Genomic DNA, 53,703 nt, shown 5'->3' on the forward strand with positions numbered 1-53,703 from the left:
CTTCGGCGGCGGAATTCGTGACGCGGGCCTCGGTCGGGCCGATCCATGGCGCGCTGGTGCTGGTGGCGGGGCTGCTCTACTGCCTGGTCTGGGGAGCCATCGCGCTGTGGAGCTGGCGCGACGACCAGCGCCGCGCCGGCATGCGGCGGGACCGGACCAGCATGGGTTAGGGATGGGCCCGCAGCCGTGCCGCGGCCGCCTCTGAGGCGGCACGACGGCGGGCGATGAAGGGCGCGATGCGGGCGCTGACCCGCTCCAGCAGGGCGGGATCGGCGCTGCGCGGGCTGCCCGAGGCAAAGGGCGGTGCAGGGTCGTATTCGATCTGAAGCTGGATTTCCCGCGCGGCGTCTTCGCCCAGCATCTCTGCGGCCACGGTGAGCGCGAAGTCGATGCCCGAGGTGACCCCGGCGCCGGTGATGCGGTTGCCGTCGCGCACCACCCGCTCGGCGACCGGGGTGACGCCGAACATCGCCAGCTGGTCGAGCGAGGACCAGTGGCTGGTGGCGCGGCATCCCTCCAGCAGTCCGGCGGCGGCCAGCACCAGCGAGCCGGTGCAGACCGAGGTAACCAGTCGGCAGCCCGGCGCGACATGCCGCAGGAACGCCAGCGTCTCCTCGTCGGACATCAGTGCGATCTGGCCCGGACCGCCGGGTACGCAGAGCAGGTCGAGCATCGTGCAGGCGTCGAAACGCTGGGTCGGCAGCATGGCAAAGCCGCGGTCGGAGGCCACCGGATCAAGCGTCTTCCACAGCAGGTGGACCTCGGCACCGGGCATGCGCGAGAAGACCTCGAGCGGGCCGGTGAGGTCGAGCTGCGTGAGCTCGGGGAAGAGAACAAGGCCGATCTTCATGGGGGGCTCCGGGCGGCTGCTGGCGGCAGGCTAGGGGCTGCGCCTGCCATCGGCAAGCGGCGCGGGCCGGGGCAAAGGAAAAGCCGCGCCGGAAGGACCGGCGCGGCTTCTATGGTCAGAACGGATCCGCGTGCGGATCAGGCGTTCTCGTCGCCTGCTTCGGCATCGTCCTCGTCGGAGGTCGCCGCGCCGAGATCGTCGAAGAGTTCCGAGATCTCGTATTCGGCCTGCGCCTCTTCCTCGGCTGCCAGCTGCTGGATCGACTTGCCCGATGCCTGCAGCTCTGCCTCTTCGGGCGAACGTGCGACGTTGAGGTTGATGGTGACCATCACCTCGGGGTGCAGGTGCACCTCGACTTCGTGCACGCCCAGTTCCTTGATCGGCTGGCGGATGATGACCTGCTTGCGGTCGAGCGAGAAGCCTTCGGCGGTGGCGACGTCTGCGGCGTCACGGGTGGTGACGGAGCCGTAGAGGTTGCCGCCGTCGGATGCCTGGCGAATCACGACGAACTGCTGGCCGTCGAGCTTTTCGCCGAGAGCTTCCGCTTCCTGCTTGGACTCGAGGTTGCGGGCTTCGAACTGGGCTTTCTGGGCTTCGAAGGAGGCGATGTTCTCTTTCGAGGCGGTCAGAGCCTTGCCCTGCAGCAGCAGGTAGTTACGGGCATAGCCGGGTTTGACGTCGACGACATCGCCCATCTGGCCGAGCTTGGCCACGCGTTCCAGAAGAATGACTTGCATTGGTCTCTCTCCTTATTTCACGACGTAGGGCAGCAGGGCGAGGAAGCGGGCGCGCTTGATGGCACGGGCCAGTTCACGCTGCTTCTTTGCCGACACTGCGGTGATGCGGGACGGGACGATCTTGCCGCGCTCGGAGATGTAGCGCTGGAGCAGACGGGTGTCCTTGTAGTCGATCTTGGGTGCGTTCTCACCGGAGAAGGGGCACACCTTGCGACGGCGGAAAAACGGTTTTGCAGCCATTGGTTTAGCTCCTCTCGTTCAGATCAGTTACGGGGACGGCGTTCGCCGCGGCCCTCGCGCTCGTCGCGCTTCTGCATCTGCACCGAGGGGCCCTCGGCGTGCTCTTCGACCTTGATGGTCAGAACGCGCATGACGTCGTCATGCAGGCGCATCAGACGCTCCATTTCCTGCACGGCCGATGCGGGTGCGTCGGTCTTGAGGAAGGCGTAGTGGCCCTTGCGGTTCTTGTTGATCTTGTAGGCCATGGTCTTCACGCCCCAGTACTCGGATTCGACGACCTTGCCGCCGTTGTCCGAGAGGACGGTGCCGAAATGTTCGACGAGACCTTCAGCCTGCGCGTTGGACAGGTCCTGACGCGCAATGAAAACATGCTCATAAAGCGGCATGTGTGCTCCATTTCTATCGGGGCGCATTTCATAGGGCAGGTAATCCTCTCCGCTCCTGCCCACGAGAGTCTGCGCGGTTCACATGATCGCGCGGAGGGATGGTGCTCTATACACGCTGAAGCCGGGGATACAAGCCCGGATCGGGTGTCCGGGGGATCATTAACCCTATCTTAGCTCTTTGGATGGATGACCTTGGGGGAGGGCGGAAAATGGCCCATTGTGTTTCCCGGATGCGCCGCAATTCTGTCGCGATTCAGCGTCAGATCGGGGCGGTGATCGTACGAGTTGGAAAGGTGAGTGCCATGTCGATGGGCAATTCGCACAGTCCCGAAAGTGAGCTGACAGGATACTTGCTGCGCCTCTTTGGGCAGATGGTCGGTTTTGTGCTGGCGCTTTCGGCCTTCGCGCTCTGGCTGGTCCCGGAGGCGGGCGCAGGGCTCTCGCTGTGGCGGCTCGGGCTTTCGCTGGCGCTGCTGCTGACTGGGATGACCGTCGTGCTTGGCTGCGCGGCGCGCCGCTAGCGGCACCCCGCAGAGGGTCACATGATTGTCAGGGCGCTGCATGCGCCAAGGCCGAGGGGTCCGGGGCATCTGCCACGGGCCTTTTTTCATGGCTGCCCGCCTGTGGCGCGCCCGCCCTGTGCACCGCCGCGTCATGCAAGTGTTCGATTTTCCACAGACCCTGTGGACGCAGGCCGAATTGCCGCGGCGCGGCAAATGACGACATGGTCCGGCATCGAAACCCACCCTCCCGGAGATATCCGACATGAAATCCTACCTCCTTGCCGGCGCTCTCGCCATTGCCCCGATCGCTGCCGTCGCCGCGCCCGAGACCTATGTCTTCGACGCCAGCCACACGCAGATCGTCTTCTCCTACAACCACCTCGGCTTCTCGACCGGCTATGGCATGTTCGGCGGCTTCGAGGGTGAGATCCAATACGACGCCGAGGACCCGGCGGCGTCGAGCGTCACCACCTCCTGGGACGTGACCACCATGCTCACCGGCTGGGAAGGCCGCTACGAGCACCTTATGAGCGATGATTTCTTCGGTGCCTCGGAAGACAAGACCGTCTCCTTCACCTCGAAGTCGATCGAAGTGACCGGCGACAGCACCGGCCTGATCACCGGCGACCTGACGCTGAACGGCGTGACGAAGGAAGTCGTGCTCGACGCGGTGCTGACCCAGGCCGGCGAGCACCCGATGGAAGGCAAGCCCTGGCTCGGTTTCCACGCCACGACCACGCTGATCCGTTCGGACTTCAACCTCGGCATGTTCGCGCCCTACGTCAGCGACGAGGTCGAGGTCGAGATCTCGATCGAGGCGATGAAAGCCGAGTGACCCGTTTCAGCCCTGCCTCCGGAGGGGGCAGGGCCTGTTTGGTAACGAGTGACGCGTCAAGAGCAGTACCAGTGCCCCCCGGAGCTTCGGCTTCGGGGGTTGGTTTTTCTGAGCATTTCAACCAGCCCGGTCATTACTGAGGCTGGAGCCTAAGTTTTCGCTTTGGGGAAGGCGGCGGCGCGTGTACACTTAGTCAAATGGCTAAGTTTGATACCCTCCTTGACCAGCATTTCGCCGCCCTGGCCGATCCGACTAGGCGTGCGATCCTCGCGCGGCTGGCGCGGGGCGGGGCGAGCGTGGGCGAGCTCGCGGCGCCGCATGACATGGCGCTGCCGTCGTTCATGGGCCACCTGAGGAAGTTGGAAGAGGCGGGGCTCGTGGTGACGACAAAGCAGGGCCGGGTGCGGCATTGCGACCTGGCGCCCGGCGCCTTTGCTCCGGTTCAGGACTGGCTCGGCGAGCAGCGCGCCATCTGGGAGGGCCGGCTCGACCGGCTCGACGACTATGTGACAAGGCTCATGAAGGAGAGAAAGACATGATCCTCGACCCGGAAACCGACCTGTCGTTCACACGCAGCATCGCGGCGCCGCCCGAGATTCTTTTTGAATGCTGGACGCGGCCCGAGCATATCAAGCATTTCTTCGTGCCGAAGCCGCACAGCGTCACCTCCTGCGAGATCGACCTGCGGGTGGGCGGGCGGTTCAACACGACCTTCAACGTCGAGGGCACGGAGATGCAGAACAACGGCGTCTGGCTCGAGGTGGTGCCGAACCGCAGGCTGGTGTTCACCGACGCCTATTCGGAGGGCTGGAAGCCTGCGCCCGATCCGTTCATGACCGCCATCGTCGAGTTCGACGACGACGGCAAGGGCGGCACGACCTACACCGCGACTGCCCGGCACCGCAGCGCCGAGGCGCGCAAGAGTCACGAGGAGATGGGATTCTACGATGGCTGGGGCACCGTGGTGACCCAGCTCGAGGCATACGCCAGGACCTTGCTCTGAGCCCTAGCCAGCGGCGCGCATGCCATCGCCGGACCCGCGCAGAAGCTGCCCCGGTCCCCGAGCCCGCGTCCCGGCCAGCCGCGCCATGTGCCAGGCCAGCACGGTGTTGCTGGCCAGCACCGGCAGACCGGTCGCCTCTTCCAGCGCTGTGAGGACCGGCAGGCTGCGCAGGTTGGTGCAGGACAGGAAGAGCCCCTCCACCGTCTCCGGGCTGGCCGCCACCAGGTCGCGCCCGGCAGCGAGGATCGACCCGGCCGAGATGCGCGCCACCCGCGCCTCCTCTTCTACAAGGAAACTGCCGAAGACGGGCGTGTCGATCCCGGCGTCCGCCAGCACCGTGCGGAGCCGCTCCGAGACCGGCGCGACATAGGGCGACAGCAGCGCGAGCCGGCGCAGGCCCAGGTCCGCGCAGGCCGCGATCAGCGCCGAAACCGGCTCGGTCACCTGCGGCGTGTCCACGCCCTTGCGGATGCGGGCGGCGACCTCGGCCGCGCCGATCTGCGCCGTGCCCGATGTGCAGCCGTAGCCGACCGCGGACAGGCGCGCGCTGCTCGGGAAGAGCGCGGCCGAGGCGGTCATGTGCAGTTCCATCGCGGCCAGGGTCTGCGGCGTGACCTCGTCGCCCGAGGGAATACGGCTGACCAGCAGCTCCAGGTCCGGCGGCAGCAGCAGGCGGAGGTCCTGCTCGATCGTCTCGTCCGACTGCAGCACGATCAGGCCGACCTGGGCGGGACGGTGCGCTTCGGACGTATGCGGGAAGTGAATTCCTGTCACAGGGGCAGCTCCGGCAGGTGGCGCGCAGGGGTGGTCAGCCAATCGGCGCCGCGCTCGCGGATCACGATGTCTTCCTCGTGCACCAGCATCCGGCCGGGCGCGAGCGCGATCCCCGGCTCCAGCGTAAGCACCATGCCGGGCTCTAGCAGCGTGTCGTCGGCGGCGATGAGCGAGGGCGGTTCGGTGAGCTGCATGCCGAGACCGTGGCCGAGCCGTCCCACCTCGGAGCCGCCACAGATCGCCGTCATGGCGTGGAAGAGATCGGCGGCCCGCGCACCGGGCTTTGCGGCGGCGAAGCCGGCCTGCGTGGCCTCGAGGAGACGGGCGTGGGCGGATCGCACCTCCGGGACGGCGGGGCCGAGCGAAAAGTTCCGGTCGAAGTCGCAGAAGTAGCCGTCGAGCATCAGCCCGGTGTCGAGCATCAGCACGTCGCCAGTGCAGAGCGGCGCGTCCGTCGCCGGGGAGATGACATCGCCGTAGCCGCCAGACCCGGCGGCCCCGGCAAGATAGGGCACCCAGTCCGCCCCCTCGTCGAGCGCGAGCATCTGGAAGCGGCGGAAGACCTGCGCCAGCGGCAGGCCGGGCCGCACGATCTCGGGCAGGCGGGCAAAGGCGCGGGTGCCGACGTCGCAGGCGGCGCGGATGTGATCGACCTCGCCCTCGGATTTGACCATGCGCAGCGCCCGCATGATGCCGCCATCGGGGCCGAACAGCCGGTCGGGCAGGCGGTGCTTCAGGGCCTCCCAGTCCGCGAGCGGCATGCGCAGGTGGGTCTCGCCGCCGCTCGGCACGCCGACCCATTCGCCCGGAGGCACCGCCTCGGCCAGCGCTTCGGCCAGCAGCGAGATGCCGTCATCCTCGTAGTCCGGCGAGCGCCAGCTGCGGATGTCGCGGATCCAGCTCTGGGCCATGAGATGCGCGCCGATCGCAGGGATTACCGCCACCGGCTCGCCCTCTGCGGGCACCACGAGGAACCACGGCCGTGTCGGGCTTTCCCAGAAGCGGGTGAGAAAGCCGGTGAAGTAGCGCAGCTCCGGCTCGGTGGTCAGCAGCAGCGCCGCGATGCCGGACATGGCCATGCGCGCCTGCGCCCGTGCCAGCCGGGCGCGGTATTCCGAGGGGCCGAACCCCCGCGAGGGCGCGCGCATGTCCATGGGCAAGCGTGGCGCGCCGACGGGCCCTTGGTCAAGCGCGAAGCACAGTCAGCCGTTCAACGCCCGGAAGTCGGCAAGGCTCTTGCCCGGTTCGTCCACGAACAGGCCGGGCAGGGGCGTGACGCCGGTCACCTGGTCGATGCGCAGGATCTCGAAGCCGCGCGCGGTCTCGTTCCAGGTGATGCAGGTCCAGATGCGGCCCCAGTAATCCATGTGCAGCGGCCGCAGGTCCTGCGGCGCGGCGCGGTCCTTCAGGGTCACCCGCAGCTTCTGCCGGGCGCGGATGGCAGCGCGGAAATCGGGCATGAAGCGGAAGCCCTCGGCGGCGTCGCGGAACGGGTAGGTGGCAAAGCCGAAGGTGCCGCCGCTGGTGCCATCCTCGGGCAACAGCGCGTCAATGCGGGCCGAGAGCGCCTCGGCGGCCTCGGCCAGGTCGGCCATGCCGCCCTGGCCCACTGCGGCGAGCCCGAGGTGCAGGGCCTCGAGCTCCAGCTCGCTCAGGTTGAGGGGCGGCAGGGTGAAGGCCGCCTGCGCGGTATAACCCCGCCCGCGCTCGCCCGCGACCGCCACCCCCGAGGCGGACAGCGTTTCCATGTCGCGGTAGATGGTGCGCACCGACACGCCAAGCTCTTCGGCCAGCGCCTCTGCCGTGCGCAGGGAGCCGTCCTTGAGGCGGAGCATCAGCATGGCGAGCCGGTCGGATTTCTTCATCGGGACCTTTCGTGGCGCATGTGATTCGTCGGCGAAGGCCGGCGTTTGCACGCGCATAACTGACATATTAGTGTCACCTGACATCTTACTGTCAAAAAGCCGGAAGAAAACCCCGAAGCCAACCGCCTTCGCGGGGTTTTGCGCCTTCCGCGCCGAAGGCAACGACCCTAAAACCCTCTGACAGATTTCGACGTGCCGCTTCGGGGACACCTCACGAGGGGTTGGGGCGGCCAAAGGGAGACTAAGGACATGCTCAACAACATCGGCCTTCCGGGCCTTCTTCTGATCGCCGTCGTGGTGCTGGTTCTGTTCGGCCGCGGCAAGATTTCCAACCTCATGGGCGAGGTCGGCAAGGGCATCACCGCCTTCAAGAAAGGCGTGAGTGAGGGCTCGAAGGAAATCGAGGACGAAAAAGCTGCCGAGGCCAAGGACGTGACCCCGGAAAGCGAGAAAGACAAGGTCTGATCCCATGTTCGATCTTGGCTGGTCGGAACTCATGGTCATCGGGATCGTGGCGCTCATTGTCGTGGGCCCCAAGGATCTGCCGGTGCTGTTCCGCAATGTGGGACGCTTCATGGGCAAGGCGCGCGGCATGGCGCGCGAGTTCAGCCGCGCGATGAACGATGCGGCGGACGAGGCGGGCGTGCGCGACGTGGCCAAGACGCTCAAGACGGCGACCAACCCGGTGAGCTCGGCCCTGGACGGCGTGCGCGATGCCGCCAAGTCGATGACCGACCCCACGCCCCCGAAGAAGACCGAAGGGCTGAAGGAAGATCCCGGCGCGCTCGATCCCGAGCGGGCCGCGAACAAGCAGAAGATCGAGGCCGGTGCCGCCCGCGCCGCCGCCGAGCGCCAGAAGCGCGAGGCGGAGGCCGCGGCGAAACGCGCCGAGGAGGCTGCGAAGAAGGCCGAGGAGCTGGAAGCGCAACTGAAGAAAGACGGTGACGCATGAGCCCCACGGACCATGACGAGATCGACGACAGCTCGGCACCGCTGATCGAGCACCTGGCCGAGCTGCGCACGCGGCTCATCCGGGCGGTTCTGGCCTTCATCGTCGGCATCGTGATCGCCTTCACCGTGGCCGAGCCGCTGCTGCAGTTCCTGCTCGGCCCGATCGAGCAGACGCTGCGTGCGCTTGGCGACCCGTCGCCAACGATGCAGTACACCTCGCCGCAGGAATACCTGTTCACCCTGTTCCGCATCTCGATGGTGTTCGGCTTCGGGCTGGCCTTCCCGGTGATCTCGTTCCAGCTCTGGCGCTTCGTCGCGCCCGGTCTGTACAAGTCCGAGAAGAACGCCTTCCTGCCGTTCATGATCGCCTCGCCGATCATGTTCCTGCTGGGCGCGAGCTTTGCGCATTTCGTGGTGACGCCGCTGGCGATGCAGTTCTTCCTCGGCTTTGCCGACGTGAGCTCGATCTTCGCCGACCTGCTGCAGCGGGCCACGGACGGCATGCCGTCGAACCTGCCGGCGGACACCGCGGTGGTGCCCGAGACCGCCGAGGGCATGAAGATCACCTTCTTCGGCAAGGTCAACGAGAGTCTCGACATCACGCTCAAGTTCATCGTCGCCTTCGGCCTGTGCTTCCAGCTGCCTGTGCTGCTGACGCTGATGGGCAAGGCGGGGCTGGTCTCGGCCGAGGGCCTGTCGTCGGTGCGCAAATACGCCGTTGTGGCGATCCTCGTGCTGGCCGCGCTGGTCACCCCGCCGGATGTGACCACCCAGATCATCCTCTTCGTGGTGGTCTACGGGCTCTACGAGATCTCGATCTTCCTCGTCCGACTGGTCGAGAAGAAGCGCGAGAAGGAACTGCGGGCCCAGGGGCTGTGGTTCGAAGATGAAGATGACGAGGGTCAGGAGGACCGCACCCCGTGAAGAGTAAAGCGTTGAAACGCATCGCAGAGGCGCTGGAGCGAATGGCTCCGGCGCCTCTTGCCGCCCCGGAATTCGGCGCGGCGGATGCCTTTGTCTGGCACACCGAACCGGACCGGCTGGAACCGGTGCCGCAGGTGAACCGGGTTGATCTGAAACTGCTCGTGGGCATCGACCGTTCGCGCGACACGCTGCTGTCGAACACCCTGCAGTTCGCTCGCGGGCTGCCCGCCAACAACGCCCTTCTCTGGGGCGCACGCGGCATGGGAAAGTCAAGTATTGTCAAGGCAGTGCACGCCGAGGTTCGCACGCAGGGTCAGGCGTTGAAACTGGTCGAGCTGCAGCGCGAGGACCTGCCGTCGGTGGGCCGGCTGCTGAACCTGCTGCGCGGGGCGTCCGAGCGCTTCGTGCTGTTCTGCGACGACCTGTCGTTCAGCCATGACGACCAGCACTACAAGAGCCTCAAGGCGGTGCTCGACGGTGGCATCGAGGGCCGGCCCGAGAACGTGCTGTTCTACGCCACCTCGAACCGCCGCCACCTGATGCCGCGCGACATGATCGAGAACGAGCGCAGCACCTCGATCAGTCCTTCCGAGGCGGTCGAGGAGAAGGTCTCGCTGTCCGATCGCTTCGGGCTCTGGCTCGGCTTCCACCCGTGTTCGCAGGACGAGTACCTCGCGATGATCCACGGGTATTGCGCCGAGTACGGCGTCGAGATCGACGACGACACGCTGCGCGCCGAGGCGATCGAATGGCAGGCGACGCGCGGCGCGCGCTCGGGCCGGGTCGCCTGGCAGTATTTCCTCGATCTCGCGGGCCGCAAGGGCGTGAGGGTCGGCTGAGCCGGGATTTTGAGTGTTTATGGAAAGATGAAAGGGCCGGGGTTTTCCCCGGCCCTTTCTGCAGGACACCTAGCCAAGACGGCGGCGCTTTCATCTTTCCGAAAATACGCGACTCCGAGGTTGCAGCGGTGGCCGGCTTCGGGCGAGATGCGCGCGAGGTCAGGGGGAGCGGGAATGAGCAAGCCGATTGAACTGGTGCTGTTCGATTTCGATGGTGTCGTCGTGGACAGCGAGATCATTTCGCTGCGCATGCTGGTGGCGGAACTGGCGCAGCAGGGCATCGAGGTCGATATTCCCTATGTGGCGCGCCACTTCCTCGGCCGCAGCTATCCCACGGTGATCGCCCAGATCCGCCGGGAATTCGGCATCACGCTGCCCGAGGACTTCGAATCCGACTACCGCGCCCGGCTTCTGGCCGCCTTCGAGGCCGAGGGGCTGAAGGTCATGCCGCATCTGCCCGAGGTGCTCGCAGCGCTTGCGGTGCCCTATTGCCTGGCCACCAGTTCCAGCCCGACGCGGGTGGCGTCCAGCCTTGCGATGACCGGGCTGACCGCGGCCTTCGAGGGGCGGATCACCACGGCCTCGGAGGTGGCGCGCGGCAAGCCTGCACCCGACCTGCCGCTGCGCGCTGCGCAAAAGGCTGGCGTGCCCCCCGAGCGCTGCCTGCTGATCGAGGATTCTCTGGTGGGCATCGGCGCGGGGCTCGCGGCGGGCATGGAGGTCTGGCAATTCACCGGCGGCAGCCACCTTGCGAACGGGGCGCTGCCGAAAGACTCCCAAACGGTGCCGCACCGTCAATTTGCAAGTTTCGCGGAACTCCCGCATCTTGCCCCTGACCTCTTTCTCACAGGCGCGTGATCATGGCCCTTCGCACTCTCGATGACGGTGACGCTTCCCCGCAGGACCTCGCGGCACGGGCCGCCTGGCTCTACTACGTGGGCGGCATGCGCCAGGACCAGATCGCCGAGGAGCTGGGGATCTCGCGCCAGCGCGCACAGCGCCTTGTGGCGCGGGCGGTGGCCGAGGGGCTGGTGAAGGTCCGCATCGACCATCCGATAGCCGACTGCCTCGAGCTGGAACGCGGGCTGCGCCAACGTTTCGGCCTGCTGCGGGCGCGGGTCGCACCACGGGCGGACGCGGGCCAGGACGCGTTGCGCGCCATCGCCCCTTTCGCTGCCGCCGAGATGGAGCGGCTCTTCGCACAGGAGACGCCGCAGCTCTTCGCGCTTGGCACCGGGCGCACCCTGCGGGCGATGATCGACCAGATGCAGACTCTTTCGGCCGGGCATCACCGGATGGTTTCGCTGATCGGCAACGTGGCGCCCGACGGTTCGGCCTCTTTCTACGAGGTGATCATGCGCATCGCCGACAAGACCGGCGCGCCGCACTATCCGATGTCGGTGCCGGTCATGGCCCGCGACGCCGAGGAATTCGCCACCTACCGCAGCCTGCCGCATGTGGTCAGCTCGCGGGCGCTGGCCAAGGAGGCGGATGTGACGGTGGTCGGAATCGGCCAGATGGCCGATGATGCGCCGCTCTTCGTGGATGGGTTCATCACCGCCGAGGAGCTCGCAAGCCTGCGCGCGGCGGGGGCCGCGGGCGAGCTTGGGGGGCATGTCTTCGATTCCGAGGGGCGTTACCTCGATCATCCCGTCAACGAATTCATGGTCGGTGTGCGCGTCCCGCAGAACGATAATCCGGTGATCTGCGTTGCTGGAGGTATCAGTAAGATCAAGGCGTTGCGAGCCGCTCTTAAAGGTCGGCTGATCCAGGGTCTGATCACCGACGAACTCACTGCCGGCGAAATCCTCAGCACTTCCTAAAGGCTTTGCGTTGAAAATGGGCTTGACTCGACTCGTGCCGTCGGGTGAGCATTTGCCCATCACACGGGCAGTTGCTCAGTCGTGGGAGAGCGGCGGGTCTGTCCAGTGTCGAAGTTCAGTGACGGAATTCAGGGAGGATTTCTCATGTCAGTTACGATTCGCGCGCTCATGGGCGCCTGCGCCCTCGGGGCCCTCGGGACCGCGGCGCTTGCCGAGACCACCATCACCGTTGCGACGGTGAACAACGGCGACATGATCCGCATGCAGGGTCTGATGGACGCCTTCTACGAGGCGCATCCCGACATCAAGGTCGAGTGGGTGACGCTCGAAGAGAACGTGCTGCGCCAGCGCGTCACGCAGGACGTGGCGACCAAGGGCGGCCAGTTCGACGTGATGACCATCGGCACCTACGAGGTTCCGATCTGGGGCGAGCGCGGCTGGCTGGTCAGCCTCGACGACCTGCCCGAGAGCTACGATGCGGATGACATCCTGCCCGCCATCCGCGGTGGCCTGACGGTGGACGACCATCTCTACGCGGCGCCGTTCTACGGCGAGAGCTCGATGGTCATGTACCGCAAGGACCTGATGGAAGCCGCCGGGCTCGAGATGCCCGAGGCGCCGACCTGGGACTTCATCAAGGAAGCCGCGGCGGCGATGACCGACAAGGCGGGCGAGGTCTACGGCATCTGCCTGCGCGGCAAGGCCGGCTGGGGCGAGAACATGGCCTTCCTGACCGCCATGTCCAACTCTTATGGCGCGCGCTGGTTCGACATGGACTGGAAGCCGCAGTTTGACAGCGAGGCCTGGAAGGCGACGCTGACCGACTACCTCGACCTGATGAACAACTACGGCCCGCCGGGCGCGTCGTCGAACGGCTTCAACGAGAACCTGGCGCTGTTCCAGTCGGGCAAGTGCGGCATGTGGATCGACGCCACCGTGGCGGCCTCCTTCGTGACCAACCCGACCGACAGCACCGTCGCCGACAAGGTCGGCTTCGCGCTGGCACCGGACAACGGGCTCGGCAAGCGCGGCAACTGGCTCTGGGCCTGGAACCTCGGCATCCCCGCCGGCACCCAGAAGGAAGACGCGGCCAAGACCTTTGTCGAATGGGCGACCTCCAAGGAATATCTGGCGCTCGTGGCCGAGAAGGAAGGCTGGGCGAACGTGCCGCCGGGCACCCGCACCTCGCTCTACGAGAACCCCGAGTACCTCGAGGCCGCGCCCTTCGCGCAGATGACGCTGGACTCGATCAATGCCGCCGACCCGCAGCATCCGACGGTGGACGAGGTGCCCTACGTGGGTGTCCAGTTCGTCGCCATCCCGGAGTTCCAGGGGCTCGGCACGGCGGTTGGCCAGCAGTTCTCGGCTGCGCTTGCGGGGCAGGTGACTGCCGAGCAGGCACTGCAGTCGGCACAGATGCTCACCGAGCGTGAGATGATGAAGGCCGGCTACATCAAGTAAGCCGTCACGGACCGGCGGGCCCTCCGGGGATCGATGGGGCCCGCCTCCTCCAGGTCCGATGACGCCTTCGGCCCGGTTGGCCATGGGTGCGCGGCGCAAGATCGCGCCCGATGGCCCGGCGCTCTCCGACCTCACCTGGACGCGCCGTTCTGACCGGGTCCACCGCTTCCGGGGCACAGCTCGCAGGCCCACCCGCGACACCGCCCCGGAAGCGCCCGTTCCCCAAATCCTGACGTCCCCAAGTTACAAGCCCAGGGAGACCGGCTATGGCCACCAAAGCATCCCGCGCCGCTGCCCGGCTCATGATCTCGCCCGCGGTCCTGCTGCTGCTCGGCTGGATGATCGTGCCGCTGTCGATGACGCTCTACTTCTCGTTCCTGCGCTACAACCTGCTGATGCCGGGGATGGAAGAGTTCACCGGCTGGACCAACTACCGCTTTTTCCTGACCGATCCGGCCTTCACCGCGGCGCTCTGGAACACGCTGCTGCTGGTCGGCGGGGTGCTGCTGATCACCACCGTCGGCGGCACGCTGCTGGCGCTCTTGATGGACCAGCCGTTCTGGGGGCAGGGCATCGTGCGCATCCTGGTGATCGCGCCCTTCTTCGTCATGCCCACCGTCTCGGCGCTGGTCTGGAAGAACATGTTCATGAACCCGGTGAACGGGCTCTTCGCGCATGTCGCCAAGTTCTTCGGCTTACAGCCCTACGACTTCCTGGCGCAGGCACCGCTCGGCTCGATCATCTTCATCGTCAGCTGGCAATGGCTGCCCTTCGCCACGCTGATCCTGCTGACCGCGCTGCAGTCGCTCGACCAGGAACAGCTCGAGGCGGCCGAGATGGACGGGGCGGGCGCGCTGTCGCGCTTCTTCTACATCATGCTGCCGCACCTGGCGCGTGCCATCACCGTGGTGATCCTGATCCAGACCATCTTCCTGCTGTCGGTCTTCGCCGAGATCCTGGTGACCACCAACGGCGGGCCGGGCGTGGCCTCGACCAACCTGACGTACCTCATCTACATGCAGTCGCTGCTGCAGTTCGACGTGGGCGGCGGTTCGGCCGGGGGCGTGGTGGCGATCATCCTCGCCAATATCGTGGCGATCTTCCTGATGCGGATGATCGGCAAGAACCTGGAGGCCTGAGCGATGTCTGCAAACGCAAAACGCGTCGCGGGCACTGCCGCCAAGGCCCCGCGAATTATCAACAAACTGTCTGGGAGGGGCTGACATGGCACGCAACGTGACGAACCGGCGCAAGGCCGTGGTGACCGTGCTGGCCTGGCTCGTGGGACTGGCGATCTTCTTCCCGATCCTGTGGATCTTCATCCTGTCGTTCAAATCCGAGGGCGACGCAATCAAGACACCCTTCGAGGTGCTGGGCTCGGCCTGGACCTTCGAGAGCTACGCCACGGTGCAGGAGCGGTCGAACTACTTCCGGCACTTCTGGAACTCCGTGGTGATCTCGGTCGGCTCGACGCTGATCGGCCTTTTGATCGCCATCCCGGCGGCCTGGGCCATGGCCTTCGTGCCCGGCAAACGCACCAAGGACGTGCTGATGTGGATGCTCTCGACCAAGATGCTGCCGCCGGTCGGGGTCCTGGTGCCGATCTACCTGCTGTTCCGCAACCTCGGGCTGCTCGACACACGGCTTGGTCTGGTCATCGTCCTGACGCTGATCAACCTGCCGATCATCGTCTGGATGCTCTACACCTACTTCAAGGAGATCCCCGGCGAGATCCTCGAGGCCGCGCGCATGGATGGCGCCTCGCTGAAGAACGAGCTGATCCACGTACTGACGCCTATGGCGGTGCCGGGGATCGCCTCGACCCTGCTGCTCAACATCATCCTCGCCTGGAACGAGGCCTTCTGGACGCTGAACCTGACGGCGGCCAAGGCGGCACCGCTCACGGCCTTCATCGCCAGCTACTCGTCCCCCGAGGGCCTGTTCTACGCCAAGCTCTCGGCGGCCTCGACCATGGCCATCGCGCCGATCCTCATCATGGGCTGGTTCAGCCAGAAGCAACTTGTCCGCGGCCTGACCTTCGGCGCGGTTAAATAAGAAGGACCAGAGACATGGGACGCATCACCCTCGACAAGGTGACCAAGAGCTTCGGCGAAGTGAACGTCATCCCGCCGCTGGATCTGACCATCAACGACGGTGAGTTCGTTGTCTTCGTCGGCCCCTCGGGCTGCGGCAAGTCCACTCTGCTGCGGCTGATCGCGGGGCTGGAGGATGTGACCTCGGGCCAGATCCGCATCGACGGCGAGGATGCCACCGACATGCCCCCCGCCAAGCGCGGGCTGGCCATGGTGTTCCAGAGCTACGCGCTCTATCCGCACATGTCGGTGCGCAAGAACATCGCCTTCCCGATGAAGATGGCGGGCATGCCGCAGGACGAGCAGAACCGCCGCATCGAGGCGGCGGCGAAATCGCTCAACCTGACCGACTACCTCGACCGGCGGCCGGGCCAGCTTTCGGGCGGCCAGCGCCAGCGGGTCGCCATCGGCCGCGCCATCGTGCGCGAGCCCTCGGCCTTCCTCTTCGACGAGCCGCTGTCGAACCTCGACGCGGCGCTGCGGGTGAACATGCGGCTCGAGATCTCGGAGCTGCACAACGCGCTGAAGACGACGATGATCTACGTCACCCACGACCAGGTCGAGGCGATGACCATGGCCGACAAGATCGTCGTGCTGCGCGCTGGCAACATCGAGCAGGTGGGCTCGCCGCTCGAGCTCTACAAGACGCCGCGCAACGAGTTCGTCGCGGGCTTCATCGGCTCGCCGAAGATGAACCTGATCCGCGGCGAGACTGCCGCGCAGAAGGGGGCCGCGACCATCGGCATCCGCCCCGAGCATCTGGCCGCCTCGACCGAGGGCGGGCTCTGGCAGGGCACGGTTGGCGTGGCCGAGCATCTCGGTTCGGACACGTTCCTTCACGTGCATGACCATGGGCTGGGCGACGAGCCGCTGACCGTGCGGGTCGATGGCGAGATGGCGGTGCGCCATGGCGACCGCATCTTCCTGACCCCGGACGAGAGCAAGCTGCACCGCTTCGACAAGCAGGGCCTGCGGATATGAACGGTCGTCTGCGGGGTAAATGCGCCCTGATCACCGGTGCCGGGCGCGGTATCGGCGCGGCTTTTGCCGAGGCCTACCTGCGCGAGGGGGCGAGGGTGGCGATTGCCGACATCGACCTCGCACGGGCCAAGGCCACGGCCGACGCGCTCGGCGAGGGAGCGGTGGCGGTCCACATGGATGTCACCGACCAGGCCAGCATCGAGAGCGCGGTGGCCGAGACCGTCGCGCAGCTTGGCCGTATCGATATCCTGATCAACAACGCCGCGCTGTTCACCGCCGCGCCGCTGGTCGAGATCACCCGCGAGGACTACGCCCGCGTCTTCGAGATCAACGTCGCGGGCGTGCTCTTCACCATGCAGGCGGTGGCCCGGCACATGATCGAACGCGGTGGCGGCGGCAGGATCATCAACATGGCCAGCCAGGCCGGCCGCCGCGGCGAGCCGCTGGTGGCGGTCTACTGCGCCAGCAAGGCGGCGGTGATCAGCCTGACGCAATCGGCGGCGCTGAACCTCATCCCGCACGGGATCAACGTCAATGCCATCGCCCCCGGCGTGGTCGATGGCGAGCATTGGGACGGGGTCGACGCCTTCTTCGCCAAGTATGAAGACAAGCCGCTCGGCCAGAAGAAGCGCGAGGTCGGCGCCGCCGTCCCCCATGGCCGCATGGGCCGTGCCGACGACCTTACCGGCATGGCCATCTTTCTCGCCTCGGACGAGGCCGATTACATCGTCGCCCAGACCTACAACGTCGACGGCGGCCAATGGATGAGCTGACGGAGGCCCCCATGAAACTCCACGCAGACGCGCTCGGCGCGCTCGATCCCCGTATCTCCGGCCCCGCCTACGACCGGTCCAAGCTGACGCCGGGCATCGTGCACGTCGGTCTTGGCAACTTCCACCGCGCCCATCAGGCGGTCTATCTCGACGATCTCTTCGCCCGGGGGCTCGGCCACGACTGGGCGATCTGCGGCGCGGGGGTGCGCGCGCCCGATGGCCGGATGCGCGAGGCGCTGGCAGCGCAGGATTACCTGTCGACGGTGATCGAGCTTGACCCCTCGGGCCCGCGGCCGCGGATCATCGGCGCCATGGTCGATTTCTGCCCCGTCGATCCCGCGAACGGTCCGCTGATCGCCCGCATGGCCGATCCCGCCACGCGCATCGTCTCGCTGACCGTGACCGAGGGCGGCTATTACGTCGATGCCACAACCGGCACCTTCGATCCGACCCATCCTGACATCGTCGCCGACGGCGCGTCGCCCGAGGCGCCCAAGACCGTCTTCGGCGCCATCGTCGCCGCGCTCAAGGCACGCCATGCGGCGGGGCTGCCGCCCTTCACCGTGATGAGCTGCGACAATATCCCCGGCAACGGCGAGGTGACGCGCGACGCGGTGGCCGGCACGGCGCGGCTCTCGGACCCGGGGTTCGCCGACTGGATCGCGGCCAATGTCGCCTTCCCCAATTCCATGGTCGACCGCATCACCCCCGCCACCGGCGACGGCGAGCGCGCGCTGGCGCGCGAGTTCGGCCTCGACGATCCGGTCCCCGTCACCTGCGAGCCCTTCCGGCAATGGGTGCTCGAGGACAACTTCCCGCAGGGGCGCCCTCCGCTCGAGGAGGTGGGCGTCACCTTCACCGATCACGTGCACGACTACGAGCGCATGAAGATCCGCATCCTCAACGGCGGCCATGCGATCATTGCCTACGCCGGGGCGCTGCTCGGCTGCGAGTTCGCCGATGACGCCATGGCGCACCCGCTGGTCAGCGCCTTCCTGCGCAAGGTCGAGACCGACGAGATCCTGCCGCATGTCGACCCGGTGCCCGAGTTCACCCCGCCCGAGTACCTGCAGCTGATCGAGGGCCGCTTCGCCAACCCGGCGGTGAAGGACACCATCCGCCGCCTCTGCCTCGACGGCTCGAACCGCCAGCCGAAGTTCATCGTGCCCTCGATCGCCGACGGGTTGCGCAAGGGCACCTCGGTCGAGGGGCTGGCGCTGGAAAGCGCGCTCTGGTGCCGCTACTGCGCGGGCAGCTTCGAGGATGGCACCACGATCGCGCCCAACGATCCCAACTGGGAGGCGCTGACGGAACTTGCCGCGCAGGCCCGCGAGACCCCGGCGCTCTGGCTGGCACAGCGCGCGGTCTATGGCGAGATCCAGGGCAACGGCGGCTTCGAAGAGAGTTTCGCGCGCTGGCTCGATATGATCTGGTCGCAGGGCGCGCGGCGCAGCATCGAAACCTATCTGAACGGCTGACACCATGTCCTATCTCGGCATCGATCTCGGAACCTCCGGCCTGCGGGCGCTGCTCTGCGACGAGGCCGGGGTGCCGCTCGCCAGCGCCGAGCGCCACTACGAGGCGCGGCATCCCGGCTCGGGGTGGTCCGAGCAGGATCCGGCTGACTGGATCGCCGCGCTGGAAGGCGCCGTCGCCGAGCTGAAAGCGCAGGCGGGCTGGGCCGCGCTGCGCGGCATCGGGGTTGCCGGCCACATGCACGGGGCGGTGTTGCTGGGCGCGGACGATGCGGTTCTGCGGCCCTGCATCCTGTGGAACGACACCCGCTCCTTCGCCGAGGCGGCACGGCTCGACGCCATGCCCGAGTTCCGCGAGATCAGCGGCAATATCGTCTTTCCCGGCTTCACCGCGCCCAAGCTCGACTGGGTGCGCGCCCACGAGCCCGAGGTCTTCGCCGCCGTGGCGAAGGTGCTGCTTCCCGCGGCCTATCTCAACCTCTACCTGACCGGCGATCACGTCGCGGACATGTCCGACAGCGCCGGCAGTGCCTGGTTCGACACCGGCCGGCGCGACTGGTCCGATGCGCTGCTGGCCGCCGGGCACATGTCACGGGCACAGATGCCGCGGCTGGTCGAGGGCTCCGCGCCCGCCGGCCGCCTGCGCCCCGGGCTGGCCTCGGCCTGGGGGCTGTCGCAGCCGGTCACCGTGGCGGGCGGGGCGGGCGACAATGCCGCCGCCGCCTGCGGCACCGGGGCGCTCGACGAGGGGCAGGGCTTCGTGTCGCTCGGCACCTCGGGGGTGCTGCTGGCGGCGCGCGATGGCTATCATCCGCTGCCCGGCAGCGCGCTGCACACCTTCTGCCACGCCGTGCCGGGACGCTGGTACCAGATGGGGGTGATGCTCTCCTGCACCGACAGTCTCAACTGGCTGGCGCGGATCGCCGGGATGCGCCCGGCCGAGCTTACCGCGCCGCTCGGCGAGGCGCTGCAGGCACCGGGCCGGGTGCGGTTCCTGCCCTATCTCTCGGGCGAGCGCACGCCGCACAATGATGCCGCGATCCGCGGCGCCTTCACCGGGCTCGGGGCCGAGACCGGGCGCGACGAGATGACCCGCGCGGTGCTCGAGGGCGTCGCCTTCGGGTTGCGCGACAGCGCCGAGGCGCTGCGCGGCGCCCATGCGCAGCTGGAGCACCTGCTGGCTATCGGCGGCGGCAGCCGCTCGCGCTACTGGCTGCGGCTGATCGCGACGGTGCTGGGCATGCCGCTTCACCTGCCGTCCTCCGGCGAGTTCGGCGCGGCGCTCGGGGCCGCCCGGCTCGGGCTGCTGGCCGCCACCGGCGCCGCCCCGGAGACGGTGATCACCCCGCCCGCAACCGCCGAGGTGATCGAGCCGGTCGCCGAGCTCGTTGCCGCCTATGATGCCGCCTACCAGCGCTTCGGGCCGGCCTATCGCGCGATCCGCGAGATCCAGTGACCCCGCGGCAAGCCGTTTTCTTCTAGGCGGAAATATCCCCGCCGGAGGCGCAAGGAGCCAGGCGGCGGGGAAGAGGACACGGCCACCGGGGCGCGCGCCCTCAGATCACCCGCACCTGCGTGCCGACCGGGCAGATCTCGAAGAGTTCGGCGATCTTCTCGTTGTAGAGCCCGATGCAGCCGTCCGACGAGGGCCGGCCGATCTTGCGCGTGTCATGGGTGCCGTGGATGATATAGGCGGGCCAGCTGAGATACATGGCATGGGTGCCGAGCGGGTTCTCGGGGCCGGGGCCGATCGGTTTCCAGTCCGGGTAGCGCGCCATCTGCGAGGCGGTCGGCGTCCAGGACGGGCCGACCTTCTTGCGCACGATCGAGGTATAGCCGCGCTTGGTCAGCTCCTCGGTCAGCGGCACCGAGGTGGGATAGGCCCGGTAGTCGCTGCCGTCGGCATTCCAGTAGTGCAGGGTGCGCGAGCCGGTGTCGGCCACGATGGTGGCCTTGCCAAGCCTGTCGAAATGGTCGCGCCAATCCTGTCGCACCCAGCTCGAGGCGTTGCGGCGCAACAAGCCGTCGGCGTGCAGCACGGCGGGCGCGGCGATCAGCGAGGCGGTGGCGAGGGCGCCGCGCAGCGTGGCGCGGCGAGTCAGGGAAATGCTCATCTGGGTCTCCTGTTCGGCGGGGCTTGTGCCCCGTTCTCGCCGCTTGAGACCGGCCTCGGCTTAACCGAAGCTTAAGAATTGGCCCGGCGCGCCGCCGATCACGCGAATGCGATGCGGCGTGCCGGGCGCGTGGGGATCAGGCGCTGCCGTCGGTGGTCGGCTCGGTCACCGCGGCGGGTGTCAGCGTGCCTTCGCCGGAGCGATCCTTGGGCAGGACCACCACCTTGGTGCCCTTGGGCGTGGTGTCATAGAGATAGAGCGAATCCTGGTTGAACATGCGGATGCAGCCAGAGGAGGTGGCATGGCCGACGGTCCAGGGCGAGGGGGTGCCATGGATGCGGTACAGCGTGTCGCGTCCGCCCTTGTAGAGGTAGAGCGCCCGTGCCCCCAGCGGGTTTTCGAGCCCGCCCGGCAGGCCGCTGGCCACCGGCTTGTAGGTCTCGGGATCGCGGCGGATCATGTTGGCCGTCGGCGTCCAGCGCGGCCATTCCCGCTTCACCGCGATATTGGCGTTGCCCGAGAAGGCCAGCCCTTCGGCGCCAACGGCGACCGAGTAGCGCATCGCCTTGTTGTTTTCCTGGACCTGGTAGAGCCAGCGCGCGGCGGGATCGACGATGATCGTGCCGGGCCGTTCGCTCGTGTAGTAATCGACGACCTGGCGCTTCTTCTCTTCGGTGAGATACTTGTCCTCGATCGCCGGGATGGTGATGTCACCGTCCTGGACCTCGGCATACATCATCCGCGTCTCGTCCGAGATCGCGGCGGGCGTGTTGGGTGGCATGGTCGCGGTGCTGGCACAGGCCGAAAGCAGCCCGGCCAACGCCAGCGAGAGCGCAGCGAGGGGGAGACGGCGTGAGAGGTGTCCGGGGCGGAGGAAATCTGTCATCTGGCGGTTCCGTTGCTCTTGTGTGTTGGGGCGCAGTGCGTCTGCGCACGGGGATGCGTGTGGCGCGGCCATGGCCGGGTGTCACGTCGCTGGGGCAGAGGTAGTGCGGCATGAGCGCTTGTCCGCCGTCGCGTCGGCGGTTGTGCCCGCAAGGCAACAGCGGCCCGCGCGCCACCGGGGGCGCGACAGGGCGCGGGTCGTTGAAATCGATGCTGGGTCATCCGGGGCGACTAGAACTTGGTACTTAAGTAGGTCTTAAGGTTGACCAGCCATGCCCCCGCGCGCAAGGAGGTTTCATGCGCATCTTGATCGTCGAGGATGACCCTGTGCTTTCCGAGGGACTCTCGGTTGGGCTGGGCCTGTCGGGCTTTACCGTCGATCCCGTCGCCACGCTGGGCGACGCGCGCGCGGCGCTGGCGGGCTCGGAGTTCGCCGGCGTGGTGCTCGACGTCATGCTGCCCGACGGCTCGGGGCTTGAGCTGCTGTCGGAAATCCGCCGGAGCGGGTCCGACCTGCCGGTGCTGCTGCTCACCGCCCGCGACCAGGTGCGCGACCGGATCGAGGGGCTCGATGCCGGGGCGGATGACCACCTTGGCAAGCCCTTCGACCTGCACGAGCTGGCGGCGCGGCTGCGCGCCATCCTGCGCCGCGCCGAGGGCCGCGCCACGGCGGTGCTGCGCTGGAACGGGCTCGAGCTCGACCCGGCACGGATGCGCGGTCAGGTCAACGGCGTGCCGCTCGCCTTCTCGCGCCGCGAGTTCGCCGTGCTGCACGCGCTGATGGAGCGTCCGGGGCAAATCCTGTCCAAGCCCGCACTCGAAGAGCGGCTCTACGGCTGGCAGGAGGAGATCGAGAGCAACGCCGTCGAGGTCCATGTCCACCACCTGCGCGCCAAGCTCGGCCGCGGTTTCATCGAGACGGTGCGGGGTCTTGGCTACCGCGTCGCGGCCGAGGGCTGAACGCCGTGTCGCTGCGCCTGCGCCTCTTCCTGATCCTCGCGCTGGCGACCGGGGCGATCTGGTTCTCGGCGGTGATGTGGATCGAGCATTCGACGCGCGCGCAGGTGACCAAGGTGCTGGACGCCCGGCTCGCCGAGGCGGCGAACATGGTCTCCTCGCTGCTCGAGGACCGGCGCATCGCCATGGCCGGAGAGGGCGCGCCGGTAGCCATTCCGCTCGATCCGCACCACGATTACGCGCATCAGCTCTCCTGCCAGATCTGGTCGCTGCAGGGCACGCTGGTCGGCCAGTCCGAGGGCGCGCCGGACACGCAGCTTACCGGCTCGGCCGGGACCGGCTACTCGGAGAGCACGGTGGGCGGCGAAACCTGGCGCGTCTACACCGTCGAGAACCGCGCGCTTGGCGTGCGGGTCATGGTCGGCGACAGCCTGGGCGTGCGCAACCGGCTGGTCGCCGGGGTGATCGAGGGGCTGCTGCTGCCGATGGCGCTGATCCTGCCGCTGCTGGCCGCGGCGATCTGGGTGAGCCTCGGCCAGGGGCTGGCCCCGATGCATCGGCTGGCAGAGGCGCTGCGGCTGCGCAGCCCCTCCGATCTCGCGCCGCTGCCCGCGGGTCCGGTCCCGGCCGAGATGCGCCCGATGCGCGGCGCGCTCGACGGGCTTTTCTCGCGGCTTGCCGCGGCGCGCGAGACCGAGCGCGATTTCACCGCATTTGCCGCCCACGAGTTGAAAACGCCGCTCGCCGGGCTGCGCACCCAGGCGCAGATCGCCCGCATCGCGCCCGACGCGGCCACGCGCGCCCGCGCTCTGCACAATATCGAACGCTCGGTGGATCGCACCGACCGGCTGGTGCGGCAACTGCTCGAACTCTCCGCGGTCGAGCGCGAGGGGGCGGCCGCGGATCGCCTCGACCTCGGAGAGCTCTGCGCAGAGATCTGCACCGATCTTGCGCCGCTGGCCGAGGCGCGCGGTGTCACCCTGAGGTCCGAAGTGCCGCAGGGCGTCGAGCTGGCGCTGCCGGCCAGCGCCTTCCTGCTGCACGCCGCGCTGCGCAACCTCGTCGAAAATGCCGTGCAGGCCTCGCCCGAGGGGGGCAGCGTGCGGGTCTCGCAAGACGCCGCCGTGCTGACGGTGCAGGACGCGGGGCCAGGCATCCCCGAAGCGCTGCGCGCGCGCGCCTGCGAGCGTTTCGTGCGCGGCGCGCAGGGCGGGGATGGCAGCGGGCTCGGTCTTGCCATTGCCCGTGCCGCCATGGAGCGCCTCGGCGGCCGGCTCGAGCTGCCGGCGAGCGCGGGGCAGGGCCAGCGTGCCGAGCTGCACCTGCCGGGGCCGGGCTGACCCCGGATCCCTGCACATCGGCTGTGCGCCGCGTCACGCCATGGGGGCTGTTGCGCGGCGCGCCCGCACCCTACCTTCTGCGCCAACGCAAGGAGAGTGCAATGGAACTCGGACTTTACACATTTGGCGACGTGGGCACGAACCCGGTCACCGGCGAGAAGGTCGACGCGGGCAAGCGCCTGCGCGACCTGATGGAAGAGATCGAACTGGCCGATCAGGTCGGACTCGATGTCTTCGGCCTCGGCGAGCACCACCGACCGAACTATGCCATTTCCTCGCCCGCGACGGTGCTGGCCGGGGCCGCACGCACGACAAGGCGCATCAAGCTCAGCTCGGCTGTGACGGTGCTCAGCTCGGACGATCCGATCCGCGTCTACCAGCAGTTCGCGACCCTCGACAATCTGACCGGCGGCCGCGCCGAGATCATGGTGGGCCGCGGCAGCTTCATCGAGAGCTTCCCGCTCTTCGGCCACGATCTCGACGACTACAACGCGCTGTTCGAGGAGAAGCTGCAGATGCTGCTGGCGATCAACGACCAGGAGCGGCTGACCTGGCCCGGCAGCGCGCATACGCCCAGGGTTGACGGCCTCGGGGTCTATCCGCGCGCGGCGCAGGACAAGCTGCCGATCTGGATCGCCGCGGGCGGCACGCCGCAGAGCATGGTGCGGGCCGGCGCGCTGGGGGCGCCGCTGGCGCTGGCGATCATCGGCGGGCAGCCGCGCCGCTTCGCCCCGCTGGCCGATCTCTACCGCAAGGCCGCCGCGCAGACCGGCCACGCCGATGTGGCACGGGTCTCGCTCAATGTGCACGGCTTCGTCGCCGAAGACAGCAAGACAGCGGCGGATCTCTTCTTCCCGGCGCAGAAGCAGGTGATGGACCAGCTCGGCCGCGAACGCGGCTGGCCGCCGCAGAGCCGCGCGCAATACGACGAGAGCATGGGCCCCGAAGGCGCGATGTTCGTCGGCAGCCCGGCGCAGCTGGTGGACAAGATCCTCGGCCTGCGCGAGGACCTCGGCTTTGACCGGGTGACCATCCAGATGGCCATCGGGGTGATCGATCACCCCGAGATGCTCAGGGCGATCGAGGTGCTGGGAACCAAGGTGGCACCCGAGCTGCGCAAGGCCGGCTGATCCGGCCCGCGCCGGGGTGCGACATGCCCCCGGCGCAACCGCGCCATGCCCCCGGCGCGCTTGATTTGCGACGCCGGAGGCGGTAGGTCTGCGGGCCGAGAGAGGACGACCTCCCCCATATCGGGACAGCAGACGGGACGGCCCGATGCCAAGGAGAGCGCCATGCGCACCCGGTCCGATCGTCTTCGCCACGCCCTCAGCTTCGAGATCCTCGGTCTCGCCCTCGTCACGCCGCTCGGCGCGCTCGCCTTTGACCGCGGGATGCACGAGATCGGCCTCGTCGCGCTGGTCTGCGCCACGGTGGCAACAGGGTGGAACTATGTCTACAACCTGCTCTTCGACCTGTGGATGCAGCGCCGCCACGGCCACACGCAGAAAAGCGTGCGGCTGCGGGTCGTGCATGCGGTGCTTTTCGAATTGGGGCTGCTGCTCGCGCTCGCGCCCTATATCGCCTGGGAACTGGGCGTGAGCCTCGCGCAGGCGCTGGTCATGGATATGGGCTTCGCCGGCTTCTACCTGGTCTACGCCTTCGTCTTCAACTGGGCCTACGACATGGTCTTCCCGGTGCCGGCGCGTGCCGCCGCCCGCGGCTGAGGCCGCGCTTCTTCTCTTCTGAAATACGCCGGGGGAGCCGCGCATCGCGCGGCGGGGGCGGAGCCCCCGGCGACAGGCAGGTCTCGCGCTCGGCGGGTCAGAGCGCGCAGCCGTCCGGGATTTCGGCGCAGACCGTCGCTGCGACGGGCTGCTGCGCGCGCGCACCGTGATAGGCGCCGAACACAACAAGGGCGACAAGCGCCCCCAGCTGAATAAGGGTCGTGCGTTTCATCTTCTGCCTCGTCCGGGTCTTGCCGGGGTCGTTGCCCCACACCCTGATCTGCCCCCTCAGATGGAGAGCTTGCAGGAAGTTTACAGCAGGTTGCGGGCGACCCGGTGTCGCGAATGCGACGCGCGCGCAGAGTTTTGCGCAAAGACGCATCGTATGCGCGATATTCCGGCACTTCGTGGCGATGATGTCACATCTTTGCGCCTGACGTTGCGCTAGTACAACGCGAAACCGCCCAGAGCGGGGCTCCGGGCGGTGGGGTGCTTTCGATGCGCTGTGCCGGGGCGCGCCCCGGCACAGCGGCAGGATCAGGATGCGGCGAGGTCGCGCAGCACGTAGTGAAGCACGCCGCCGTGCTCGACGTATTCCTTCTCGATCGCCGTATCGATGCGGCACTTGAGCTGGATGCTCTTGGTCGCGCCGTCCTTGAAGGTGATGGTGCAGGGCACCTCGGCCAGCGGGGTGACGCTGTCGAGGCCCTCGATGCTCACCGTTTCCTCGCCGGTCAGCCCCAGCGTCTTGCGGGTGTCGCCGCCGGTGAACTCGAAGGGGATGACCCCCATGCCGACGAGGTTGGAGCGGTGGATGCGCTCGAAGCTCTCGGCGATCACCGCCTTGACGCCCAGCAGCGCCGTGCCCTTGGCCGCCCAGTCCCGCGAGGAGCCGGCGCCGTAAAGCTCGCCGCCGAAGATCACCAGCGGGGTGCCCTGCTCCTGGTAGGCCATGGCGGCCTCGTAGATCGAGGTCTGCGCGCCGTCGGGGCCCTTGGTATAGCCGCCTTCGACACCGTCGAGCATCTCGTTCTTGATGCGGATGTTGGCGAAGGTGCCGCGCATCATCACCTCGTGGTTGCCGCGGCGGCTGCCGTACGAGTTGAACTCGCGCACCGGAACCTGATGCTCGACGAGGTACTGGCCGGCGGGCGTGGTCTCCTTGAAGGAGCCGGCGGGCGAGATGTGGTCGGTGGTGATCATGTCGCCGAGCACCGCGAGCACGCGCGCGCCCTCGATGTTGGTGATCACGCCCGGCTCTTTCGACATGCCCTGGAAGTACGGCGGGTTCTGCACGTAGGTCGAGGTCGGCGGCCAGCTGTAGGTCTCGCCGCCTTTCACTTCCACGCCCTGCCACTTCTCGTCGCCCTTGAAGACGTCGGCGTATTTCTCCTGGAAGGCCTTGCGGGTCACGGTCTTCTCGACCAGCTCGGCGATCTCGGCGTTCGAGGGCCAGATGTCCTTCAGGTAGACGTCTTTGCCGTCCTTGTCCTGGCCGATGACGTCCTCGGCGATGTTGACGTTCATGTCGCCGACCAGCGCATAGGCCACCACCAGCGGCGGCGAGGCGAGGTAGTTGGCGCGCACGTCGGGCGAGATGCGGCCCTCGAAGTTGCGGTTGCCCGAAAGCACCGATGTGGCGATCAGGTCGTAGTCGTTGATCGCCTTCGAGATCGGCGCGTCCAGAGGGCCGGAGTTGCCGATGCAGGTGGTGCAGCCGTAGCCGACGAGGTTGAAGCCTACGGCGTCGAGGTCCTCCTGAAGCCCAGCGGCTTCGAGGTATTCGGACACGACCTGCGAGCCCGGCGCCAGCGAGGTTTTCACCCAGGGTTTGCGGTTCAGCCCCAGTTCGCGCGCCTTGCGGGCGACGAGACCGGCACCAATCATCACGTAGGGGTTCGAAGTGTTGGTGCAGGAGGTGATCGAGGCGATCACGATCGAGCCGTCGTGCAGCTGGTAGGCGCCGTCGTCGGTCTTGTACCAGCCCTTGGCGTGGTGGCCGACGTCGCCGGGGATGTCGGTCGGCTCGGGCGCACCGCCCTCGGCCTCCCAGCGGGCCTCGGCGCGGTCGGTCGCCTTGCCGTTGCGCTGGCCTTCGACGAACTTGGCGAAGGCGGGGGCGGCGGCGTCGAGCGCGATGTAGTCCTGCGGACGCTTCGGACCCGAGATGGCGGGCACGATGGTGCCCATGTCGAGCTCGAGCGTGTCGGTGTAGATCGGATCATAGCCGGAGCCGCGCCAGAAGCCGTTCTCCTTGGCATAGGCCTCGACCAGCGCGATGCGGTCCTTGTCGCGGCCGGTCTGCTCGAGGTAGCGCAGGGTCTCGGCGTCGATCGGGAAGAAGCCGCAGGTGGCGCCATACTCCGGCGCCATGTTGGCAATGGTGGCGCGCTGCGCCAGCGGCAGCTTGTCGAGCCCGTCGCCGTAGAATTCGACGAACTTGTTCACCACGCCCTTGGCGCGCAGCATCTCGACGACCTTGAGCACGAGGTCGGTGCCGGTGGTACCCTCGACCATCTCGCCGGTCAGCTTGAAGCCGACGACCTCGGGGATCAGCATGGAAATCGGCTGACCGAGCATCGCGGCCTCGGCCTCGATGCCGCCCACGCCCCAACCCAGAACCGCGGCGCCGTTGACCATCGTGGTGTGGCTGTCGGTGCCGACCAGCGTGTCGGGGTAGGCGACTTCAGTGCCGCTCTGGTCAACGTCGGTCCAGACGGTCTGCGCGAGATATTCGAGGTTCACCTGATGGCAGATGCCGGTGCCCGGCGGCACCACGCGGAAGTTGTTGAAGGCGGATTGACCCCACTTCAGGAACTCGTAGCGCTCGATGTTGCGCTCGTACTCGCGGTCGACGTTCATCTGGAAGGCGCGCGGGTTGCCGAATTCGTCGATCATCACCGAGTGGTCGATGACCAGATCGACCGGGTTCAGCGGGTTGATCTTCTGCGGATCGCCCCCCAGGGCCTTGATGCCGTCACGCATCGCGGCAAGATCGACCACCGCCGGAACGCCGGTGAAATCCTGCATCAGCACGCGGGCGGGACGATAGGCGATCTCGCGCGGGTTCTTGCCACCCATCCTGCCCCATTCGGAGAAGGCCTTGATGTCCTCCACCGAGACGGTCTTGCCGTCCTCGAAGCGGAGCATGTTCTCAAGCACCACCTTGAGCGCGGCGGGAAGCTTGGCGAAATCGCCGAGACCGGCGGCCTCTGCGGCGGGGATCGAGTAATAGGCAATGGTCTTGCCATTCACCTCGAGCGTCTTGCGCGTCTTGGACGTGTCCTGACCAACTGTGATGGGCATGATTGGCTCCCTCTCGTTAGGTGGAGAAAAATGGGTCGCTACAGGGTAGATGGCGCAGGGGAGGGGTTGGATCAAGTCTCTTGCGGCGGATTTTGTATCCAACGGTATACAGTATCCGAAAAACTTGCCTCACCCCCTCTCGCAAAACCTTGATTGGTTATTTCAATGAGGGTTTTGTACCCAAAACAGGGCAGAGCTACGGGGAAAACTGGCCAGATGTTCCGACTCACGACTTGGATGGCACCCATGGCCGTGCTGCTTGCGGGCAGCATGGCACAGGCACAGCAGGACAATCCGATCCTTGTCGAGCTTTTCACGTCGCAAGGCTGCGCCGCCTGTCCGCCCGCCGACGCGGTGCTGTCGGAGCTGAGTGCGCGCGAGGATGTCATCCCGCTGGCGCTGCACGTGGACTACTGGGACTACATCGGCTGGAAGGACGAATTCGCCGATCCTGCCTTCACCCAGCGCCAGAAGGGCTACGCCCGCGCCGCCGGACGCCGCTCGCTCTACACGCCCCAGATGATCGTCGCAGGGCGGTACGACGTGGTCGGCTCGCGCCCGATGAAGGTGGTCGACGCGATTCGAGCGGCCGCCGAACATCCCGCGCCGGTCAAACTGCTGCTCGCCCGTGACGGCGACACGCTGGTGATCCGCGCCGAGCCGCTGGCAAAGCTGCCGCCAGAGACCGTGGTGCATCTGGTGCGCTACGCGCCGGAGAAGATGGTCGACATCGAGGACGGCGAGAATGCCGGGCTCGAGATGACCTATACCAACATCGCGCACGGCTGGCGGGTCATCGGCAGCTGGGACGGGCAGGGCGCCTACGAGACCTCGGTGCCGCTCGAGGGGGACGACCCGGCGGTGGTGCTGCTTCAGGAACCGCCCTTCGGCCCGATCCTCGCCGCCGCGCGCTGGCGCAACTGACCTGCGCAGGTGGCGTGGCCCCGGGGCCACGCCGTCATGCGCTCAGGCCGCGCCCTCGTCTCCCATGAACATCACCTCCGGCCCGCTGCCGTCCGCTGCGACGAGGCAGCGCCAGGGCGCGCCATTTGCGCCGACGCGCATGTAGATCGCGGTGGCGGCTTCCGATGTCTCGCTGCCGACGACGGTGACGCCGCCGCTGGTTTGTGCCGCCAGCGCCGTCTGGCAGGAAGAGACCGCGGCGTTGCTCACCTCGGGGGCCATGGTCTCGATGAAGGGCGGCGCGCCCGGAGCCGGGGCCATCGGGGTGCCGGCGGTGGGGCTGGCGGTTTCGTCGCAGGCCGAGACGAGCGCAATCGCAGCAAGAATGGATGCTGTTCTGGGAAATAGCATGTGAGAGGTCCTCGAAAATTGCTGAACAAAGGCAGTGCCTCAGCCTAGCGGTCGCCGGCGGTGCAGAGCAAGGACGCGCCTCGGCGTCAGGCTTCGCCCTGCTGACGTGCGCGCTTCTCCGCCTGCTTGCGCTGGCGTTTGGGCTTCCAGCGCCGGTGGATCCAGAACCATTGCCCCGGATCGGCCTCGATCCGCGCTTCGAGCCGGCGGGTGACCTCGCGCATCATCTCGACCGGATCGCCATGCGGGATCGGCGCTTCGAAGACCGCGTCGAAATTCACCCCGTCGGGCTTGCGGATGCCGAAAAACGGCACGAAGAGCGCGCCGGTCTTCACCGCGATCTCGGCGGCGGAGGTCAGCGTGGGCGCGGGCTGGCCGAGAAAATCGATGGGCACGCCCGCGCTGTCGTAGACGTCGAAAAGCAGCACGCCCATGCCGCCGCTGCGGATGTGCTTGAGCAACCCCATGGTGCCGCGCCGGCCCTGTTCGAAGACCGGATCGCTCAGCGCATGCATGTTGGCGGCGTAATGTTCGTTGAAGAAAGGGTTGGCCATGGGGCGGTAGAGCCCGCCGATGCGCCAGCCGCGGGCGACCAGCGCGGCGCGGGGGGCCTCGAAGTTGCCGTAGTGCCCGGTGACGAAGAGGATCGCGCGCCCCTCGGCCCGCGCCGCCTCGATCGCCGCGACGCCGGCGCCGGTGACCGGCGTGTCCTTCATCCGCGCCAGCAAGCCCGGCACGTCGTAATTCTCGATCATCGTTCGGCCGGCGTTGCGGGCCACCTCGCGGGCGATCCGGCGTCGCTCGGGCTCGGGCATCTCGGGCCAGACATGGGCGAGATTGGTCAGGGTGCGCTGGGTGTATCCCGCCAGCGGCGCGACCAGCCGCGAAATGAAGGTGGCCATCAGACTGCCGCGCGCAGCGGGAGGCAGCAGCAGCGCCAGTCGGATCATCGCGCGCAACGCCTTGTCCGACAGGAAGTCCGCCATGCCGCCGCGGGAGGACTCCGCGCTGTCCGTCTGTGTTGTGCCCTTGGTCAAATCCCGCTCCGCTGGTCTGCCCGGCAGGTGTAGTCCGAGCCGCCACGGGGCACAAGTTCGCGGGGCTTACTCGTCCTCCTCCTCGTCCGATTTCAACTCGATCTCGCCAACGCTGACCAGTTCGCGGATGGCGCTGACCACGGCGTTCATCGCCGCTTCGCCCTTCTTGCCCTTGACGCTCATCCCCGCCGCGTCCTCGCGCAGCGCCGCGGCCATGCGTTTCGACATGTTCTCGAGCAGGTACTCGGCCGCGGGCAGGTCAGTCTCGGTGGTGGCGGCGGCGATCGCCACGGTCAGCTGTTCGGGCGGCACGTCGCGGGTGATCTTCGGTACGTCCTGTTTGCGCAGACGCGCGGGGATGTCGGCGAAGGTGAAGATGGCGCGGCGCACCGCCTCGGCGAAGTCCTTGTCGGTCTCCTCGAGCCCTTCGAGCACCTCGTCGCGCTTGGCCGAGGCGGCATGGTTGAGAATCGCGCCCACGCGCTCGTCGGCCCGCTTGGCAAAGGCCCTGGGCGGCTCGGCGTCGAGCTGTGCCGCGAGACTGAGGCCGATCCGGTCCACCGCCTCGGGCGAGATGCCGGCGGTCATCGACACGGCGTAGGTGATGCGCCGGGCGCGGTCGCCCGGCAGCTGCGCCAGCACGGCGGCCGCCTTGGCGGTGTTGATCTTCGACAGCATGACGGCCGCCACCTCGATGGCCTCGGCACCGGCGATGGCGGCGATGCGCTCTTCGGGCAGGGCGCCGATCCGTTCCCAGGGATCGCCGCTCTGGCGCACGCCCGCTTCCTTGCGCAGCCGCGCCGCGGTGCGGGCGCTGATCTTGCCCTCGAGCGCCGAAAGCGCCCCGGCCATGTCGCCGGGAAAGGACAGGCCGACGCCGTCCAGCTCTTCGGAGAATTCCTCGACCACCGCATTCAGCGTGGCGCGGTCGATGTAGCGCATGCGGCCCAGTTGCAGCGTCAGCTCGGCCTGAAGGTCCTCTGGCAGCGCCGAGAGCGGCACGTCGGTCCCCTCGTTGAGAAGGAACTGCACGATGATCGCCGCCTTGGCGCGTCGCGACAGCGGCGCACGCCCGCCCTCGGGCGCGAGATCGGAGAGCGATGGCAGATGCGACATGGCGGCGGGTCCGGGCTCTTGCAGCCTCCAGACCTAGTGCAGCGAGGTTAACGATCTCTCATCCCGCCAGCGGAAACATCGTCCACCGCCCCGGTCTGCCCGAAGCGCGGCAGACGCGCGCCGCAAAAAAGGGCAGCCGGTCCCGGCCGCCCCTTCGCGTGATCTGCGGCGCTGCCGCGGGGTGTCAGCCCGAGACGGCCTTGCAGGTGCCGGACGTGGAATCATATTCCGACCCGGCGGCGCAGGTCATCTTGGCCTCGCTGTGAGAGCCGCATTCCGCCCAGGCAACGAGCGGGGCGGCCACGAGGGCCGCAGCGGTCAACAATGTCTTGATCGTCATGCGTCGTCCTCCGTCTCGACGTCCGTCAGCCTAGCACGGCGCGCTGCCCGCACCAAAACAAAAGGGGCCGGCGCCCCGGCTCACCTTCCCGCGAGCGCCGCGCCGGCCCCTTCTTCTAGGCCCAAATATCCCTGGGGGAGCCCGCGCGCCGCGCGGGCGGGGGCAAAGCCCCCTGCGGCGTCAGCTCTCGCCGAACACCCGGCGGAAGATCGTGTCGACGTGCTTGGTGTGATAGCCCATGTCGAACTTCTCGTTGATCTGCTCGACGCCAAGCGCCTTGACCACCTCCTCGTCCGCCAGCAGCTGCTCGCGGAAGTCGACGCGCTCTTCCCAGACCTTCAGGGCGTTGCGCTGCACCATTGCGTAGGCATCTTCCCGCGACACGCCCGCCTGGGTCAGCGCCAGCAGCACGCGCTGCGACATCACCAGGCCCGGGAACTTGTTCATGTTGTCGAGCATGTTCTGCGGGTAGATGATCATCTTGTCGACCACGCCGGCGAGGCGGTTCAGCGCGAAGTCGAGGGTGATCGTGGCGTCCGGGCCGATGCCGCGCTCGACCGAGCTGTGCGAAATGTCACGCTCGTGCCAGAGGGCGACGTTCTCCATCGCCGGGATCACCGTCATCCGCACGAGGCGGGCGAGGCCGGTGAGGTTCTCGGTCAGCACCGGGTTCTTCTTGTGCGGCATCGCCGACGAGCCCTTCTGGCCCATCGAGAAGAACTCGGCGCCTTCCAGAACCTCGGTGCGCTGCATGTGGCGGATCTCGATCGCGACGTTCTCGATCGAGGAAGCGATGACGCCGAGCGTGGCGAAGAACATCGCGTGGCGGTCGCGCGGGATCACCTGGGTGCTGATCGGCTCGGGGCGCAGCCCCAGCTTCTCGCAGACGTGTTCTTCAACCGCCGGGTCGATGTTGGCGAAAGTGCCGACGGCGCCAGAGATCGCGCCGGTGGCGATCTCGTATTTGGCCTTCTCGAGGCGGTTCTTGTTGCGGTCCATCTCGGCGTAGAAACGCGCGAAGGTCAGACCCATGGTGGTCGGCTCGGCGTGGATGCCGTGCGAGCGGCCGACGCGGACGGTCATCTTGTGCTCGAAGGCGCGCTTCTTCAGCGCGGCCAGCACCTTGTCCATGCCCTCGAGCAGGATGTCGGCGGCGCGCACCAGCTGCACGTTGAGGCAGGTGTCGAGCACGTCCGAAGAGGTCATGCCCTGGTGCACGAAGCGCGCTTCCTCGGAGCCCACATGCTCGGCGAGGTGGGTCAGGAAGGCGATGACGTCATGCTTGGTGACGGCTTCGATCTCGTCGATGCGGGCGACGTCGAATTCCACGTCCTTGGCCTTCCAGACGGCCTCGGCGTTCTCCTTCGGGATCACCCCGATCGCGGCCATGGCGTCGCAGGCATGCGCCTCGATCTCGTACCAGATGCGGAACTTGGTGGCAGGTTCCCAGATGGCGGTCATCTCGGGGCGGGCGTAGCGGGGGATCATCGGCTAACCTTCCGTCTCATGCGTGGCAGACGCGGGCGTCATAGGGCGGAAGTGGCGCGGCGGCAAGGGCGGTGAGGGCGGCGGCAGACGGCAAGGGGCAGCACGACAGGGCGGGGCCGGAGCAAAGCTGGAGCGATCGGCGGTCTCCGCGAGGATCGATGCGGGACACACAGGTCATGCAGAACACTGTGGCCGTGATATTCCGAACACAGCGGTGGTCCCCATGGCCGGACAACCTGCCGAGCTTGGCGCCAACCGTGACGAGGATGCACTGGTGACTTCCACCCGGAACCAACTTGGGCTTTCCATCGGGACGTGGGCCATCTTGGACTCTGCGGAGCGGATCATGTCTGGCTCAAGACATGGCGCACCTCTCTTTTCCCGAGGTGCCGCCGCCGCGCCGTCCTGGAAGCGGTCATGTCGGGTTCCGAGAATATGGCGGCACCGGGTTGGGCGGTCGCGGGTGCACCTCACACTCTTTGCCACGGCCAATCCTGTCCACCGCCGTCTTCGCGTCCGTTGCCTCTGTCCCAATGGCCGACGATTCCCGATATCGTAGATCCCACGCTCCGGAACGCTGCCAAGGACGTGGGAGCCGCACCAATGCGCATCGACCGGCATCTCGTGGGGTGACAGACGAGACGGGATAGATCCAGTGGATCACTCCAGCCTCGCGCGGGCGAAGCCCCGGCTCCAGCAAACAGGCCCGGACGAGGATCAAGCGGCTGTGAGCCACCTTGATATGCGCGACCCGAAGCCTCGTGCGCTCTCTGTCAAGCACCGCGTGGGCCTCGCTCCCGTCGACCTGGAGCGCTTCCCCCGGCCGGAACGCCGAGGAGAGACACCACGTTCCGTGGCCTGCTGCTCACGTCGGCGCTCACCCCGCCATTTTCGGGCGAAGGCGGCGGCCCGGTTCCAGGACCCCGCGTCGCCGCGCGCCGCAAGATCGCGATGCAACCGCTTCCGGGGTCGGCGCTGCTTGCGTGACTTTGCGCTTCCGTCTCCAGCCACGCGGCGGATGACGTTCAAAACTCCCATGTGGATCACTCCGTGGTCCCCCGCCACAAGCTGCGTCGCGGCGAGGGGCACATGGGTCAGATCTCGAAGGGAATTGGCGGCACTCCTGCCTCAGTTCCGGGTGAAAACCGATACTGGCGTCCACGAAACCGGCAGCGGGCCAAGGTATCGGAATTTCGTCCGCGTCCTCCTCTAAATCTCGGCGCGCAGATTTTGCGTATTTCAAAAGAGAAGAAGCAGGAAATGGTGCGCCACCCCCTGCTTCTTCTCTTTGAAAAATACGCCCGCCGGAGGCGGTCCGGCGGCGGCGCCGGGCGTGCCTTCGGATCGCGGGGCTATTCTGTATCGGTGCCGCGCAGCGCGAGAATGGCGACGATGCCCGCTGCCGCCAGTCCGGCAACCGCGAAATTCAGCGGGCTGGCATTGGCGACGATCACGCCGATCAATGCCCAGATCACCGTGATGCCGTAGAGCGGCGCACGGTGCAGCCGGTATTGCGCGGTGACGGAGATGACCAACGCCACTGCCAGCGCCACCAGCGCAGCCGGAGTTTCCGGCAGCACCCCGTAGCCGGCCAGCAGCAGCCCGATCGAAACGCAGGAGGCGGCGGTGAGCCAGCCGGCGTAGACCGCAATCGGGGCGATCTGCCACCAACGGTCCATGTCGCCGGCGCGGAACAGCGCGAGCAGCGCGGTGACCAGCATGACCCAGATCATCGCGGTGGAGGCCAGCGGCGAGACCTGCGCCACCGGCAGCCAGAAGATGCCAACCGCCAGGCTGACAATCAGCGGCTCGCGGTGATCCATCCAGTCGTAATCGTCGGAGCGGCGGAACAGCCCGAAGCCGGTCCCTGCGATCAGCCAGAGGTAGATCAGCCCCCAGATCGCGAAGGCATAGCCCGCCGGTTGCACCGGCGGGTCGATCTGCGCAACGGGAAAGGCATCCGGCGCGAAGCCGTTGAATCCGGGAAACACCAGTGGCGAGGCGGCGAAGGCCAGCGCCGCGATGAAGAGCAAGAGCGGCCGGACCCAGAACATCTCAGACCAGCGTGCCGTCGGCGGCGATGCGGGTCTTGCCGCGCAGCCAGGGATGCAGCGCCTCGGGCAGATCGACCGAGCCATCCGCCTGCTGGCCGTTCTCCAGCACGGCGATCAGGCAGCGCCCGACCGCGAGGCCCGAGCCGTTCAGCGTGTGCAGGAACTCGGGCTTGCCGCCTTCCGCAGGCTTGAAGCGGGCGTTCATCCGGCGCGCCTGGAAATCCCCGCAGACCGAGACCGAGCTGATCTCGCGGTACTGGTTCTGGCCGGGCAGCCAGACTTCGAGGTCATGCGTGCGGCGCGCGCCGAAGCCCATGTCGCCGGTGCAGAGCGCCATGGTGCGATAGGGCAGGCCGAGCTTTTCGAGGATGCCCTCGGCGCATCCGGTCATCCGGTCGAGTTCCTCGCGGCTCTTTTCCGGGTGGGTGATCGAGACCATCTCGACCTTCTCGAACTGGTGCTGGCGCAGCATGCCCGCGGTGTCGCGGCCGGCCGAGCCCGCCTCGGAGCGGAAGCACTGGGTGTGCGCCACGTAGCGGCGCGGCAGGCTGCCTTCCTCGACGGTCAGGCCGTTGACCATGTTGGTCAGCGTCACCTCGGCGGTGGGCACCAGCCACCAGCCCTCGCGGGTCTGGTAGCTGTCCTCGCCGAACTTCGGCAGCTGGCCGGTGCCGTACATCATCTCGTCGAGCACAAGCACCGGGGTCCAGGTCTCCGACAGGCCGTTCTCCTCGACATGGGTGTCGAGCATGAACTGCGCCAGCGCGCGGTGCACGCGGGCCACCGCGCCCGAGAGCACCACGAAGCGCGAGCCGGAAAGCTTGGCCGCGGTCTCGAAGTCCATGCCGGGGAGCGCGGCCGGCAGCTCGTAATGCTCCTTCGGGGTGAAGTCGAAGCTCTTCGGTTCGCCCCAGCGGCGGATCTCGACGTTCTCGGTCTCGTCCGCGCCGTCCGGCGTGTCCTCGAAGGGCAGGTTGGGGATGCCCATCAGCATGTCGGTGAGCTGGGCGTCGAGCTCCTTGGCCCGGGCCTGCATCTCGGCGACCTCGGCCTTCTTCTCGGCGACCAGCGCGCGCAGGCGCTCGAACTCGGCCTCGTCGCCGCTGGCCTTGGCCTTGCCGACATCCTTGGAGGCGGCGTTCTGCGCGGCCTGGGCGGTTTCGGCGGCGTGGATCGCGGTGCGGCGCTCCTCGTCGAGGGCGAGAACGGGGGCCGAGGCCGACTCGACGCCCCGGCGCGAGAGCGCCGCGTCGAAGGCGGCGGGGTTTTCGCGAATGGCGCGGATGTCGTGCATCGGTCTCGTCCTCTTTGTCTGCGACTCGCGCGGGTTATGCCCTGAATCGCTCAGGGAGTGTAGAGGGCGCCGCGCGTAAGACGCGCGCGCAGCCATTCATCCACCGGCACGGCGAGGCTGCTGCGCGCATTGGTGGCGCTGACAACGCCGATCACGCGCCACGGGGCCTCGGCTGCGTCACCCTCCCGCACCATCACCGGCCCGCCGGAGTTGCCGGGCCGCACGGGGCAGTCGAGGCGCAGCAGCGCATGGTCCCGCGCGCCGTCGCAGTCGAAGCGCGCCGAGAGCCGGTTGGGCCGCAGGTCGTGGTAGCCGACGAGGGCGAAGGGCGGGGCGGAGATGCTGCCAAGGGTCAGCGGCGCGATGTCCAGCGGGCGGGCGAGGGTGATCAGGGCAAGGTCGTGCTCGATGTCGAGCCGGTGGTCCTCGTAGGCATCGGGGTGCACCTCGTAGGAGGCGACATCGGCATGATCGGCGTAGCTGCCACCGAACCATCCGGCAACGAAATGCAGCCGCTCCGGGCGCACCGGATCGCCCTCCGGCCCGGCCACGCAATGCGCTGCGGTGAGCACGAGGGCGGGTGCGATGAGCGTGCCGGAGCACATGCCGCGCCGGTTGTAGCCGCGGGTGTTGACCCGGCCGATGGCGGTGAACTGCGCGTGGTCCTCCGGGGGGAGGGGCGGAAGGTCCTGCGCCGCGGCGGGTTGGGCGAGGAGGAGGAGGGCGAGGAGGAGGCGCATGGGAGATCGTTTGCCGCTGGAAGCTCTTTTTGGAACCCTGAATTGAATGATTATGCGCAGGTATTTAATTGGCCGCATTGAAAAAAGCACATGAAACCACCTGCGCGACTGCTGCCAGAGAAGCTGTGCTTCACTTGGCGGGTGAAGAGAATGGGTCTTGAGGTCAGAGCAAAGTTTCGGGCGAAAGATTGAGCTGCTTTCGGCGGACGACAGGCCCGGTGGCCTGTTGCCTGCAGGCCTTCGCGACTGGACCGGAGTGGTACTTCTCGGCGGCGTTTGATCTTTCGCAGACCTCAAGCGCCGTGAAGACGTGGACCGCAGGGGCGTTTGCGTTCGCCGCGGCCGTCTAAAAGGACGGAGAGTTCATCGTTCTGGAAGAGCTTCAAGGCTTTGACCGGGACGGGCTACGTTCAGTAGAGCTACGGCTTCCTGAAACGGAAACTCGTTCATGAAGGCATGCCGCGGCCAGGCGATGACGGACTGCTCGGGTTCGCGAGGCCGATGTCTTTATGGTCGCCTTCGGCTGTTTCCGCGGCGGTTCTGGATCGGCGCAGCAATGGCCGGATCGCGTGGAAGGTCAAGAATTCGGAGCAGAGCTTTCACGACTGGCGAGACGCCCGGCGCGGCGGCGCCTCTCGTTCCAGACGTGCTGCCCGTCGCTTTCCCCAGCGTCCATCACGCACACGCCTGTGCCTGCTCCGTCCATCCCCCCTTGCACGGGATGTGATCACGACCATCGCGCCTTGCATCGGCGGAGGATCGCACATAGGTTCCGGCCAAATTTTGCGGGGGGGAGCCCCCATAGACACAAAGAGGAGCCCGCCCATGGATGGCAGCGCAGTCGCCCAGTTCGTCCCCCTGATCCTGATCTTCGGCATCATGTATTTCCTGCTGATCCGCCCGCAGCAGAAGAAGGTGAAAGAGCACCAGAAGATGGTCAGCGCGCTGCGCCGGGGCGACCAGATCGTCACCCAGGGCGGCCTGATCGGCAAGGTCGTCAAGGTCAAGGAAGGCGGCGAGGTCGAGGTCGAGATCGCCGAAGGCGTCAAGGTCCGCGTGATCCAGAGCACCGTCGCACAGGTCCTGTCGAAGACCGAGCCCGCCGAGTCCTGATCCCAACGCGAAAGCGCCCCAGACAATGCTTCAGATCGATCTTTGGAAACGCCTGACCATCTGGGCGCTCGTGATCGTAGGGCTGGCCTTGGCCAGCCCTAACCTGTTCTACAATAAAGTAGAATCCCACAACGACGCTGTGGCCGCCATCGAGAAATCGGGTGCCACACCCGAGCGTGAGGCGGCCGCAGCGAGCTGGCCGAGCTGGCTGCCCTCGGGGCTGGTCAACCTCGGCCTCGACCTGCGCGGCGGCGCGCATCTTCTGGCCGAGGTGAAGGTCGCCGATGTCTACGCCTCGCGGCTCGAGGCGCTCTGGCCCGACGTGCGCGACATCCTGCGCCCCGAGCGTGAGACGGTCGGCACCATCCGCCTGCAGCCCTCTCCGGCGGGCGAGCTGCGCGTGCGCATCTCCAACCCCGACGGCATGGCCCGTGCGCTTGAGCTGGTGCGCGGTCTTGCGCGTCCGGTGACATCGCTGACCGGCGCCGGCTCCAACGACCTGCAGGTCGCGGGGCAGGGCGACGAGATCGTCGTGACCCTCTCGGAGGCCGAGAAGCAGGCCACCGACGAGCGGACCATGCAGCAGTCGCTGGAAATCATCCGCCGCCGCATCGACGAGGTCGGCACCCGCGAGCCGACGATCCAGCGCCAGGGCAACGACCGCATCCTGATCCAGGTGCCGGGCATCGGCTCGGCGGCAGAGCTCAAGGACATCATCGGCACCACCGCCCAGCTGACCTTCCAGCCGGTGGTCAGCCGCACCACCAATGCCGACACCACCCCCGGCACCGGCAACGAGCTGCTGCCCGCGATGAACGAGGAGGGTGCTTTCTACGTGCTCGAGCAGGCGCCCGTGGTGACCGGCGAAGAGCTGACCGACAGCCAGCCGAGCTTTGACCAGAACGGCCGTCCTGCGGTGACCTTCCGCTTCAACCCGAGCGGTGCGCGCAAGTTCGGCGACTATACCGCGGCCAACATCGGCTCGCCCTTCGCCATCGTGCTCGACGACGAGGTGATCTCGGCCCCGGTGATCCAGAGCCACATTCCCGGCGGCTCGGGCATCATCACCGGCAACTTCACCGTCGAGGAGTCGACCAACCTTGCCGTGCTGCTGCGCGCCGGCGCGCTGCCCGCCGGGCTCGACTTCCTCGAGGAACGGACCATCGGTCCGGAGCTGGGGCAGGACAGCATCGACGCGGGCAAGCTGGCAACCGGCGTCGCCTTCGTCGCGGTGCTCGGCTTCATGTGGGCGAGCTACGGCCTGTTCGGGATCTTCGCCAATGTCGCGCTGATCATCAACATCGGCCTGATCTTCGGCCTGCTGTCGCTGATCGGGGCCACGCTGACGCTGCCCGGCATCGCCGGCATCGTGCTGACCGTGGGTATGGCGGTGGACGCGAACGTGCTGATCTTCGAGCGTATCCGCGAGGAGCTGAAGACCGCGCGCGGTCCGGCCCGCGCCATCGAGCTCGGCTACGAAAAGGCGCTGTCGGCGATCGTCGACGCCAACATCACCACCATCATCACGGCGATCATCCTCTATGTCATGGGCTCGGGTCCGGTGCGCGGCTTCGCCATCACCCTCGGCCTCGGCATCGTCACCTCGGTCTTCACCGCGATCTTCGTCACCCGGCTGCTGATCGCGATGTGGTTCGAGCGCCGCCGTCCCAAAACCATCGAGGTCTGAGCCATGCGTCTTCGTGTCATTCCCGACAATACGAGCTTCGACTTCTTCAAGCGCTGGAAGGTCTGGCTGGGCATCTCCGGCCTGATGATCGTGCTGGCGCTGGTCAGCTTCGGCGTGCGCGGGCTCAACTACGGCATCGACTTCCGCGGCGGCACCACGATCCGCACGCAGAGCACCGAGGCGGTGGACGTGGGCGCCTACCGCGACGCGCTCGGCGCGCTGGGGCTGGGCGATGTGGTCATCTCGGAAGTGTTCGATCCGTCCTTCGGGCCGGACCAGAACGTCGCCATGGTGCGCATTCAGGCGCAGGACGAGGCCGAGGCGGTGACCCCCGAGACCATCAGCGCGGTCGAGGCGGCGCTGCAAGGCGTCTCGCCGGACATCGAGTTCGTCTCGGTGGAATCGGTCGGCCCCAAGGTTTCGGGCGAGCTGGTCTGGACCGCGGTCGAGGCCGTGGTGCTGTCGATCGCCGCGGTGCTGGTCTACATCTGGCTGCGCTTCGAGTGGCAGTTCGCGCTCGGCGCGGTGCTGGCGCTGGTGCATGACGTGATCCTGACGATCGGCGTTTTCTCCGAGCTTCAGATGAAGTTCGACCTGACCACCATCGCGGCGCTGCTGACCATCGTCGGCTATTCGCTCAACGACACCGTGGTGGTCTTCGACCGGGTCCGCGAGAACCTGATCAAGTACAAGAAGACCGATCTCAAGGAAGTGCTGAACCTCTCGATCAACGAGACACTGAGCCGGACCTTCATGACCTCCTTCACCACGCTGCTGGCGCTCTTCGCGCTGTTTGCGCTGGGGGGAGACGTGATCCGCGGCTTCGTCTTCGCGATGATCTGGGGTGTCTTTGTCGGCACCTATTCCTCGGTCTTCGTCGCCTCGTCGATCCTGCTCTGGCTCGGCGTCAAGCGCGACTGGTCCAAGCCCGAGGCCGAGGCCGAGGCAAAGAAGAACGGCAGCAGCGTCTGAGCCTGACACGAGGCGCGGGAGCGCAGCAGTTCCCACCGGCGCGCCTCGTGCGTCAGGGGTCATCTGCCCGGTTCTTGGGCATCTTCACGGACAAAGCCCTAGACGAAAGTCTAGGGCTTTGTTGCTTTCGCATATCGGCGTTACGGTGATCCTCCCACGACGGCGCCGCCACCCGCTCAGGATGGCGGGTGGAATGCTGTGTCGGGCAAATAGCTTTTGATTTTTCACATTTCTGTCTTATGCTGCCGCAGCGCGGCATAGGCCGCTTCTGCATCTTTTTGGGAGGGGGTGCAGGGCGCTGCGCCTTGCGCGGTCTTGGGGCCCGCGGACCGCCTTGGGCGGCCCGATGGGGGCCATGTGTGGGACTAGGGGAAGCACCATGCGAATGAATGAAATCAACTTCAGCGACGCGATGCCGGTCGAAGGCTACGGCCCCGGCTTCTTTCGCGTCGGTGGCAGGCCCGTCGATGGCGGCGTCTGCATCTCTCCCGAGGGCATGATGCCCTGGGCGGGGCTGTCCGACGAGGACACGCTGGTCTCGCTCGCGGGCAAGATCGACGTGCTGTTCGTCGGCACCGGCGGCGACATCGCGCTGCTGCCGAAGACGCTGACGGCCCGGCTCGAGGCAGCCGGCGTCGGGGTCGAGGTCATGAACTCTCCGTCGGCCTGCCGCACCTACAACGTGCTGCTGGGCGAGGGTCGCCGGGTCGCTCTCGCTGCCATGCCGGTCTGACGAGCGATCCTCGCAACGCAGCCAGTCCGGCCTCGCCCGCGGGCCCGCGCCGGACCAGCCATTCTCCTGCAACAGCTTGTCGCGGCGCGGCTTTCGCGCTTCCCCGGACCATCCGGCTGGGGTAAGCCGAGGGCATGACAATGACTGTTCGCGATCTCGCCGTGGGCCGGGGCGGCGTGCCCGTGCTCGAGGGGCTGAGCTTCACGCTCGCCCCCGGACGCGCGCTCGTGCTTCGCGGGCCGAATGGCTCGGGCAAGACCACGCTGCTGCGCACCATTGCCGGGCTGCAACCGGCCTTTGGCGGCACGATCGAAGGCGCGGGCGAGCGCATCGCCTACGCTGCCCATTCAGACGGGCTGAAGTCCATGCTGACGGTGACCGAGAACCTGCGCTTCTGGGCGCAGGTCTTTGCGCAATCGGACATCGAGCCGGCGCTCGACGCCTTCGATCTGCGCGGGCTTGAGGACCGTCCCGCAGCCACGCTTTCGGCCGGGCAGAAGCGGCGGCTGGGACTGGCGCGCCTGATGGTCACCGCACGCCTGGTCTGGGTGCTGGACGAGCCCACCGTATCGCTCGACACGGCCTCGGTGGCGCGCTTTGCCGAGGCGGTGAGAGGGCATCTGGCCGAGGGTGGCTCGGCGCTGCTCGCGACCCATATCGACCTCGGCCTAAACGAGGCGGAGGTCCTTGACGTGACCCCCTTCAAGGCCGCGCCGCGGGTCTCGCTGGAAGACGAGGCCTTCCTGTGATCGCGCTGCTTCTCAGGGACTTGCGGCTTGCGGTCCGGGCGGGCGGGGGCTTTGGCCTCGGCCTTGCCTTCTTCCTGATCGTCACCGTGCTGATCCCCTTCGGCGTGGGTCCCGAGACCGGGCTTCTGAGCCGCATCGCGCCCGGTGTGCTTTGGATCGGCGCGCTGCTGGCCTGCCTGCTGTCGCTCGACCGCATCTTCGCGCTCGACTGGGAGGACGGCTCGCTCGACCTCTTGGCCACCGCGCCGCTGCCGATGGAGGGCATCGTCACCATCAAGGCGCTCGCCCATTGGATCACCACCGGCCTGCCGCTGGTTCTGGCCGCGCCGGCGCTCGGCGTGCTGCTGAGCCTGCCGCCCTCGGGCTATCTCTGGGTGCTGGTCTCGCTCGCGCTCGGCACCCCGGCGCTGTCGGTCATCGGCACCTTCGGCGCGGCGCTGACCGTCGGGCTGAAGCGGGGCGGGCTGCTGCTGTCGATCCTCGTGCTGCCGCTCTACGTGCCGACGCTGATCTTCGGCGCAGAGGTGGCGCGGCGCGGGGCCGAGGGGCTGGCGGTGCAGACGCCGCTGCTGATGCTGGCGGGGATCAGCTTCGGCACGCTGGCGCTGCTGCCCTTCGCCAGCGCTGCGGTGCTGCGGATCAACCTGCGCTGAGAGGCCGCAGGGCAGCGGCAAGCATTGCCCCTGCCGAATATTTGAAGTGTAAAAAGCCGCGAGCTGGGCTAGGGGAGCCGCATGTCGATCTGGGAATACGCCAATCCGGTGAAGTTCATCCGCACCACCGACCGCATCCTGCCCTGGGTGTCGGTCGCGGCGGTGCTGTGCCTCGTGACCGGGTTGGTCTGGGGCTATTTCTTCACCCCCGACGACTACCGTCAGGGTGCGACGGTGAAGATCATCTACCTGCATGTGCCCGCGGCACTGATGGCGATCAATGCCTGGATCATGATGCTGGTCGCCTCGCTGATCTGGATCGTCCGCCGCCACCACGTCTCGGCGCTGGCAGCGCGCGCGGCGGCGCCCGTGGGAGCGATCTTCACGGTGATCGCGCTGGCCACCGGGGCGCTCTGGGGCCAGCCGATGTGGGGCACCTGGTGGGCCTGGGACCCGCGCCTCACGTCGTTCCTGATCCTGTTCCTCTTCTACCTCGGCTACATGGCGCTCTGGTCGGCGATCGAGAATGACGACACCGCCGCCGATCTCACCTCGATCCTCTGCCTCGTCGGCTCGGTCTTCGCGCTGCTGTCGCGCTACGCGGTGCTGTTCTGGAACCAGGGGCTGCACCAGGGGGCCTCGCTGTCGCTCGACAAGGAAGAAAACGTCGCCGACGTCTTCTGGTACCCGCTGCTGGTCTGCATCGCGGGCTTCGTGCTGCTCTTCGTGGCGCTGGTCTTCCTGCGCACGCAGACCGAAATCCGCGCCCGCCGCACGCGCGCGCTTCTGGCACGGGAGAGCCGGACATGATGCCCGATCTGGGGAAATACGCCTTTGCCGTGCTGGCCTCCTACGGGGTGAGCCTCGGGCTGATCATCGTGCTCGTGTCGTTGAGCCTGCGCCGCGCGCGCCGCGTCCGCGCCGAGCTGGACAAGGTCGAGGAAAGGGTGAAGCGCCATGGCTAAGATCTCGCCGCTGATGGTGATCCCGCCGGTGCTCTTCGCCGCCTTCGCGGTGATGGCCTATTTCGGCATGCAGCGCGGCGATCCGAACACGCTGCCCTCGACCTTCCTCGGCAAGCCCGCGCCGGGCCTGCCGCCGGAAACGCTCGAAGGCTTCCCGGCCGCCTCCGACGCCGACCTGCGCAGCGGCGAGGTGACGGTGGTGAACTTCTGGGCCAGCTGGTGCCCGCCCTGCCGCGCCGAGCACCCCGTTCTGCTGCACCTGCAGGAGCAGGGCGTGCGCATCGTGGGTGTGAACTACAAGGACAAGACCGGCGCCGCCTCGGGCTACCTGACCGAGGACGGCTCGCCCTTCATCGGCGTGCCCTACGACCCGCAGGGGCGCGCAGCGATCGAATGGGGCGTCACCGGTCCGCCCGAGACCTTCATCCTGAGCGGCGACGGCACGGTGCTGCACAAGCACGTCGGTCCGCTGGCCGGCACGCTCTACACCGAGGATTTCCTGCCGGCGCTGGAGAAGGCGCTGGGGCGCGACCTCGAGCCGTGACACTGCGTGGCCCGGGCGGGATTGCGTATTTGGGGAACAATGAAGGGCCGGGGGCATCGCCTCCGGCCTTGCCATGCGAGGGTCGGAATGGCTGATCTGCCATGGAGGATGGTGCTGCGCGACGCGCGGGACCGCGAGAACCGCGCCGCGCTGGCGGCGCTTCTGGACCGGGTGCCCGATCCCTACGGCCGCGACCCGCGGCACGATCATGTGACCGGTTCGGGTTTCGTCGTCTCGCCCTGCCGCGGCTTCACGCTGCTGATGCACCATGCCAAGCTGGGCCGCTGGCTGCAGCCGGGAGGCCATTGCGACGGCGATGCGGATATCGCGGGCGTGGCGGCGCGCGAGGTCTTCGAGGAGACCGGCCTGCGCGCGCGGCTGCTGTCGGACGGGCTTTTCGACATCGACATCCACCAAATCCCCGCGCGCGGCGACGCGCCTGCGCATTTTCACTACGATCTGCGCTTTCTCTTCGAGGCTGACCCAGCGAAGCCCTTGCTTGGCAACGAGGAATCACACGACCTTCACTGGGTGGCGCTGGACGATCTGCCGCGCTACGCGCCGCAGCGCTCGGTCTGCGTGCTGCGCGAGAAGTTGCCCCTCTGGAGGGCCGAGAGCGGAGAGTGACGAGAATGATCCTGCAGGCACGGATTCCCTATGACCTGACCGAGATGAAACCGCTGCCGGGCATCGCACCGCTCGATCCGTCGTCCTGGCTCAAGGTCGACGATGCCTACGCCGAGCAGATGGCCGAGCGCGCGCGCCTGCTGTCCACGCAGCGCGAGGCGGTGCTGGCGATCGAGCCGGAGGCCATGGCGGCGGCGCAGGAACTGCTGGAGGTCGTGCTGGCGCATCTGCCTGGCGGATTCGCGCGCACGGGAGAGGTGGTGACACGCCCCGATGGGGTGCAGGTCACGCTCGACCGGCAGGATCCGATGGGCACGCTGGGGGTGTTGGTGCAGGAGGATCTCTGCCTGCTTCAGAAGCGCGGCGACGAGCATGTGCTGACCGGCGCGGTGCTCTGCTTCCCGGCGGGATGGCGTCTGGCGGACAAGGTCTCGCGCCCGCTCAGCATCATCCACGTTCCGATCCCGGAGTATGACGAGAATATCGGGCGGCGGGTACAGCGGCTCTTCGACGGGATTCGGCCGGGCAAGCCGCTGGTGCGGGTGAACCGGCTGTTCCACGACAATCCGGCGCTGTTCCAGCCCGGACCGCGGCGCAGCAACGCCGACCGCGCCAACCCGGCAACCGCCCCGTACCTGCGCTCGGAGCGGCAATGCCTGCTGCGGTTGCCGGAGACGCAGGCAGTGGTGTTCTCGATCCACACCTATGTCATCGCGCGGGGGCCGGATACGCCCTAGATCGGAAGCGGCAGCAACCCGGCGTCGCGCAGCGACACCGCCAGGACGGTCAGGCTCAGGATTTGCGTTGCGAAGCGGAAATCCATCCCGCGCCGCAGGCCGATGGCAGCCAGGACGATGGCGACCGGAAAGCTGAGCATGCCGACCAGTCCGGTCATGATCCAGGCGGCAAGGCTGAGCCGCGTGCGTGCGGGATCGTTCTGCGGCAGAACCGCCGGCAGCCCGGCGCCCGGAGCCGAGGGCGCAGCCAGCGTTGAGGCCATGGCGTGGCGGATGCCCTCGGACAGAAGCTTTTCGGCCTCGGGGTCGATCGGTGCGAGCCGCTTGCGGGGGGCGCGGTTGAGCTGGTCGGGCAGGGTGTTCGGGGCAAGCCGGGTGCGGGGCGAGAGCCACTCGATCTCGGTGGCGGCGCAGAGCGGGGAAAGACGGCGCACCGCTTCCAGAAGCAGGGCAATGGCCTTGGGTCCGCGTGCCAGGCCGCCTTCGCGGCTCAGGACGCGCAGCACGATCCGCGGTGTACCCCGCTTGCCGTCGAAATGGGTCAGGCACAGCCCCATGCAGTCACCCATCAGCGCAAGCCGGCGCCGGGACACCAGAAGCGGCCGCCCGGAGCTGTTGTCGAGCGCCAGCAAGGTCTTGCCGGCTGTCTTGAGCAGCTGGACGAGGTCCGGCGCTGGCGTGTCGGGCAGGTAGAGGGCCGCGTAGGGGGCTTTGCCCGTCATCCTCGTGTTCCTTCTGAAACGTCTTTTGACGCCAGTCTTGCGCGCCAAATGAGGAGGAACTTTGTCTCAAACGGGTCTCGGGATGGGCGATCTGAATAAAATCGGACCACCCCGAGTTGCAGAGGATTGAATCACCCGACTTTCTGGGCAACCAGCGCGATGGCCTGCTGGTAGACGGTCGCGGCGTTCCATTCGTTCAGCACGCGGAAGTTCGCGGTGCCTTCGCCATAGGGCTGGCCTGGCTGCCAGCCCATCTGGCGCAGGTAGTTGGCGGTCGAGGCCAGCGCGTCGAACTGGTTGTAGAAATCGACCCGACCGTCGCCGTTTCCGTCCACGCCGTAGCGGAGCGCGTTGCCGGGCAGGAACTGGGTATGCCCGAGTTCGCCATGGGCCGCGCCCTGCTGGTTCGGCGAGAGCATGCCCTTGTCCACCATCTTCAGCGCGGCGATCGCATGCGGCGTGAAGAAGGACGCGCGGCGGCAGTCATAGGCAACGGTGCTGATCGAGGAAATCACCGGCACGTTGCCCATGGTGCGCCCGAAGCCGGTTTCCATGCCGTGGATCGCCAGGAGAATTCCCGCGGGTACGCCATAGCGCTGCTCGATGGCGTTGAAGAACTGCGGATTCTGGGCGCGGCGCTTGCGGACCTGCGCCGCGAATCCGTCCACCGAGCCGAGACGGATGCGGATGAACTCATCCAGCGGGTATTTCACGCCTTTCTGGCTGCGATCGACCTTGATCGTGTAGCTTGAGTAGGGCGCGCTCATCAGCGCATCGATCCCGCGCTGCCCGACGCCGGCGCGCTGCGCCTCGGCGGCAAATTCGCGTTTCCATGCATCGAAGCCAGAGGCCGTGTTGCCGCAGCTTGCTGCGACGGCAGCTCCGGCGGACAGGGACAGCGTGGCTGCCGCAAAGAAGTTCAATAGGGTGCGACGCATTTTGGGACTCCGAACAAACGCATGTGCCGCAGCAAGGTAGTGCGCCGACCCCTGTGCGGAAAGGGAGGGCGGACAGACGCACGGTCACGAGGCGGGAGTCTGCCGGATGCCGCGGGGTCAACTGGCCCCTAGTCAGAGCGAGGCGATCTCCATCGCGCGCGTGATGATCATGCCCGCCAGCGAGAAGAGCGTGACGACGCTGAGGCTCAGAAGCACAAGGCGCTGGGTTCGCCGCCGCCGCGCCCGCGTGTCGTCGCTCGGACCGTGCACGGTGCGATCGCCCTGCGCCACGCGCAGCCCCTCGGCTGGCGCAGTCCGCGAAGCCGTGTCGAGATGACGGGCGAAATCCTCGTTCATACTGAAATTCCTCTGTGTCTCGCGAGGTAGAAATTCCCTCTGCGGCTACAATCCTGAGGCAATCTGGAGAATGAAGGGCAGAAATCCGGCATGAAAAAGGCGCCCCGAGGGGCGCCTTTCCGTGCTGTCCGCGAAAGCGGGATCAGCAGCTGTAGTACATCGCGAATTCGACCGGGTGCGGCGTCATTTCGTAGGCTTCCAGCTCTTCCATCTTCAGAGCGATGTAGCCTTCGACCTGGCTCTTGGTGAACACGTCGCCGGCCAGCAGGAAGTCCATGTCGGCTTCCAGCTCGGTGAGCGCTTCACGCAGCGAACCGCAGACGGTCGGGATCTCTGCGAGCTCTTCCGGCGGAAGGTCGTAGAGGTTCTTGTCCATGGCTTCGCCCGGATCGATCTTGTTCTTGATGCCGTCGAGGCCGGCCATCAGGAGCGCTGCGAAGCACAGGTAGGGGTTGGCCGAGGGGTCGGGGAAGCGGGCTTCCACACGCTTTGCCTTCGGCGATTCGGTCCACGGAATACGGACGCAGCCCGAGCGGTTGCGTGCCGAGTAGGCGCGCAGAACGGGCGCTTCGTAGCCCGGAACCAGACGCTTGTACGAGTTGGTCGCCGGGTTGGTGAAGGCGTTCAGCGCCTTGGCGTGCTTCAGGATGCCGCCGATGAAGTACAGCGCTTCCTGCGACAGGTCCGCATACTTGTCACCTGCGAAGAGCGGCTTGCCGTCCTTCCAGATCGACATGTTCACGTGCATGCCCGAGCCGTTGTCGCCCTTGATCGGCTTCGGCATGAAGGTTGCCGAGCGGCCGTAGGCCTGTGCCACGTTGTGGATGACGTACTTGTACTTCTGCAGCTCGTCGGCCTGCTTGGTCAGCGTGCCGAAGATCAGGCCCAACTCGTGCTGCGAGGTCGCAACTTCGTGGTGGTGCTTGTCGACCTTCATGCCGAGGCGCTTCATGGTCGACAGCATCTCGGAACGGATGTCTTGGCCGTCGTCCATCGGGTTCACCGGGAAGTAGCCGCCCTTGTAGGTCGGACGGTGGCCCAGGTTGCCCATCTCGAAATCAGCGTCGGTGTTCCAGGCGGCGTGGTCTGCGTCGACCTCGTAGGACACCTTGTTCGGGGCGACCGAGTACTTCACGTCGTCGAACAGGAAGAATTCAGCTTCCGGGCCGAAGAACGCCGAGTCACCGATGCCCGAGGACTTCAGGTAGGCTTCGGCCTTCATCGCGGTGCCGCGCGGGTCACGGTCGTAGGCTTCGCCGGTGTCGGGCTCGACCACCGAGCAATGGATGCAGAGCGTCTTCTCGGCGTAGAACGGGTCGATGTAGACGCTTTCGGTGTCGGGCATGAGCTTCATGTCGGAAGCTTCGATCGACTTCCAGCCGGCGATCGACGAGCCGTCGAACATGAAGCCTTCGTCGAGGAAGTCTTCGTCGACGAGGTCGGCGATGACGGTCACGTGCTGGAGCTTGCCGCGCGGGTCGGTAAAGCGGATGTCGACGTAGGCTACGTCCTCATCCTTAATAAGCTTGAGAACTGCGTCCTTGCTCATTCCCTTCTTCCCTTTCTGTACTTGGGTCCGGTTTGTTCTGGTGTGTGATCTTCCGCCCCGTCCCGGCGGCGGGCGGAAGACAGCGCAGGGCGGTTTCGGCTCAGAGCGCGTCGGAGCCGGATTCGCCGGTGCGGATACGGATGGCCTGCTCGATGGGGCTGACGAAAATCTTGCCGTCGCCGATCTTGTCGGTCTTGGCGGCAGAGATGATCGCCTCGATCGCGGCGTCGACCTGATCATCGTCAAGGACGACTTCGATTTTCACCTTCGGAAGAAAATCAACCACATACTCCGCGCCCCGGTAGAGCTCGGTGTGGCCTTTCTGACGACCGAAGCCTTTCACTTCGAGCACAGAGAGGCCTTGAATGCCTGCGTCCTGCAGCGCTTCCTTAACCTCGTCGAGCTTGAACGGCTTGATGATCGCCTCGACCTTCTTCATGGCCCTGTCTCCTCGTGTTCCCGTGTCGGACCCTGCCAGACCACTTCTCATCGGCGCCGACAATCGGATAGGGTTTCCCGGCAGGGAAATATGAGGCGATTTTTGGCATGTGGTTAATTTTGGTGCAAGTCGCACGTGAATTAAGCAGAATTGAATCGCGAAAGACCGCCGCATGAGCGTCCTGCTGACCGCGGCACAGATGCGCGCGGCCGAACATGCGGGCATGGCTTCCGGGGCCGTCAGCGGCGCCGAACTGATGGAGCGCGCGGGGCAGGGGGTGGTCGCGGCGCTGCTGAAAACATGGCCGAATTCCGAGGTTGCCGCGCGCCGCGCGATCGTGCTTTGCGGGCCGGGAAACAACGGCGGCGACGGCTTCGTCATCGCCCGGCTGCTGCATCAGCGGGACTGGCAGGTCGAGCTTTTCCTGTTGGGCGATTCCTCGCGGCTGCCAGCCGACGCGCGTCTCAACCACGATCGCTGGAACGCGCTTGGAAAGGTCGGTGCCCTGCCGTTCGACGCTCCGCCACGGCTTTCGGGTGGCGAGGGCGTGGTGATCGACGCGCTGTTCGGCACCGGGCTGACCCGCGGGCTGGGGGCCGAGGTCGCGCCGATACTGGCGCGCTTCGAGGCGGCGGGCTACGCGGACTGGCACCGGGTCGCGGTGGATTTGCCCTCGGGGCTCTGCGCGGATTCCGGACGGGTGCTCGCGGCCGGCGACTCGCCTGCGGCGGTCTTCCGAGCCGATCTCACCGTCAGTTTCCACAGCGCCAAGCCGGGGCACTTTCTGGCGCAGGGACCCGAGGTTTGCGGCGCGCTCGAGGTGGTGGACATCGGGCTTGCCGCGGCCTCCTTCGCCGAGGCGGCGGAGTTGGTTACCGATCCCGGCCTGCCGCTCGGCAAGCGCGGCGGTCACAAGTTCGATCATGGTCACGCGCTGATCCTGAGCGGTGGATTCGGCCGCACCGGGGCGGCGCGGCTTGCCGCCCGCGCGGCGCTGCGTATCGGGGCCGGGCTGGTGACGCTGGCGGTTCCGGGAGCGGCGCAGATGGAAGTGGCCGCCCAGATCACCGCCCTGATGATGCGCCGGGTCGAGACCGCCGAGGCGCTGGCGCAACTGCTGGAGGATCGGCGGCTGAACGCTGTCTGCCTCGGGCCGGGCCTCGGCATCGAGCGCGCGCGGATGCTGGTACCCGAAGCGCTGCGCGCCGGGCGCGCCACGGTGCTCGACGCCGATGCCCTCAGCGCGTTCGCCGGGGACCCCGAGGCGCTGTTCACCGCGCTGCACGCGGACTGCGTGTTGACCCCACATGGCGGCGAGTTCGCGCGGCTGTTTCCCGACCTTGCCCGGCATCTCGCCGGTCCACTGCAGTCCGGGCCGGGCTTTTCACGCATCGATGCGGCACGGGCCGCCGCCGCGCGCGCGGGCTGCACGGTACTGCTCAAGGGGCCGGACACGGTGATCGCGGCGCCGGATGGCACGGTCTGTGTGCATGCGGCGGCCTATGGGCGCGCTGCGCCCTGGCTGGCGACCGCCGGAGCGGGAGATGTTCTGGCGGGGCTGATCTGCGGCCTGCTGGCGCGCGGTGCCGGAGCGTACCAGGCGGCGCGGGCCGCGGCGTTCCTGCATGTCGAGGCGGCGCGGTGCATCGGCCCCGGCCTGATCGCCGAGGATCTGCCCGAGGCGCTGCCCGCCGTGCTGCGGGGCCTGGGTGCCTAGCCGGGCCGCGAGACGGGCGTGGCGGCGGCCAATTCCAGCCCGCCGCCATAGAAGATATGCGGGGCCGCGAAGCTGAGGCTGAAGAGCCGGACCGGCTGCCGGCCGGCGTCGCGCACGAAATAGCCGTCCAGCAGGCGCTCCAGCGGCACCAGCACCTGATGCGCACCGAAGAGCGCGCTGGCCCGCCAATCCCGCAGCAGGATCTGCTGCGCTGCCGGAAACAGCGCGTCGCTCTCGGGCCGCGCGGTGCCGAGGCTGCCGGCGCGGATCGCCACAAGCGGCAGCGTCCTGACGCCCTGCTGCACGCAGGTCAGCGTGGCAACGCCGCTGTCGCGGGTGATCATCCTGTCTCCCGGCGCAAGGACTTCGACGGGAAGCGCGCCGTCGAGGGTCAGCACGAGCGTGCCGGCGACAAGCGCGTTGAGCGCGAGGCTTCCGCAGCGGCATGTGTCTATTTGGCGCGCGGGAAGTGTCCCGTCGTCGCGCCGGACCGTTTTCGGTTCCATGGGCGCTGTCCTGCTGTGGGTCTGCCTCTTTCCTTGCAGACCTTACGTCAAGACGGGATTAATGTCGCGGCATTTGTCCGAAGCGATTTTTCCTCTCGCCTCGCGGGTGGAGCTTTGCTAGAGATCCGCGCGATCCGGGCGCCACGTGCGTCCGCGTGCGGGTGTGGCGAAATTGGTAGACGCACCAGATTTAGGTTCTGGCGCCGCAAGGCGTGGGGGTTCAAGTCCCTTCACCCGCACCATTGCGAAGTTGAGCCAAAGGCATCGCAAGCTCCTGCTCTCCACCTGAACACCTCGTGCCGCGACGCGTCGAAACTGCGCGCCTGAGCAGATCCGTCGCCTCAGCGATCGGGCCAGCCTTGGATCACCTCGTTTGGTTTCGCCGGCGCGTGCCCGGAGCGTCGTCCCGCCGCGGACATGGCGGTATAGCGGTTTCAGGCTGACTGGAGTGGGCGACCTTGCCGAAGCGGTCT

60 protein-coding genes and 1 tRNA gene (1 of these 61 cut by a window edge) are annotated in these 53,703 nt (G+C 67.3%); 36 read left to right on the forward strand and 25 right to left on the reverse strand.

The features are described from left to right. On the forward strand, window positions 1-170 hold the 3' end of the coding sequence (locus IQ782_RS01865; RefSeq protein ID WP_194132903.1) for a DUF2270 domain-containing protein. 514 nt of this gene lie to the left of the window's left edge; the window shows 170 of its 684 coding nt (coding positions 515-684); its start codon lies off the left edge, out of view; its stop codon occupies window positions 168-170. Here IQ782_RS01865 and IQ782_RS01870 read toward each other — a convergent pair. The 4 genes from IQ782_RS01870 to rpsF form a co-directional block, all read right to left on the reverse strand. Beyond that, window positions 167-850, reverse strand: a complete 684-nt coding sequence (locus IQ782_RS01870) for a DJ-1/PfpI family protein (RefSeq protein WP_194132904.1) — start codon at window positions 848-850, stop codon at window positions 167-169. The genes IQ782_RS01865 and IQ782_RS01870 overlap by 4 nt on opposite strands. Window positions 851-987: 137 nt before the next feature. Beyond that, entirely contained in the window at window positions 988-1,587 is a 600-nt protein-coding gene (gene rplI, locus IQ782_RS01875) for a 50S ribosomal protein L9 (protein ID WP_194132905.1), read from the reverse strand. A gap of 12 nt (window positions 1,588-1,599) precedes the next feature. Then, the gene (gene rpsR / locus IQ782_RS01880; protein ID WP_194132906.1) at window positions 1,600-1,827 is read right to left on the reverse strand and encodes a 30S ribosomal protein S18; all 228 of its coding nucleotides are present in this window, start codon (window positions 1,825-1,827) and stop codon (window positions 1,600-1,602) included. 23 nt (window positions 1,828-1,850) lie between these two features. Beyond that, complete coding sequence (gene rpsF / locus IQ782_RS01885; RefSeq protein ID WP_092420916.1) at window positions 1,851-2,213, reverse strand: 30S ribosomal protein S6; 363 nt, start codon at window positions 2,211-2,213, stop codon at window positions 1,851-1,853. A 302-nt stretch (window positions 2,214-2,515) separates the two neighbouring features. On the opposite strand from rpsF, the gene IQ782_RS01890 reads away from it, so the two are divergent. The 4 genes from IQ782_RS01890 (at window position 2,516) to IQ782_RS01905 (ending at window position 4,554) form a co-directional block, all read left to right on the forward strand. Then, window positions 2,516-2,734 (forward strand): hypothetical protein, encoded by a 219-nt coding sequence (locus IQ782_RS01890; protein ID WP_194132907.1) that lies wholly within the window; start codon window positions 2,516-2,518, stop codon window positions 2,732-2,734. Window positions 2,735-2,978: 244 nt separating this feature from the next. Next, on the forward strand, window positions 2,979-3,551 hold the full coding sequence (locus IQ782_RS01895; RefSeq protein WP_194132908.1) for a YceI family protein: 573 nt from the start codon (window positions 2,979-2,981) through the stop codon (window positions 3,549-3,551). A 197-nt stretch (window positions 3,552-3,748) separates the two neighbouring features. Further along, complete coding sequence (locus tag IQ782_RS01900; RefSeq protein WP_194132909.1) at window positions 3,749-4,090, forward strand: ArsR/SmtB family transcription factor; 342 nt, start codon at window positions 3,749-3,751, stop codon at window positions 4,088-4,090. Next, window positions 4,087-4,554 carry an SRPBCC family protein gene (locus IQ782_RS01905; protein ID WP_194132910.1) on the forward strand — a complete coding sequence of 156 codons (468 nt, stop codon included), beginning with the start codon at window positions 4,087-4,089 and terminating at the stop codon, window positions 4,552-4,554. Before IQ782_RS01900 ends, IQ782_RS01905 begins: the two co-directional genes overlap by 4 nt. 3 nt (window positions 4,555-4,557) lie before the next feature. Here IQ782_RS01905 and IQ782_RS01910 read toward each other — a convergent pair whose 3' ends face one another. From IQ782_RS01910 to IQ782_RS01920, 3 genes are read right to left on the reverse strand one after another with little or no spacing between them, the layout of a single operon-like run. Then, the gene (locus IQ782_RS01910; RefSeq protein WP_194133198.1) at window positions 4,558-5,319 is read right to left on the reverse strand and encodes an aspartate racemase/maleate isomerase family protein; all 762 of its coding nucleotides are present in this window, start codon (window positions 5,317-5,319) and stop codon (window positions 4,558-4,560) included. Window positions 5,320-5,324: 5 nt separating this feature from the next. Then, on the reverse strand, window positions 5,325-6,482 hold the full coding sequence (locus IQ782_RS01915; RefSeq protein WP_240989067.1) for a M24 family metallopeptidase: 1,158 nt from the start codon (window positions 6,480-6,482) through the stop codon (window positions 5,325-5,327). 48 nt (window positions 6,483-6,530) lie between these two features. Continuing rightward, complete coding sequence (locus IQ782_RS01920; RefSeq protein ID WP_194132911.1) at window positions 6,531-7,193, reverse strand: helix-turn-helix transcriptional regulator; 663 nt, start codon at window positions 7,191-7,193, stop codon at window positions 6,531-6,533. 249 nt (window positions 7,194-7,442) lie between these two features. Between IQ782_RS01920 and IQ782_RS01925 the strand changes: the two genes are divergently transcribed. From IQ782_RS01925 to xylB, 13 genes are all read left to right on the forward strand, one after another. Continuing rightward, window positions 7,443-7,658, forward strand: coding sequence for a twin-arginine translocase TatA/TatE family subunit (locus IQ782_RS01925; protein ID WP_194132912.1), 216 nt, complete (start codon window positions 7,443-7,445; stop codon window positions 7,656-7,658). Between the two features lie 4 nt (window positions 7,659-7,662). Continuing rightward, window positions 7,663-8,145 carry a Sec-independent protein translocase protein TatB gene (tatB, locus tag IQ782_RS01930; RefSeq protein ID WP_194132913.1) on the forward strand — a complete coding sequence of 161 codons (483 nt, stop codon included), beginning with the start codon at window positions 7,663-7,665 and terminating at the stop codon, window positions 8,143-8,145. Then, complete coding sequence (tatC, locus tag IQ782_RS01935) at window positions 8,142-9,068, forward strand: twin-arginine translocase subunit TatC (RefSeq protein ID WP_194132914.1); 927 nt, start codon at window positions 8,142-8,144, stop codon at window positions 9,066-9,068. Before tatB ends, tatC begins: the two co-directional genes overlap by 4 nt. 41 nt (window positions 9,069-9,109) lie before the next feature. Next, entirely contained in the window at window positions 9,110-9,907 is a 798-nt protein-coding gene (locus IQ782_RS01940) for an ATP-binding protein (protein ID WP_194133200.1), read from the forward strand. 174 nt (window positions 9,908-10,081) lie between these two features. Next, window positions 10,082-10,765 carry an HAD family hydrolase gene (locus IQ782_RS01945; RefSeq protein WP_194132915.1) on the forward strand — a complete coding sequence of 228 codons (684 nt, stop codon included), beginning with the start codon at window positions 10,082-10,084 and terminating at the stop codon, window positions 10,763-10,765. Between the two features lie 2 nt (window positions 10,766-10,767). Continuing rightward, window positions 10,768-11,730, forward strand: a complete 963-nt coding sequence (locus tag IQ782_RS01950; protein WP_194132916.1) for a sugar-binding transcriptional regulator — start codon at window positions 10,768-10,770, stop codon at window positions 11,728-11,730. A gap of 144 nt (window positions 11,731-11,874) precedes the next feature. Then, window positions 11,875-13,191, forward strand: a complete 1,317-nt coding sequence (locus IQ782_RS01955) for an ABC transporter substrate-binding protein (protein WP_194132917.1) — start codon at window positions 11,875-11,877, stop codon at window positions 13,189-13,191. A gap of 266 nt (window positions 13,192-13,457) precedes the next feature. After that, window positions 13,458-14,330 carry a carbohydrate ABC transporter permease gene (locus IQ782_RS01960; protein WP_194132918.1) on the forward strand — a complete coding sequence of 291 codons (873 nt, stop codon included), beginning with the start codon at window positions 13,458-13,460 and terminating at the stop codon, window positions 14,328-14,330. Window positions 14,331-14,415: 85 nt separating this feature from the next. Beyond that, entirely contained in the window at window positions 14,416-15,246 is an 831-nt protein-coding gene (locus IQ782_RS01965; RefSeq protein ID WP_194132919.1) for a carbohydrate ABC transporter permease, read from the forward strand. A gap of 14 nt (window positions 15,247-15,260) precedes the next feature. Further along, window positions 15,261-16,265 (forward strand): ABC transporter ATP-binding protein, encoded by a 1,005-nt coding sequence (locus tag IQ782_RS01970; protein WP_194132920.1) that lies wholly within the window; start codon window positions 15,261-15,263, stop codon window positions 16,263-16,265. Further along, a complete protein-coding gene (locus IQ782_RS01975) occupies window positions 16,262-17,038 on the forward strand; it encodes an L-iditol 2-dehydrogenase (protein ID WP_194132921.1) in 777 nt (258 codons plus the stop codon). Before IQ782_RS01970 ends, IQ782_RS01975 begins: the two co-directional genes overlap by 4 nt. Window positions 17,039-17,049: 11 nt before the next feature. Continuing rightward, window positions 17,050-18,516 carry a mannitol dehydrogenase family protein gene (locus IQ782_RS01980; protein WP_194132922.1) on the forward strand — a complete coding sequence of 489 codons (1,467 nt, stop codon included), beginning with the start codon at window positions 17,050-17,052 and terminating at the stop codon, window positions 18,514-18,516. A 4-nt stretch (window positions 18,517-18,520) separates the two neighbouring features. Next, window positions 18,521-19,969, forward strand: a complete 1,449-nt coding sequence (gene xylB / locus IQ782_RS01985; RefSeq protein ID WP_194132923.1) for a xylulokinase — start codon at window positions 18,521-18,523, stop codon at window positions 19,967-19,969. Window positions 19,970-20,069: 100 nt separating this feature from the next. Here xylB and IQ782_RS01990 read toward each other — a convergent pair whose 3' ends face one another. Together IQ782_RS01990 and IQ782_RS01995 are read right to left on the reverse strand one after the other, a co-directional pair. Further along, the gene (locus IQ782_RS01990) at window positions 20,070-20,627 is read right to left on the reverse strand and encodes a L,D-transpeptidase (protein WP_194132924.1); all 558 of its coding nucleotides are present in this window, start codon (window positions 20,625-20,627) and stop codon (window positions 20,070-20,072) included. Between the two features lie 136 nt (window positions 20,628-20,763). Next, window positions 20,764-21,513 carry a L,D-transpeptidase gene (locus IQ782_RS01995; RefSeq protein ID WP_194132925.1) on the reverse strand — a complete coding sequence of 250 codons (750 nt, stop codon included), beginning with the start codon at window positions 21,511-21,513 and terminating at the stop codon, window positions 20,764-20,766. A gap of 296 nt (window positions 21,514-21,809) precedes the next feature. On the opposite strand from IQ782_RS01995, the gene IQ782_RS02000 reads away from it, so the two are divergent. From IQ782_RS02000 to IQ782_RS02015, 4 genes are all read left to right on the forward strand, one after another. Further along, the gene (locus IQ782_RS02000) at window positions 21,810-22,472 is read left to right on the forward strand and encodes a response regulator (protein WP_194132926.1); all 663 of its coding nucleotides are present in this window, start codon (window positions 21,810-21,812) and stop codon (window positions 22,470-22,472) included. Between the two features lie 5 nt (window positions 22,473-22,477). Next, window positions 22,478-23,809: an ATP-binding protein gene (locus tag IQ782_RS02005; RefSeq protein ID WP_338092533.1), complete on the forward strand. Its 1,332-nt coding sequence runs from the start codon at window positions 22,478-22,480 to the stop codon at window positions 23,807-23,809. 101 nt (window positions 23,810-23,910) lie between these two features. Continuing rightward, a complete protein-coding gene (locus IQ782_RS02010) occupies window positions 23,911-24,939 on the forward strand; it encodes an LLM class flavin-dependent oxidoreductase (protein ID WP_194132927.1) in 1,029 nt (342 codons plus the stop codon). Between the two features lie 162 nt (window positions 24,940-25,101). Next, window positions 25,102-25,533 (forward strand): PACE efflux transporter, encoded by a 432-nt coding sequence (locus tag IQ782_RS02015; protein ID WP_194132928.1) that lies wholly within the window; start codon window positions 25,102-25,104, stop codon window positions 25,531-25,533. Window positions 25,534-25,630: 97 nt separating this feature from the next. Here the strand turns inward: IQ782_RS02015 and IQ782_RS30140 are convergent, their stop codons facing one another. Together IQ782_RS30140 and acnA are read right to left on the reverse strand one after the other, a co-directional pair. Then, complete coding sequence (locus IQ782_RS30140; RefSeq protein WP_277347826.1) at window positions 25,631-25,765, reverse strand: hypothetical protein; 135 nt, start codon at window positions 25,763-25,765, stop codon at window positions 25,631-25,633. Between the two features lie 305 nt (window positions 25,766-26,070). Next, entirely contained in the window at window positions 26,071-28,839 is a 2,769-nt protein-coding gene (acnA, locus tag IQ782_RS02020; RefSeq protein WP_194132929.1) for an aconitate hydratase AcnA, read from the reverse strand. A 216-nt stretch (window positions 28,840-29,055) separates the two neighbouring features. Here acnA and IQ782_RS02025 point away from each other — a divergent pair, with 216 nt between their 5' ends. Further along, entirely contained in the window at window positions 29,056-29,763 is a 708-nt protein-coding gene (locus IQ782_RS02025; protein ID WP_194132930.1) for a DUF1223 domain-containing protein, read from the forward strand. Between the two features lie 42 nt (window positions 29,764-29,805). On the opposite strand, the gene IQ782_RS02030 is transcribed toward IQ782_RS02025, so the two are convergent. The 8 genes from IQ782_RS02030 to IQ782_RS02065 form a co-directional block, all read right to left on the reverse strand. Then, window positions 29,806-30,153, reverse strand: a complete 348-nt coding sequence (locus tag IQ782_RS02030; protein ID WP_194132931.1) for a hypothetical protein — start codon at window positions 30,151-30,153, stop codon at window positions 29,806-29,808. A gap of 86 nt (window positions 30,154-30,239) precedes the next feature. Continuing rightward, entirely contained in the window at window positions 30,240-31,139 is a 900-nt protein-coding gene (locus tag IQ782_RS02035; protein ID WP_194133202.1) for a lysophospholipid acyltransferase family protein, read from the reverse strand. A 117-nt stretch (window positions 31,140-31,256) separates the two neighbouring features. After that, window positions 31,257-32,306, reverse strand: coding sequence for a flagellar motor switch protein FliG (locus IQ782_RS02040; protein WP_194132932.1), 1,050 nt, complete (start codon window positions 32,304-32,306; stop codon window positions 31,257-31,259). A 184-nt stretch (window positions 32,307-32,490) separates the two neighbouring features. Then, window positions 32,491-32,646, reverse strand: a complete 156-nt coding sequence (locus tag IQ782_RS02045; protein ID WP_194132933.1) for an adenylosuccinate lyase — start codon at window positions 32,644-32,646, stop codon at window positions 32,491-32,493. A 180-nt stretch (window positions 32,647-32,826) separates the two neighbouring features. After that, window positions 32,827-34,134, reverse strand: coding sequence for an adenylosuccinate lyase (purB, locus tag IQ782_RS02050; protein ID WP_194132934.1), 1,308 nt, complete (start codon window positions 34,132-34,134; stop codon window positions 32,827-32,829). A gap of 1,352 nt (window positions 34,135-35,486) precedes the next feature. Continuing rightward, window positions 35,487-36,188 carry a hypothetical protein gene (locus IQ782_RS02055; protein ID WP_194132935.1) on the reverse strand — a complete coding sequence of 234 codons (702 nt, stop codon included), beginning with the start codon at window positions 36,186-36,188 and terminating at the stop codon, window positions 35,487-35,489. Window position 36,189: 1 nt separating this feature from the next. Beyond that, the gene (gene serS / locus IQ782_RS02060) at window positions 36,190-37,482 is read right to left on the reverse strand and encodes a serine--tRNA ligase (protein WP_194132936.1); all 1,293 of its coding nucleotides are present in this window, start codon (window positions 37,480-37,482) and stop codon (window positions 36,190-36,192) included. A 50-nt stretch (window positions 37,483-37,532) separates the two neighbouring features. Further along, the gene (locus IQ782_RS02065; protein ID WP_194132937.1) at window positions 37,533-38,222 is read right to left on the reverse strand and encodes a trypsin-like serine peptidase; all 690 of its coding nucleotides are present in this window, start codon (window positions 38,220-38,222) and stop codon (window positions 37,533-37,535) included. An 825-nt stretch (window positions 38,223-39,047) separates the two neighbouring features. Between IQ782_RS02065 and yajC the strand changes: the two genes are divergently transcribed. The 11 genes from yajC to IQ782_RS02120 all read left to right on the forward strand — a co-directional run bounded on the left by yajC (window position 39,048) and on the right by IQ782_RS02120 (window position 47,002). Then, a complete protein-coding gene (gene yajC, locus IQ782_RS02070; RefSeq protein WP_092431329.1) occupies window positions 39,048-39,335 on the forward strand; it encodes a preprotein translocase subunit YajC in 288 nt (95 codons plus the stop codon). A 25-nt stretch (window positions 39,336-39,360) separates the two neighbouring features. Further along, complete coding sequence (secD, locus tag IQ782_RS02075; RefSeq protein ID WP_194132938.1) at window positions 39,361-41,022, forward strand: protein translocase subunit SecD; 1,662 nt, start codon at window positions 39,361-39,363, stop codon at window positions 41,020-41,022. A 3-nt stretch (window positions 41,023-41,025) separates the two neighbouring features. Next, the gene (gene secF / locus IQ782_RS02080; RefSeq protein WP_194132939.1) at window positions 41,026-41,994 is read left to right on the forward strand and encodes a protein translocase subunit SecF; all 969 of its coding nucleotides are present in this window, start codon (window positions 41,026-41,028) and stop codon (window positions 41,992-41,994) included. A 379-nt stretch (window positions 41,995-42,373) separates the two neighbouring features. After that, entirely contained in the window at window positions 42,374-42,727 is a 354-nt protein-coding gene (locus IQ782_RS02085; RefSeq protein WP_194132940.1) for an Mth938-like domain-containing protein, read from the forward strand. Window positions 42,728-42,861: 134 nt separating this feature from the next. Then, window positions 42,862-43,476, forward strand: coding sequence for a heme ABC exporter ATP-binding protein CcmA (gene ccmA / locus IQ782_RS02090; RefSeq protein WP_194132941.1), 615 nt, complete (start codon window positions 42,862-42,864; stop codon window positions 43,474-43,476). Beyond that, window positions 43,473-44,129 (forward strand): heme exporter protein CcmB, encoded by a 657-nt coding sequence (ccmB, locus tag IQ782_RS02095; RefSeq protein ID WP_066105998.1) that lies wholly within the window; start codon window positions 43,473-43,475, stop codon window positions 44,127-44,129. The genes ccmA and ccmB overlap by 4 nt, the downstream gene beginning before the upstream one ends. Before the next feature lie 81 nt (window positions 44,130-44,210). Next, the gene (locus tag IQ782_RS02100; RefSeq protein WP_194132942.1) at window positions 44,211-44,939 is read left to right on the forward strand and encodes a heme ABC transporter permease; all 729 of its coding nucleotides are present in this window, start codon (window positions 44,211-44,213) and stop codon (window positions 44,937-44,939) included. After that, window positions 44,936-45,094, forward strand: a complete 159-nt coding sequence (gene ccmD / locus IQ782_RS02105) for a heme exporter protein CcmD (RefSeq protein WP_194132943.1) — start codon at window positions 44,936-44,938, stop codon at window positions 45,092-45,094. The genes IQ782_RS02100 and ccmD overlap by 4 nt, the downstream gene beginning before the upstream one ends. Further along, window positions 45,087-45,638 (forward strand): DsbE family thiol:disulfide interchange protein, encoded by a 552-nt coding sequence (locus tag IQ782_RS02110; RefSeq protein WP_240989025.1) that lies wholly within the window; start codon window positions 45,087-45,089, stop codon window positions 45,636-45,638. The genes ccmD and IQ782_RS02110 overlap by 8 nt, the downstream gene beginning before the upstream one ends. Window positions 45,639-45,725: 87 nt before the next feature. Beyond that, the gene (locus IQ782_RS02115) at window positions 45,726-46,265 is read left to right on the forward strand and encodes an NUDIX hydrolase (RefSeq protein ID WP_240989026.1); all 540 of its coding nucleotides are present in this window, start codon (window positions 45,726-45,728) and stop codon (window positions 46,263-46,265) included. Window positions 46,266-46,270: 5 nt separating this feature from the next. Then, window positions 46,271-47,002 (forward strand): heme-dependent oxidative N-demethylase family protein, encoded by a 732-nt coding sequence (locus tag IQ782_RS02120; RefSeq protein WP_194132944.1) that lies wholly within the window; start codon window positions 46,271-46,273, stop codon window positions 47,000-47,002. On the opposite strand, the gene IQ782_RS02125 is transcribed toward IQ782_RS02120, so the two are convergent. The 5 genes from IQ782_RS02125 to IQ782_RS02145 all read right to left on the reverse strand — a co-directional run bounded on the left by IQ782_RS02125 (window position 46,999) and on the right by IQ782_RS02145 (window position 51,007). Beyond that, window positions 46,999-47,724, reverse strand: a complete 726-nt coding sequence (locus tag IQ782_RS02125; RefSeq protein ID WP_194132945.1) for a hypothetical protein — start codon at window positions 47,722-47,724, stop codon at window positions 46,999-47,001. The genes IQ782_RS02120 and IQ782_RS02125 overlap by 4 nt on opposite strands. A 131-nt stretch (window positions 47,725-47,855) precedes the next feature. Further along, on the reverse strand, window positions 47,856-48,662 hold the full coding sequence (locus IQ782_RS02130; protein ID WP_194132946.1) for a lytic murein transglycosylase: 807 nt from the start codon (window positions 48,660-48,662) through the stop codon (window positions 47,856-47,858). 132 nt (window positions 48,663-48,794) lie between these two features. Further along, entirely contained in the window at window positions 48,795-49,019 is a 225-nt protein-coding gene (locus IQ782_RS02135; RefSeq protein WP_194132947.1) for a hypothetical protein, read from the reverse strand. A 142-nt stretch (window positions 49,020-49,161) separates the two neighbouring features. Continuing rightward, on the reverse strand, window positions 49,162-50,568 hold the full coding sequence (glnA, locus tag IQ782_RS02140) for a type I glutamate--ammonia ligase (protein WP_194132948.1): 1,407 nt from the start codon (window positions 50,566-50,568) through the stop codon (window positions 49,162-49,164). Between the two features lie 100 nt (window positions 50,569-50,668). After that, window positions 50,669-51,007, reverse strand: coding sequence for a P-II family nitrogen regulator (locus IQ782_RS02145; protein WP_108965157.1), 339 nt, complete (start codon window positions 51,005-51,007; stop codon window positions 50,669-50,671). Window positions 51,008-51,179: 172 nt separating this feature from the next. On the opposite strand from IQ782_RS02145, the gene IQ782_RS02150 reads away from it, so the two are divergent. Then, window positions 51,180-52,724 carry an NAD(P)H-hydrate dehydratase gene (locus IQ782_RS02150; RefSeq protein WP_194132949.1) on the forward strand — a complete coding sequence of 515 codons (1,545 nt, stop codon included), beginning with the start codon at window positions 51,180-51,182 and terminating at the stop codon, window positions 52,722-52,724. Here the strand turns inward: IQ782_RS02150 and IQ782_RS02155 are convergent. Further along, complete coding sequence (locus tag IQ782_RS02155; protein ID WP_194132950.1) at window positions 52,721-53,230, reverse strand: Hint domain-containing protein; 510 nt, start codon at window positions 53,228-53,230, stop codon at window positions 52,721-52,723. The genes IQ782_RS02150 and IQ782_RS02155 overlap by 4 nt on opposite strands. 157 nt (window positions 53,231-53,387) lie before the next feature. Between IQ782_RS02155 and IQ782_RS02160 the strand changes: the two genes are divergently transcribed. After that, window positions 53,388-53,472, forward strand: a tRNA-Leu gene (locus tag IQ782_RS02160). Window positions 53,473-53,703: the final 231 nt, after the last annotated feature.

Source organism: Salipiger mangrovisoli, from assembly GCF_015223355.1.
In the GTDB taxonomy this organism is placed as follows: Bacteria; Pseudomonadota; Alphaproteobacteria; order Rhodobacterales; family Rhodobacteraceae; genus Salipiger; species Salipiger mangrovisoli.

Excerpts from the sequence above, each read along its gene's own strand:
- IQ782_RS01870 (WP_194132904.1), bottom strand. The coding sequence starts at position 850 with ATGAAGATCGGCCTTGTTCTCTTCCCCGAGCTCACGCAGCTCGACCTC.
- rplI (WP_194132905.1), bottom strand. The coding sequence starts at position 1,587 with ATGCAAGTCATTCTTCTGGAACGCGTGGCCAAGCTCGGCCAGATGGGC.
- rpsR (WP_194132906.1), bottom strand. The coding sequence starts at position 1,827 with ATGGCTGCAAAACCGTTTTTCCGCCGTCGCAAGGTGTGCCCCTTCTCC.
- rpsF (WP_092420916.1), bottom strand. The coding sequence starts at position 2,213 with ATGCCGCTTTATGAGCATGTTTTCATTGCGCGTCAGGACCTGTCCAAC.
- IQ782_RS01890 (WP_194132907.1), top strand. The coding sequence starts at position 2,516 with ATGTCGATGGGCAATTCGCACAGTCCCGAAAGTGAGCTGACAGGATAC.
- IQ782_RS01895 (WP_194132908.1), top strand. The coding sequence starts at position 2,979 with ATGAAATCCTACCTCCTTGCCGGCGCTCTCGCCATTGCCCCGATCGCT.
- IQ782_RS01900 (WP_194132909.1), top strand. The coding sequence starts at position 3,749 with ATGGCTAAGTTTGATACCCTCCTTGACCAGCATTTCGCCGCCCTGGCC.
- IQ782_RS01905 (WP_194132910.1), top strand. The coding sequence starts at position 4,087 with ATGATCCTCGACCCGGAAACCGACCTGTCGTTCACACGCAGCATCGCG.
- IQ782_RS01915 (WP_240989067.1), bottom strand. The coding sequence starts at position 6,482 with ATGGACATGCGCGCGCCCTCGCGGGGGTTCGGCCCCTCGGAATACCGC.
- IQ782_RS01920 (WP_194132911.1), bottom strand. The coding sequence starts at position 7,193 with ATGAAGAAATCCGACCGGCTCGCCATGCTGATGCTCCGCCTCAAGGAC.
- IQ782_RS01925 (WP_194132912.1), top strand. The coding sequence starts at position 7,443 with ATGCTCAACAACATCGGCCTTCCGGGCCTTCTTCTGATCGCCGTCGTG.
- tatB (WP_194132913.1), top strand. The coding sequence starts at position 7,663 with ATGTTCGATCTTGGCTGGTCGGAACTCATGGTCATCGGGATCGTGGCG.
- tatC (WP_194132914.1), top strand. The coding sequence starts at position 8,142 with ATGAGCCCCACGGACCATGACGAGATCGACGACAGCTCGGCACCGCTG.
- IQ782_RS01940 (WP_194133200.1), top strand. The coding sequence starts at position 9,110 with ATGGCTCCGGCGCCTCTTGCCGCCCCGGAATTCGGCGCGGCGGATGCC.
- IQ782_RS01945 (WP_194132915.1), top strand. The coding sequence starts at position 10,082 with ATGAGCAAGCCGATTGAACTGGTGCTGTTCGATTTCGATGGTGTCGTC.
- IQ782_RS01950 (WP_194132916.1), top strand. The coding sequence starts at position 10,768 with ATGGCCCTTCGCACTCTCGATGACGGTGACGCTTCCCCGCAGGACCTC.
- IQ782_RS01955 (WP_194132917.1), top strand. The coding sequence starts at position 11,875 with ATGTCAGTTACGATTCGCGCGCTCATGGGCGCCTGCGCCCTCGGGGCC.
- IQ782_RS01960 (WP_194132918.1), top strand. The coding sequence starts at position 13,458 with ATGGCCACCAAAGCATCCCGCGCCGCTGCCCGGCTCATGATCTCGCCC.
- IQ782_RS01965 (WP_194132919.1), top strand. The coding sequence starts at position 14,416 with ATGGCACGCAACGTGACGAACCGGCGCAAGGCCGTGGTGACCGTGCTG.
- IQ782_RS01970 (WP_194132920.1), top strand. The coding sequence starts at position 15,261 with ATGGGACGCATCACCCTCGACAAGGTGACCAAGAGCTTCGGCGAAGTG.
- IQ782_RS01975 (WP_194132921.1), top strand. The coding sequence starts at position 16,262 with ATGAACGGTCGTCTGCGGGGTAAATGCGCCCTGATCACCGGTGCCGGG.
- IQ782_RS01980 (WP_194132922.1), top strand. The coding sequence starts at position 17,050 with ATGAAACTCCACGCAGACGCGCTCGGCGCGCTCGATCCCCGTATCTCC.
- xylB (WP_194132923.1), top strand. The coding sequence starts at position 18,521 with ATGTCCTATCTCGGCATCGATCTCGGAACCTCCGGCCTGCGGGCGCTG.
- IQ782_RS01990 (WP_194132924.1), bottom strand. The coding sequence starts at position 20,627 with ATGAGCATTTCCCTGACTCGCCGCGCCACGCTGCGCGGCGCCCTCGCC.
- IQ782_RS01995 (WP_194132925.1), bottom strand. The coding sequence starts at position 21,513 with ATGACAGATTTCCTCCGCCCCGGACACCTCTCACGCCGTCTCCCCCTC.
- IQ782_RS02000 (WP_194132926.1), top strand. The coding sequence starts at position 21,810 with ATGCGCATCTTGATCGTCGAGGATGACCCTGTGCTTTCCGAGGGACTC.
- IQ782_RS02010 (WP_194132927.1), top strand. The coding sequence starts at position 23,911 with ATGGAACTCGGACTTTACACATTTGGCGACGTGGGCACGAACCCGGTC.
- IQ782_RS02015 (WP_194132928.1), top strand. The coding sequence starts at position 25,102 with ATGCGCACCCGGTCCGATCGTCTTCGCCACGCCCTCAGCTTCGAGATC.
- IQ782_RS30140 (WP_277347826.1), bottom strand. The coding sequence starts at position 25,765 with ATGAAACGCACGACCCTTATTCAGCTGGGGGCGCTTGTCGCCCTTGTT.
- acnA (WP_194132929.1), bottom strand. The coding sequence starts at position 28,839 with ATGCCCATCACAGTTGGTCAGGACACGTCCAAGACGCGCAAGACGCTC.
- IQ782_RS02025 (WP_194132930.1), top strand. The coding sequence starts at position 29,056 with ATGTTCCGACTCACGACTTGGATGGCACCCATGGCCGTGCTGCTTGCG.
- IQ782_RS02030 (WP_194132931.1), bottom strand. The coding sequence starts at position 30,153 with ATGCTATTTCCCAGAACAGCATCCATTCTTGCTGCGATTGCGCTCGTC.
- IQ782_RS02035 (WP_194133202.1), bottom strand. The coding sequence starts at position 31,139 with ATGGCGGACTTCCTGTCGGACAAGGCGTTGCGCGCGATGATCCGACTG.
- IQ782_RS02040 (WP_194132932.1), bottom strand. The coding sequence starts at position 32,306 with ATGTCGCATCTGCCATCGCTCTCCGATCTCGCGCCCGAGGGCGGGCGT.
- IQ782_RS02045 (WP_194132933.1), bottom strand. The coding sequence starts at position 32,646 with ATGACGATCAAGACATTGTTGACCGCTGCGGCCCTCGTGGCCGCCCCG.
- purB (WP_194132934.1), bottom strand. The coding sequence starts at position 34,134 with ATGATCCCCCGCTACGCCCGCCCCGAGATGACCGCCATCTGGGAACCT.
- IQ782_RS02055 (WP_194132935.1), bottom strand. The coding sequence starts at position 36,188 with ATGTTCTGGGTCCGGCCGCTCTTGCTCTTCATCGCGGCGCTGGCCTTC.
- serS (WP_194132936.1), bottom strand. The coding sequence starts at position 37,482 with ATGCACGACATCCGCGCCATTCGCGAAAACCCCGCCGCCTTCGACGCG.
- IQ782_RS02065 (WP_194132937.1), bottom strand. The coding sequence starts at position 38,222 with ATGCGCCTCCTCCTCGCCCTCCTCCTCCTCGCCCAACCCGCCGCGGCG.
- yajC (WP_092431329.1), top strand. The coding sequence starts at position 39,048 with ATGGATGGCAGCGCAGTCGCCCAGTTCGTCCCCCTGATCCTGATCTTC.
- secD (WP_194132938.1), top strand. The coding sequence starts at position 39,361 with ATGCTTCAGATCGATCTTTGGAAACGCCTGACCATCTGGGCGCTCGTG.
- secF (WP_194132939.1), top strand. The coding sequence starts at position 41,026 with ATGCGTCTTCGTGTCATTCCCGACAATACGAGCTTCGACTTCTTCAAG.
- IQ782_RS02085 (WP_194132940.1), top strand. The coding sequence starts at position 42,374 with ATGCGAATGAATGAAATCAACTTCAGCGACGCGATGCCGGTCGAAGGC.
- ccmA (WP_194132941.1), top strand. The coding sequence starts at position 42,862 with ATGACAATGACTGTTCGCGATCTCGCCGTGGGCCGGGGCGGCGTGCCC.
- IQ782_RS02100 (WP_194132942.1), top strand. The coding sequence starts at position 44,211 with ATGTCGATCTGGGAATACGCCAATCCGGTGAAGTTCATCCGCACCACC.
- ccmD (WP_194132943.1), top strand. The coding sequence starts at position 44,936 with ATGATGCCCGATCTGGGGAAATACGCCTTTGCCGTGCTGGCCTCCTAC.
- IQ782_RS02110 (WP_240989025.1), top strand. The coding sequence starts at position 45,087 with ATGGCTAAGATCTCGCCGCTGATGGTGATCCCGCCGGTGCTCTTCGCC.
- IQ782_RS02115 (WP_240989026.1), top strand. The coding sequence starts at position 45,726 with ATGGCTGATCTGCCATGGAGGATGGTGCTGCGCGACGCGCGGGACCGC.
- IQ782_RS02120 (WP_194132944.1), top strand. The coding sequence starts at position 46,271 with ATGATCCTGCAGGCACGGATTCCCTATGACCTGACCGAGATGAAACCG.
- IQ782_RS02125 (WP_194132945.1), bottom strand. The coding sequence starts at position 47,724 with ATGACGGGCAAAGCCCCCTACGCGGCCCTCTACCTGCCCGACACGCCA.
- IQ782_RS02130 (WP_194132946.1), bottom strand. The coding sequence starts at position 48,662 with ATGCGTCGCACCCTATTGAACTTCTTTGCGGCAGCCACGCTGTCCCTG.
- IQ782_RS02135 (WP_194132947.1), bottom strand. The coding sequence starts at position 49,019 with ATGAACGAGGATTTCGCCCGTCATCTCGACACGGCTTCGCGGACTGCG.
- glnA (WP_194132948.1), bottom strand. The coding sequence starts at position 50,568 with ATGAGCAAGGACGCAGTTCTCAAGCTTATTAAGGATGAGGACGTAGCC.
- IQ782_RS02145 (WP_108965157.1), bottom strand. The coding sequence starts at position 51,007 with ATGAAGAAGGTCGAGGCGATCATCAAGCCGTTCAAGCTCGACGAGGTT.
- IQ782_RS02150 (WP_194132949.1), top strand. The coding sequence starts at position 51,180 with ATGAGCGTCCTGCTGACCGCGGCACAGATGCGCGCGGCCGAACATGCG.
- IQ782_RS02155 (WP_194132950.1), bottom strand. The coding sequence starts at position 53,230 with ATGGAACCGAAAACGGTCCGGCGCGACGACGGGACACTTCCCGCGCGC.